This is a genomic window from Undibacterium sp. Ji49W (assembly GCF_049340205.1).
GTDB lineage: Bacteria > Pseudomonadota > Gammaproteobacteria > Burkholderiales > Burkholderiaceae_D > Undibacterium.
The window spans coordinates 115344-173014 of record NZ_JBMPOW010000008.1; the positions used below are offsets into that span (position 1 = coordinate 115344).

40 protein-coding genes (2 of these 40 cut by a window edge) are annotated in these 57671 nt (G+C 52.4%); 20 read left to right on the forward strand and 20 right to left on the reverse strand.

Features of this window, described 5'->3' with window-relative positions:
- On the reverse strand, window positions 1-912 hold the 5' end (the start) of the coding sequence (locus ACO0LK_RS11770; protein ID WP_422975233.1) for a CHAT domain-containing protein. It extends 1425 nt beyond the left edge of the window; only the first 912 of its 2337 coding nucleotides appear in the window; the start codon lies at window positions 910-912; its stop codon lies off the left edge, out of view.
- A gap of 11 nt (window positions 913-923) precedes the next feature.
- Window positions 924-2555 carry a ShlB/FhaC/HecB family hemolysin secretion/activation protein gene (locus ACO0LK_RS11775; protein WP_422975235.1) on the reverse strand — a complete coding sequence of 544 codons (1632 nt, stop codon included), beginning with the start codon at window positions 2553-2555 and terminating at the stop codon, window positions 924-926.
- Window positions 2556-2945: 390 nt separating this feature from the next.
- Here ACO0LK_RS11775 and ACO0LK_RS11780 point away from each other — a divergent pair, with 390 nt between their 5' ends.
- Together ACO0LK_RS11780 and ACO0LK_RS11785 are read left to right on the forward strand one after the other, a co-directional pair.
- Window positions 2946-3323 carry a GFA family protein gene (locus tag ACO0LK_RS11780; protein WP_422975237.1) on the forward strand — a complete coding sequence of 126 codons (378 nt, stop codon included), beginning with the start codon at window positions 2946-2948 and terminating at the stop codon, window positions 3321-3323.
- Between the two features lie 35 nt (window positions 3324-3358).
- A complete protein-coding gene (locus ACO0LK_RS11785) occupies window positions 3359-4000 on the forward strand; it encodes a LysE family translocator (RefSeq protein WP_422975239.1) in 642 nt (213 codons plus the stop codon).
- 61 nt (window positions 4001-4061) lie between these two features.
- Here ACO0LK_RS11785 and ACO0LK_RS11790 read toward each other — a convergent pair whose 3' ends face one another.
- From ACO0LK_RS11790 to nirB, 4 genes are read right to left on the reverse strand one after another with little or no spacing between them, the layout of a single operon-like run.
- Window positions 4062-4532: a GNAT family N-acetyltransferase gene (locus ACO0LK_RS11790; RefSeq protein WP_422975241.1), complete on the reverse strand. Its 471-nt coding sequence runs from the start codon at window positions 4530-4532 to the stop codon at window positions 4062-4064.
- A 25-nt stretch (window positions 4533-4557) separates the two neighbouring features.
- Entirely contained in the window at window positions 4558-7323 is a 2766-nt protein-coding gene (locus ACO0LK_RS11795; RefSeq protein ID WP_422975243.1) for a molybdopterin-dependent oxidoreductase, read from the reverse strand.
- Between the two features lie 55 nt (window positions 7324-7378).
- Window positions 7379-7723, reverse strand: coding sequence for a nitrite reductase small subunit NirD (gene nirD / locus ACO0LK_RS11800; RefSeq protein WP_422975245.1), 345 nt, complete (start codon window positions 7721-7723; stop codon window positions 7379-7381).
- 27 nt (window positions 7724-7750) lie between these two features.
- Window positions 7751-10180 carry a nitrite reductase large subunit NirB gene (gene nirB, locus ACO0LK_RS11805; RefSeq protein WP_422975247.1) on the reverse strand — a complete coding sequence of 810 codons (2430 nt, stop codon included), beginning with the start codon at window positions 10178-10180 and terminating at the stop codon, window positions 7751-7753.
- 369 nt (window positions 10181-10549) lie between these two features.
- Here nirB and ACO0LK_RS11810 point away from each other — a divergent pair, with 369 nt between their 5' ends.
- The 5 genes from ACO0LK_RS11810 to ACO0LK_RS11830 all read left to right on the forward strand — a co-directional run bounded on the left by ACO0LK_RS11810 (window position 10550) and on the right by ACO0LK_RS11830 (window position 22348).
- Window positions 10550-11764 (forward strand): nitrate/nitrite transporter, encoded by a 1215-nt coding sequence (locus tag ACO0LK_RS11810; protein WP_422975249.1) that lies wholly within the window; start codon window positions 10550-10552, stop codon window positions 11762-11764.
- Window positions 11765-11787: 23 nt separating this feature from the next.
- Window positions 11788-13500 carry a protein kinase domain-containing protein gene (locus ACO0LK_RS11815; protein ID WP_422975251.1) on the forward strand — a complete coding sequence of 571 codons (1713 nt, stop codon included), beginning with the start codon at window positions 11788-11790 and terminating at the stop codon, window positions 13498-13500.
- 153 nt (window positions 13501-13653) lie between these two features.
- Window positions 13654-15762, forward strand: coding sequence for an EAL domain-containing protein (locus ACO0LK_RS11820; protein ID WP_422975253.1), 2109 nt, complete (start codon window positions 13654-13656; stop codon window positions 15760-15762).
- A gap of 9 nt (window positions 15763-15771) precedes the next feature.
- A complete protein-coding gene (locus ACO0LK_RS11825; RefSeq protein WP_422975255.1) occupies window positions 15772-19200 on the forward strand; it encodes a PAS domain S-box protein in 3429 nt (1142 codons plus the stop codon).
- Between the two features lie 226 nt (window positions 19201-19426).
- Window positions 19427-22348 carry an HD domain-containing phosphohydrolase gene (locus ACO0LK_RS11830; RefSeq protein WP_422975257.1) on the forward strand — a complete coding sequence of 974 codons (2922 nt, stop codon included), beginning with the start codon at window positions 19427-19429 and terminating at the stop codon, window positions 22346-22348.
- A 95-nt stretch (window positions 22349-22443) separates the two neighbouring features.
- On the opposite strand, the gene ACO0LK_RS11835 is transcribed toward ACO0LK_RS11830, so the two are convergent.
- From ACO0LK_RS11835 to ACO0LK_RS11850, 4 genes are all read right to left on the reverse strand, one after another.
- Window positions 22444-23490: a glycoside hydrolase family 53 protein gene (locus ACO0LK_RS11835; protein WP_422975466.1), complete on the reverse strand. Its 1047-nt coding sequence runs from the start codon at window positions 23488-23490 to the stop codon at window positions 22444-22446.
- A 117-nt stretch (window positions 23491-23607) separates the two neighbouring features.
- Window positions 23608-26205 (reverse strand): TonB-dependent receptor, encoded by a 2598-nt coding sequence (locus tag ACO0LK_RS11840; protein WP_422975258.1) that lies wholly within the window; start codon window positions 26203-26205, stop codon window positions 23608-23610.
- A gap of 439 nt (window positions 26206-26644) precedes the next feature.
- On the reverse strand, window positions 26645-27658 hold the full coding sequence (locus ACO0LK_RS11845; RefSeq protein ID WP_422975260.1) for an arabinose ABC transporter substrate-binding protein: 1014 nt from the start codon (window positions 27656-27658) through the stop codon (window positions 26645-26647).
- Window positions 27659-27776: 118 nt separating this feature from the next.
- Window positions 27777-30287 (reverse strand): beta-galactosidase, encoded by a 2511-nt coding sequence (locus ACO0LK_RS11850; RefSeq protein WP_422975262.1) that lies wholly within the window; start codon window positions 30285-30287, stop codon window positions 27777-27779.
- 552 nt (window positions 30288-30839) lie between these two features.
- Here ACO0LK_RS11850 and ACO0LK_RS11855 point away from each other — a divergent pair.
- The 3 genes from ACO0LK_RS11855 to ACO0LK_RS11865 are packed head-to-tail and all read left to right on the forward strand — an operon-like array spanning window position 30840 to window position 32536.
- Window positions 30840-31574, forward strand: a complete 735-nt coding sequence (locus ACO0LK_RS11855) for a substrate-binding periplasmic protein (RefSeq protein WP_422975264.1) — start codon at window positions 30840-30842, stop codon at window positions 31572-31574.
- A 19-nt stretch (window positions 31575-31593) separates the two neighbouring features.
- A complete protein-coding gene (locus tag ACO0LK_RS11860; protein ID WP_186948056.1) occupies window positions 31594-31911 on the forward strand; it encodes a hypothetical protein in 318 nt (105 codons plus the stop codon).
- 10 nt (window positions 31912-31921) lie between these two features.
- Window positions 31922-32536 carry a class I SAM-dependent methyltransferase gene (locus ACO0LK_RS11865; RefSeq protein WP_422975266.1) on the forward strand — a complete coding sequence of 205 codons (615 nt, stop codon included), beginning with the start codon at window positions 31922-31924 and terminating at the stop codon, window positions 32534-32536.
- Here ACO0LK_RS11865 and ACO0LK_RS11870 read toward each other — a convergent pair.
- Window positions 32523-32936, reverse strand: coding sequence for an Rrf2 family transcriptional regulator (locus tag ACO0LK_RS11870; RefSeq protein WP_422975268.1), 414 nt, complete (start codon window positions 32934-32936; stop codon window positions 32523-32525). The two genes, ACO0LK_RS11865 and ACO0LK_RS11870, sit on opposite strands and share 14 nt — an antisense overlap.
- 212 nt (window positions 32937-33148) lie before the next feature.
- Between ACO0LK_RS11870 and ACO0LK_RS11875 the strand changes: the two genes are divergently transcribed.
- Complete coding sequence (locus ACO0LK_RS11875; protein WP_422975270.1) at window positions 33149-34084, forward strand: alpha/beta fold hydrolase; 936 nt, start codon at window positions 33149-33151, stop codon at window positions 34082-34084.
- A 137-nt stretch (window positions 34085-34221) separates the two neighbouring features.
- Here ACO0LK_RS11875 and ACO0LK_RS11880 read toward each other — a convergent pair whose 3' ends face one another.
- The 7 genes from ACO0LK_RS11880 to ACO0LK_RS11910 form a co-directional block, all read right to left on the reverse strand.
- Window positions 34222-35475, reverse strand: coding sequence for a Zn-dependent hydrolase (locus ACO0LK_RS11880; RefSeq protein ID WP_422975272.1), 1254 nt, complete (start codon window positions 35473-35475; stop codon window positions 34222-34224).
- A gap of 22 nt (window positions 35476-35497) precedes the next feature.
- Window positions 35498-36910 (reverse strand): dihydropyrimidinase, encoded by a 1413-nt coding sequence (hydA, locus tag ACO0LK_RS11885; protein ID WP_422975274.1) that lies wholly within the window; start codon window positions 36908-36910, stop codon window positions 35498-35500.
- Window positions 36911-37110: 200 nt separating this feature from the next.
- Window positions 37111-38559 carry an NCS1 family nucleobase:cation symporter-1 gene (locus ACO0LK_RS11890; protein WP_422975276.1) on the reverse strand — a complete coding sequence of 483 codons (1449 nt, stop codon included), beginning with the start codon at window positions 38557-38559 and terminating at the stop codon, window positions 37111-37113.
- A gap of 335 nt (window positions 38560-38894) precedes the next feature.
- Window positions 38895-40169, reverse strand: a complete 1275-nt coding sequence (gene preA, locus ACO0LK_RS11895; RefSeq protein ID WP_110255749.1) for an NAD-dependent dihydropyrimidine dehydrogenase subunit PreA — start codon at window positions 40167-40169, stop codon at window positions 38895-38897.
- A gap of 1 nt (window position 40170) precedes the next feature.
- Complete coding sequence (locus ACO0LK_RS11900) at window positions 40171-41529, reverse strand: NAD(P)-dependent oxidoreductase (RefSeq protein ID WP_422975278.1); 1359 nt, start codon at window positions 41527-41529, stop codon at window positions 40171-40173.
- 134 nt (window positions 41530-41663) lie between these two features.
- Window positions 41664-43163, reverse strand: coding sequence for a CoA-acylating methylmalonate-semialdehyde dehydrogenase (locus ACO0LK_RS11905; RefSeq protein WP_422975280.1), 1500 nt, complete (start codon window positions 43161-43163; stop codon window positions 41664-41666).
- Between the two features lie 13 nt (window positions 43164-43176).
- Window positions 43177-44487 carry an aspartate aminotransferase family protein gene (locus ACO0LK_RS11910; protein ID WP_422975282.1) on the reverse strand — a complete coding sequence of 437 codons (1311 nt, stop codon included), beginning with the start codon at window positions 44485-44487 and terminating at the stop codon, window positions 43177-43179.
- A 282-nt stretch (window positions 44488-44769) separates the two neighbouring features.
- Here ACO0LK_RS11910 and ACO0LK_RS11915 point away from each other — a divergent pair, with 282 nt between their 5' ends.
- From ACO0LK_RS11915 to ACO0LK_RS11925, 3 genes are all read left to right on the forward strand, one after another.
- The gene (locus ACO0LK_RS11915; RefSeq protein ID WP_422975284.1) at window positions 44770-46212 is read left to right on the forward strand and encodes a PLP-dependent aminotransferase family protein; all 1443 of its coding nucleotides are present in this window, start codon (window positions 44770-44772) and stop codon (window positions 46210-46212) included.
- Window positions 46205-46828, forward strand: coding sequence for a TetR family transcriptional regulator C-terminal domain-containing protein (locus ACO0LK_RS11920; protein ID WP_422975286.1), 624 nt, complete (start codon window positions 46205-46207; stop codon window positions 46826-46828). Before ACO0LK_RS11915 ends, ACO0LK_RS11920 begins: the two co-directional genes overlap by 8 nt.
- Before the next feature lie 298 nt (window positions 46829-47126).
- On the forward strand, window positions 47127-48761 hold the full coding sequence (locus ACO0LK_RS11925) for a DUF3369 domain-containing protein (protein ID WP_422975288.1): 1635 nt from the start codon (window positions 47127-47129) through the stop codon (window positions 48759-48761).
- Window positions 48762-48765: 4 nt separating this feature from the next.
- On the opposite strand, the gene ACO0LK_RS11930 is transcribed toward ACO0LK_RS11925, so the two are convergent.
- Window positions 48766-49218, reverse strand: coding sequence for a MerR family transcriptional regulator (locus ACO0LK_RS11930; RefSeq protein ID WP_422975290.1), 453 nt, complete (start codon window positions 49216-49218; stop codon window positions 48766-48768).
- Between the two features lie 82 nt (window positions 49219-49300).
- Here ACO0LK_RS11930 and ACO0LK_RS11935 point away from each other — a divergent pair, with 82 nt between their 5' ends.
- The 4 genes from ACO0LK_RS11935 (at window position 49301) to ACO0LK_RS11950 (ending at window position 55435) form a co-directional block, all read left to right on the forward strand.
- Window positions 49301-51949, forward strand: a complete 2649-nt coding sequence (locus tag ACO0LK_RS11935) for a heavy metal translocating P-type ATPase (protein ID WP_422975292.1) — start codon at window positions 49301-49303, stop codon at window positions 51947-51949.
- Window positions 51950-52096: 147 nt separating this feature from the next.
- Entirely contained in the window at window positions 52097-53017 is a 921-nt protein-coding gene (locus ACO0LK_RS11940) for a metallophosphoesterase family protein (protein WP_422975294.1), read from the forward strand.
- Window positions 53018-53195: 178 nt separating this feature from the next.
- Window positions 53196-54236 (forward strand): GMP reductase, encoded by a 1041-nt coding sequence (locus ACO0LK_RS11945; protein ID WP_422975296.1) that lies wholly within the window; start codon window positions 53196-53198, stop codon window positions 54234-54236.
- Between the two features lie 596 nt (window positions 54237-54832).
- A complete protein-coding gene (locus ACO0LK_RS11950) occupies window positions 54833-55435 on the forward strand; it encodes an energy transducer TonB (RefSeq protein WP_422975297.1) in 603 nt (200 codons plus the stop codon).
- 222 nt (window positions 55436-55657) lie between these two features.
- On the opposite strand, the gene tcdA is transcribed toward ACO0LK_RS11950, so the two are convergent.
- A complete protein-coding gene (gene tcdA / locus ACO0LK_RS11955) occupies window positions 55658-56461 on the reverse strand; it encodes a tRNA cyclic N6-threonylcarbamoyladenosine(37) synthase TcdA (protein ID WP_422975299.1) in 804 nt (267 codons plus the stop codon).
- A 260-nt stretch (window positions 56462-56721) separates the two neighbouring features.
- Here tcdA and ACO0LK_RS11960 point away from each other — a divergent pair, with 260 nt between their 5' ends.
- Both ACO0LK_RS11960 and pdxH read left to right on the forward strand, forming a co-directional pair.
- Entirely contained in the window at window positions 56722-57264 is a 543-nt protein-coding gene (locus ACO0LK_RS11960; RefSeq protein WP_422975301.1) for a hemerythrin domain-containing protein, read from the forward strand.
- 24 nt (window positions 57265-57288) lie between these two features.
- Window positions 57289-57671: the 5' portion of a pyridoxamine 5'-phosphate oxidase gene (pdxH, locus tag ACO0LK_RS11965; RefSeq protein WP_422975303.1), read on the forward strand. Its footprint extends 271 nt past the window's final position; only the first 383 of its 654 coding nucleotides appear in the window; its start codon is at window positions 57289-57291; the stop codon falls past the right edge of the window.

The window sequence follows — 57671 nt, forward strand, 5'->3', positions numbered from 1 at the left end:
AACCGGGATATCGGTGCGTATGGCTTCAATATGATCAAGTGCCCGCTGGTAGGCAGCGATTGCCATATCAGTCTGCCCACGCTGGCGCAAAATGCGGCCACGACGCCATTCGACAGCAATCAGCAAATCATGGGCTTCCATTGTCTGTGCCACCAACACGGCCTGATCACTGAGGGCCAGTGCATCGTCCTGGCGATGGGCATCTTCATACATTTGCGCGAGTTGATCCAGCGCTTCCAGCAAGAGACGGCTTTCCTGCACGGCCTGCGCCAACTGGCGCGCATAGTCGAATGCCTGATACGCCAGTGCATGGCCAGCCGGCCCGGCAGCTTTTGCCTGTGCCCCAAGGTTGATGGCAAAGCGTATTCTTGCCTGCGGCTTGCTGACTGCCGGCAAACGCTGCCAGTATGCATTCAGGCTACTGATGCGATCCGTGGTGCCGAGTTTGTCGCCATCCAGTTTCAGTCGATTTAAACCACTGCTGATGGCAATGCCGGCATCGCTTCCAGCCAGGGTCATGGCAACATCATAAGATGCGCGCGCGGCATCTGCATTACCGCGGCTTTGCTGCCAGTTGCCAAGGGCAATGGCATGGGCGGCCTTGTCCACTGCGGTATCGGCATGTTCATAGGCAAAGTGCAGATAAGGTTCTGCCAGTGGGGCCTGTTGCAACTGTACATAGCTGGCAGCAATCGCTGCGGCCAGCCTTACTTTATCAGCCTGTACACTGGTGGCGCTGTATTGCGCCAGCAAGGGATGCAATACCTGGATGTAATTGCCACGTTCGCATAAATCCAGTTTGTTATTCAGTGTTTCCGTTTGGGCATGGGCGAAAGGAAAAATAAAATTGAACGACGCCAGGCATGCGATCAATATTTTGCGGACACATTGCATATGGTTGAAGGTGTGCATGATTCGTCTGCTTAAAACACGTGGTAAGTCATTTGAAAATGCACACCGTGGTCTTGCAGATTACCGCTGCCGGCATTGGGCAAACTTTTGAGCTTGCGGGCGACAAACACCTCGGCACTCCATTTATTCCATTGCCAGTTCATGCCCATGCCCAGTGAAGCAAGCTTTTGTGTGGCCTCATCCTGGTTGTTTGCGATGGCCATATCGACGAAGCTGATCAGGTTTATTTTTTGTCCCTCAAGTGCGGCAAAGCTGAGCGGATAATGAAATTCTGCGTTCAACAAAAAAGCACGGTCACGCACCAGTGCATTTTCACGGTAGCCACGCACGGTGGCGGCACCGCCCAGTGAAAATCGTTCCAGCGGCAACAAACGATCCGGGGTTTGTTGCACAAAAGCGCGTACGACGATCTGCCTGCCATCCTGCGCCATGTTGTTGACATATTGCAGTTGCCCGGTCCAGATGCGGTAACTGGCATCCGGCACGCCAGCACCACTAGCTTCACCAGCGCCACTTGCACTCTGGTCTATATTATTACGGCCAAAAGCGAAGACACTGCGCACAGCCAACGCCTGGGTTTCTGCCCGTTCTGTCCATTCCTGCGAAAAACGCCAGACCCTGATGCGCGAGTGCCCGTCCGGTTCGCCCGGCGTAAATGAAAAGGCTTCGCCCAGCAGGCTGGTACGGCTTTCGCGCTGCGCGTAGCTGAAACCCAGTTCAATTTTTCTTTGTGGTGACGATTGCAGTGTCTGCATCAGCCCTGCCTCACCACCCGAACTGCGGCTTTTGATAACGATGGCAGCCAGCGATTCACCAATGACGGATGAAGTGCCCTGATCGGCACTCAGCTTCAGGCTGGTGCCACGGCTATTCAGCGGCATGGTCCAGCCCAGATGCACAGGGTCAGCCCCTTCGCTATGACTGATGCTGGCATCCAGCATGTCACCACGCCCGGTCAGATTGCGTATCCAGCCTGCACTGCCCAGCACTTGGGACCCGATAGACGGTGCCCGGTAATTATTCAAAAACACCGTCATGCCATAGGCTGGGGCGCGCTGTACATCGATGTCCAGTATGGCGGTACCCGGCACATCGCCAGGGATAAGCCGGCTATTGATTTTTTCAAACAAGGGATCAGTCAGCAATAACTGGAATCTTTGCTGCAAGACCGGCATATTGAATACTTCTGGCGCCTGCACCAGTCTCTGTTCCAGATACTGTGTTTGCAGCCTGCCCTGGCCTTTGATGTTGACCTGGCTGATACGCCCTTCTATCAGGCGTATTGGGACCAGTCCATCGGGAAATGCATCCTGCCCATCAGCCACCACCAGCACGGCGCCAGAGTTCAGGTAACCCAGGGCGATATATTTACGGGTAATGCTGATGCGCAGCTCTTCCAGTTCGGCCAGCGTGACACGACGCCCGGCATATGCTTGCGCCATGCGCTGCAAGTCTTCTGTAGTGAGAACGGTATTGCCGCTGAACCGGAATTCTTTCACCAGCACATCGGCGGCGCTGGTCTGCACCGGTGGCAGTACAAAGACCTGGTCCGGCGTTGCGCTGGCCACGCCCGGCACACCACAGGCAAGACTGATACAGCCTGCCCATGCAGAAAAACAAAGCTTGAAACGCCTTTGACTCATTACATAATTCAGCATGAATGATGGCCGCCATGTTTCCTGTTGGTGCTTGCTGCGGTCTGACGCTGAATAGTGAATGACATAAAATATACGCTGATGGATAAACGGGGCAATTCCAAAGAGACTGCAAAACGCCAATCGGGCATAATAAAAGGCTTGCCAAATGATTACAATCAACTCAGGCGTTTGATTACATTTGGACACATATTAAACAGTCCAGCAACGCAGGATATGGCCTGGAAACCACAGAAAAATGCATATCGGAAATTGTCATGGCAGAACGACCATGGCAGTGTACTGGTTTAAAGAAAATTGTACCGGTACGGCAGTGGTCTGTACCGGTAGTATGACCCTGTCGGACTCAGATCACTCAAATCACTCAGGAAACACAGAATGCAAGATCAACTACCGGGCTATCGCCCCATGCAAAGCTATCAGGGCAGTTGTCACTGCGGTGCCGTACGTTTTGAAATAGAGACCGATTTCCCCGAACTGACGATGTGTGACTGCTCTATATGCAGGCGCAAGAATGCCCTTATGGTCAAGGTGCATGAAAGTCGTTTCAAACTGCTGGCTGGCGCAGAATCACTGAACGACTACCAGTTTCACAGTCATACGGCGCATCATTATTTTTGCAAGACTTGCGGTATTTATCCTTTTCATCGCAAGCGCGTCACGCCGGACAATTTTGGCATCAATGTGTATTGCCTGGAAAATTTTGATCCTACGGGTATTCCGGTACGGCAGGCGACTGGTGCGGCCATGCCATAAGGCAGGACTTTTATTCATATTTCAGGATTTTAACCATGCAAACCCAGACCCTGCTTGCCTTTACCGCCATCGCCAGCCTTGCTGTACTTAGCCCCGGCCCGGCCATTTTATTGTCTTTGAAAAACGGCGCGAGTTATGGAGCACGTGCTGTCATGTGGTCGGCATTTGGGAATGTGTGCGGCATTTTTTGCCTGTCTACGACAGCCTTCCTGGGTATGGGTGCCTTGCTGAATTCCTCAGCGCTGCTGTTTTCCGCAGTCAAGATTATCGGTGCGCTATACCTGTTTTATATCGGTATTAAACAACTGTTTGGAAAAAGCAATGCATTCACGCATGAGGTAAAGGATGTGTCGTCAGCCACTACACCACGCCCGCGCAAATTATTTTTAGAAGCTTTTCTGACAGCAGCCACTAACCCAAAGGCACTGATGTTTTTTACGGCCTTGTTCCCGCATTTCATTACACCGGGCGAAGCACTGGCACCACAGTTCTTTGCGTTGATGGCCATATTCATGAGCCTGTCTTACCTGACCCACCTGATGTATGCTCAATTGGCCGCACGCGCCATGCACGTCCTGGTCAAACCACGTTTTGCCAAATGGATTAACCGTGTTGTTGGTGCTGCCTTTATTTCATTCGGGGAGATGTTGCTGAATTTGCGAAGGCAGACTGCCTGATGGTCGCCTGATGGTCGCCTAATGGTCGCCTGTTGGGGACAGGCTTAGGCAGGCTGACTATTCAGGCCAGCAGATTTTTTTCCATGAAGATACTCAGGGGATCTTCTTCATAATCACCAAAAGCAGCCCGTTCGGCATAACCAAGACGAAAATACAGGCTGATGGCTTCGGGCTGCCTGATGCCGGTTTCCAGCCTGGCGATGCGGATATCATGCGTCAGCAAATGATCTTCCAGCGCCCGCATGATCAGTTTCGACAAGCCTTTGCCGCGAAACTCATCAGTGACAAACACGCGTTTGATTTCGCCATAGTTTAACTGGGCATCGACATCAAACAGTATCTTGACAGCGCCACAGGCGGCCAGTTGTCCATCGATATGGCAGCCGAAAAACGTCACATTATCTTGCGCCAGCGCGGTAAGGCTTTCGAGGTGATTGCTTTCGGCTGGATAGAGCGCAGCCATGTACACATCAGACAGGGCTATCAGCCTGCCTGCTGCGTCAGAAGCCGGGTCCAGTTTTTCTATGTTCATTTTCCATCTATGTTTGTTTAAGGTCCTATGCAGCTTTTTGCTGTACACCGATGCTGATTATTTTTTTCAGCTCCGGCACGCAAGACCCGCAATTGGTGCCGCATTTCAGCTTACTCTGCAATGCTGTCAATACGTCGGCTGGCAAACCATCCATGCCAGTCAGTGCTGCATTGATTGCTGTATCGGTCACGTTCAGGCAGCTACAAATTACTTTGCCGCGTGCGGCAAAACCTTGTGGTGCCGTGGTGCTTGGCATCAGCAACAAACGCCCCAGTCTGGCAACGGGTTCCTGCGCTTGCAGGAAATCCTTGAGCCAGCTTTCAGCACTGACATCGCCAGCTAGCGCCACGGCAGCCAGACCACCGTCTTTCACCAGGATATGACGCGACACACTGCGACGCCTGTCGTCATAGCGCAGCACATCGGTGCCATGTATGCCAAACAGTTGTTCAATTTTTTCCAGCACCTCAGTTGCCACGGCTTCTTCATTCGCAGCACGGAAGATGACACCGACTTTGTCGCGGCCAAACGGTGTGCATGAGGCATAGGCAAATTCACGCATATAAGGTCGCAAGGCAGTCTGCACTCGATACGCTTCTTCGCTATCCAGCCAGGCAAATACCACGAAGCGCCAGGGCAGTTCTGCCTTCAGTATCTTGACAGCAGCCGCTTTCAGTTCCGGCTGTTTGGAACTGGGGTCGATTGCTGGCGAAGTCAGGGCATTCACGCCATAGCTGGCATTCTGTGCATGGCCACGACCGGATACATATTCTTCACCCCAGTGCATGGCGATGAAGACCTGGCCGGCGCGCTGCTCATCACTTTCAACGATGGGTAAAATCACTGTGCCACGGCGGCTGCTGACGTGTACCAGATCACCTGGCTTCAGGAAGCGCCTTTGCATGTCTGTCGCGTCCATGCTGATGCCAGGTTCGGCCACATGGGCAAACAGTTGCGCCACGGTGCCGGTACGGCTCATACCATGCCATTGATCACGCAGGCGACCGGTATTCAATGAGAACGGATAGCGGGCATCCACCGCATCCTTGACCGGCTGATACACGGCATTGACGAAATGGGCGCGACCACTGGCTGTAGGGAAGATGCCATCTTCATACAAACGCTGCTTGCCTGTGCTGGCACCAGCCGGATAAGGCCATTGCTGTGGCCCCTGCTGTTCCAGTATGGCGTACGACAGACCGGTGATGTCGAGATCACGACCACGGGTACTGTCACGGTGTTCATTCCACACCTGTTCATCACTGTCGTACGCAAAGTTGACCGCTGACTTGCCCAGCAAAGGTGCCAGAGTTTGCGCAAACTGACTGGCAATTTGCCAGTCATGCCTGGCTTCACCTGGTGCGGGTATGACGGGGCGTACACGCGAGATACGGCGTTCTGAATTGGTGACGGTGCCGGTTTTCTCGGCCCAGGTGCTGGCAGGCAAAAGAATGTCAGCATACGGCACGGTGGCCGTACTGGCATAGGCTTCCTGCACGATAACCAGCTCGGCTTTTTGCAAGGCTTCGCGTATCAGGTTTTGTTCAGGCATGGATTGCGCTGGATTGGTACAGACTATCCAGATAATCTTGATGTCCCCCTGCCTGACTGCTTCAAACATTTCCACTGCTGTCTTGCCTGGTGCAGCCGGTACATCATCAACACCCCAGTAAGCGGCTATTTCTGCGCGATGTTCAGCATTGCTTAGATCACGGTGACCAGACATCAGGTTGGCCATGCCACCGACTTCACGCCCGCCCATGGCATTTGGCTGCCCGGTCAGGGAAAACGGTCCGGCACCTGGTTTGCCGATTTGATGGGTAGCCAGATGCAGATTGATCAGGGCAGCATTTTTTGCAGTGCCCGCTGAAGATTGATTCAGTCCCTGGCAATACAGGGACAGGCTGGCTTTGGATTGACCAAACCAGCGTGCTGCCTGCACCAGATCGGCTTCCTTGATGCCACAGGTCTTGGCTACGGCTGCTGGGGTATAGTCACGTACTGTTTGCTTGAGTTCGGCAAAGCCTTCGGTATGCGCCTGGATATAATCAACATCGATCAGATCTTCCCACAGACACAGATGCAGCATGCCGTTAAACAGGGCCACGTCAGTGCCCGGCAAAATCGGCAGGAACAAGTCTGCATCGCGCGCGGTATCAGTACGGCGCGGGTCAGCGACAATCACTTTCAATGCTGGATTCTTTTCCCTGGCCTGTTCCAGTCGACGATACAAGATAGGATGGGCATACGCTGTATTCGAGCCCACGATGAAAATCACTTCGGCCAGGTCTATATCTTCATAACAGGCAGGCGGTGCATCGGCACCCAGTGTCTGCTTGTAACCAGCCACAGCGCTGGACATGCACAGGCGCGAATTGCTGTCGATATTATTGGTGCCTATCAGGCCCTTGGCGAGTTTGTTGAAGACGTAATAATCTTCAGTCAGCAACTGACCGGAAATATAAAATGCAACGCTGTCGGGGCCATGCGCCTTGATGCTGTCGGCAAACTTGCCGGCAATGGTGGCAATGACGGTATCCCAGTCACTGCGCTGGCGTGACTGATCCCGCCCCGCAGATGGCGCACGCATTTCGGGATACAGTGCCCTGACCTGTTGCTGTATTCGGGCATCTGCCGACAGATGCAGGGTACTGCCCTTGCTGCACAGGCGGCCAAAATTGGCTGGGTGATCCGGGTCACCACGTACGCCCACAACCTGCCCGCCTTCGCTTTCAATTACTACACCGCAACCAACGCCGCAATAACAACAGGTAGATTTGGTTTCAGTCATACATGCCTTTAAGTGCTCGCTGCATCACAAAAACATGGGATGCAGCGCATTGTTCCTAAGCCTCTATTGCAAGTGTACGCAATTCATTCGCATCCAGATACACCTGATCTGCATCCACTTTCAGACTGAATTTTTGCGTGCAGCCTTCATCGGGTGCAATGGCGCAGCCCGTAGGCAATTCAATATTCCAGTTGTGCAGCGGGCAAGCCACTTTTTCACCAAAGACTATGCCTTGCGACAGGGGCCCGCCCTTGTGCGGACACTTGTCCAGCAAAGCAAACACCTTGTTTTCACTATTCCTGAAAATAGCCACATCCGGTTTGGTGGCACGGGCCACTACCCGCGCACCCAGTACGGGGATATCTTCAACACGACAAATTACTTGCCAATCCTGACTCATGTTTCTTTCCTCTCAACTAAATTGGCCTTATGCTGGCAAGCGCTCGAATTGACGCGTATCGACCTGGGCTTTTTCTGGTTCATGCCACGGATCAGATTCACCCTCCAGCGCAAACAGCAAGCGCTGGTACAGGTCTTTGCGACGCTCGTCATCTTCGAGGATGATTTTCTTCACATAGTCAAGACCGACACGGTCCAGGTAATGCACGGTGCGTTCCAGATACCAGCCTTCTTCGCGATACAGTTGCAGGAAAGCGCCGGTATATTCCATGACTTCTTCATGCGTCTTCAGTTTCACCAGGAATTGCGCGACTTCGGTTTTGATACCGCCATTGCCGCCCACATAAATTTCCCAACCAGAATCGACGCCGATCACACCAACGTCCTTGATACCGGCCTCGGCGCAATTGCGCGGGCAACCGGATACGGCCAGCTTGACCTTGTGCGGTGAATACATGCGCGCCAGTTCTCGTTCCAGCTGCTGCCCCATGAGGGTGGAATTTTGCGTACCGAAGCGACACCATTCACTGCCCACACAGGTTTTTACGGTACGCAAGCCCTTGGCATATGCCAGGCCTGATGGCATGCCCAGGTCTTGCCACACGGCGCGCAAGTCTTCTTTCTTCACGCCCAGCAAATCGATACGCTGGCCACCGGTGACCTTGACTGTTGGTATATTGAATTTATCGACGACGTCGGCAATCCTGCGCAATTCGCTGGCATTGGTTTCGCCGCCCCACATACGCGGGATGACGGAATAAGTACCATCCTTCTGGATATTCGCGTGTGAACGTTCATTGATGAAACGCGATTGCGGATCATCCTTGGCTTCACGCGGCCATGTGGAAATCAGGTAGTAGTTAATGGCCGGACGGCAACTGGAGCAACCATTCGGTGTGCGCCATTCCATGAATTCCTGTACGCCTGCAACAGTCAGCAGCTTGTTGGCCTTGATTGCATCGCGCACTTGCTGGTGGCTATGATCAGTGCACGAGCACATGGGTTTGACTTTTGAAGCCGTTGAATAATCACCACCGGCGGTGAACATGATGATCTGCTCTACCAGCCCGGTACAGGAACCGCAGGATGCCGATGCCTTGGTATGCTTGCGTACATCATCCAGCGTGAACAGACCTTTTTCCTTGATGGCCTTGACGATGGTGCCTTTGCAGACGCCGTTGCAGCCACAGACTTCGGCCTCATCCGGCATGGCGGCGGCTTTGGTGTGGCCTTCATGACCCACGTCGCCGGTATTCGATTCACCAAACATCAGCGAATCGCGGATTTCAGCAATATTCTTGCCTTCGCGCAGTAGTTTGAAATACCAGCTGCCATCCACGGTATCGCCGTACAGGCAGGCACCAATCAGCTTGTCATCCTTGACAACAAGCTTCTTGTAGACGCCACCTATGGGGTCAGACAGGATAATTTCTTCGGTATCTTTACCGCCCATGAATTCACCGGCAGAAAACAGATCGATGCCAGTCACTTTCAGTTTGGTGGATGTGACTGAACCCTGGTAACGACCAATACCAAAATTCGCCAGATGATTGGCGCAGACCTTGGCCATTTCGAACAAAGGTGCGACCAGACCGTACACCGTGCCGCGATGGTTCACGCATTCACCGACGGAATAAATACGCGGGTCATAGGTCTGCATGGTGTCATTGACGATGATGCCACGATTGCAGTACAGACCGGCTGATTCTGCCAGTGCCGTGTTAGGGCGTATGCCGACAGCCATGACGATCAGTTGCGCCGGAATTTCCAGTCCATCGGTAAAGCGTATGGATTTCACATGGCCATTTTCATCACCGGTGATGGCCTCGGTATTTTTTTCAAGCAGAAAATTCAGGCCACGGTCTTCCAGGGATTTTTGTAACATCTTGCCTGCAACAGGATCCAGCTGACGTTCCATCAACCATCCAGGCAGATGCACGACTGAGACGCTCATGCCGCGCATTTTCAAGCCATTGGCTGCTTCCAGGCCCAGCAGGCCGCCACCGATGACGACAGCGTGCGTATGCTTTTCTGCCGCCTCTATCATGGTATTGGTGTCGTAGATATCACGGTAGGCAATCACGCCCTTGAGGTCTTTGCCAGGTACCGGCAACATGAAAGGAGTGGAACCAGTTGCCAGCAACAAACGGTCGTATTCGGTCTGGGTGCCGTCTTCGGCAATCACGATGCGTTTGTGACGATCGATTTTGGTGATTTTTTTACCGAGATGCAGGGTGATATTATTTTCTTCATACCAATCGACATCATTGAGCATGATGTCCTTGATGGTCTGCTCGCCCGCCAGCACCGGTGACAACAGGATGCGGTTGTAATTGGCATAGGGTTCTGCACCAAAAACGGTAATGTCGTACAAATCCGGGGCAATCTTGATCAACTCTTCAAGGGTACGCACACCTGCCATACCATTCCCGACCATCACTAGCTTTAATTTCTTCATGGCTGCTCCTTTGCATGTCTCCACGGTTTATAAGCAAGAGCAATGCCAGTTCGAAATTTTCGCTTAGCCAAGTTTCCCGCTTTATTCTGTACGCACCAATAAAACCATATATAAAATAGCTTTGCACAGGTAAAACCAACAAATAATCAATCAGCATGATGAGTAATGCCACTTGCTGAAGCGTGATATGAAAAACCTATTTTTTACAAAAAATAAATTGGCCAAACTGGTGCATTGCACCATTTAATTTACCTGACGCACATTTTTTGCACATTTCGTTCTGCTGCAAGCAAGTAAACAGCCCATTTCCTGCACGATTTCATGGCACGGCACTTGCAAGTGGCATGCTCGTTCATCATTGGAGCGATCATGCAAAAAACATCATTCTGGAAAGCAGGCCATCCGCCGACACTGCTAGCGGCTTTCTTTTACTTCGATCTGAGTTTCATGGTCTGGGTACTGCTGGGTCCGCTGGCGATACAGATATCCAAAGACCTTGGGCTGACCGCCGCACAAAAGGGTCTGATCGTTGCTACGCCATTGCTGGCCGGTGCATTGTTGCGCATCGTGATGGGTATCCTGGTCGATCATCTGAAACCCAAAAAAGCCGGTCTTATTGGTCAGGTCGTGGTGCTGGCAGGTCTGTGCTGGGCATGGCTGGGCAATATACATACGTATGAACAGTTATTATTTCTGGGTGTGATTTTAGGTGTGGCAGGCTCTGCGTTTGCGGTTGCACTGCCGTTGGCGTCGCGCTGGTATCCGCCAGAGCATCAGGGCACGGCGCTGGGTATTGCCGGTGCGGGTAATTCCGGCACTGCTTTTGCTGCCCTGTTTGCACCAGCACTGGCGATTGCCTACGGCTGGTCGAATGTGTTTGGACTGGCTCTGATTCCATTGATAGTGGCACTGATTGTCTACCTGATTTTTGCCAAGGATGCGCCGGGTGAAACACCCAGCAAATCAATGGGTGAATACCTGGCCGTGCTGAAGGATAAGGATGCCTGGTGGTTCATGTTCTTCTACAGTGTGACATTCGGCGGTTTTTCTGGTCTGGCATCGTCGCTGACCATTTATTTCAATACTCAGTATGGCCTGTCGCCGATACACGCCGGTTATTTCACGGCTGCCTGCGTATTTGCGGGTTCACTGGTGCGTCCGTTTGGTGGTCGTATTGCAGATCGTATTGGTGGTATCAAGACACTGTCGGTGATGTACACCGTTGCTGCCGCCTTCCTGTTTATAGCTGCGACTGGCTTGCAGTCATCCGTGGCTGCCGTGGTCGTCTTTGTGATCGCCATGCTGGCACTGGGTACCGGCAATGGCGCCGTGTTCCAGTTGGTGCCACAACGGTTCCGCAAAGAGATGGGCGTCATGACCGGTCTGGTGGGTATGGCCGGTGGTGTCGGTGGTTTTTACCTGGCGGCCAGTATGGGTTATTCACGCCAGATCACCGGCAGCTATCAGCTGGGTCTGTCAATTTTTGCTGGCCTGGCAATTGTCGCCCTGCTCGGTTTATCATTGGTGAAGAAACGCTGGCGCACCACCTGGGGTTCTGCCGCCATGACCACCGCCAAAATCTGATCACCTGAGGCTTATCCCACACCATGCCACTCATCGTCACTACCGGCTATCAGTCTGTCGCAGGCGTGCGTAGCCGTAATGAAGACTTTGTCGGCATGGTCACGCCGGGCGAACCGGAACTGTCAAGCAAGGGCATGATATTGGCCGTTGCTGATGGTGTATCCGGCAGTGAGGGCGGACGCGAGGCAGCTGAATATGTCGTGCGCGGCTTGCTGACCGATTACTACGCCACGCCGGATACCTGGGAAGTCACCACGGCGCTGGAAAAAGTCGTGGTCGCCATGAATAGCTGGGTACAACAGCAAGGCTCGGTCAGACGCGAGCTGGCTGGCATGGCCACCACCCTGACCACCCTGGTGCTGCGTGGGCGCATGTATTACAGCGCCCATGTCGGCGATACCCGCTGCTATCTGCTGCGTAATGGCAACTTGCAGAAGTTGACTCAGGATCATGTCTGGGACAGGCCGGAAATGCAGCATGTGCTGACGCGTGCGATAGGCCTGGATTCTCACCTGGTGATAGACCATGGTATGGGTGAACTGCGTGCCGGTGATGTGTTCTTGCTGGCCAGTGACGGTGTCTGGGCTGCCATCAGCGAATATGACCTGAATGATTTTCTGCAACAGGTCAGCACCCAAAGCCTGAGCCCGGATCTGGCCTGTACTGGCCTGTGCGAAGCCGCCATGAAAGCAGGCTCACAAGACAATTGCAGCGCCCTGGTCGTGCGTGTCAATGAATTGCCGGAAGGCGATTTGCGCGACGCCATTACTGAATTGCATGTCCTGCCCGTACCACCCCGCATGAAACCTGGCCAGACGCTTGATGGCTACGTGATTGATGAAGTCATGCATACCTCGCAGACCACGCTGCTGTACCGCGTGACCGATCCGGTACATCATCGCAAGCTGGTGCTGAAGACCCTGCACCCCGACCGCGCTACAGATGCCCAGGAACGTTCTGCCTTTGCGCATGAAGCCTGGCTGGCAAAACGCGTGGTCGCCCGCTTCTTCCCCCAGGTGATCACGCCCGAGCAAAGAAATTACCTGTATTACCTGTCTACCTGGCATGCTGGCGATTCGTTGCAAAGACGGCTGGATGCAGGGCAACACTTTACCGTGCCCGAAGCCGTCGTCTGTGGCGGCAAACTGGTGCGTGCCGTCGGTGCGCTGCACAGACGCAGCATCTTGCACCGGGACATCAAACCCGCCAATGTACATCTGGGTGACGATGATGAAATCCGCATCCTCGATCTGGGCGTGGCGCAGTCCGGCTTTGACAGCAAGGACAGTTCACCAGCCAGCAATTTCAATCTGGCAGGCACGCCCTCTTTTCTGGCACCAGAACAATTCCAGGGGGAACCGCCGTCAAGAGCGACGGATATCTACGCCACTGGCGTGACCCTATATTACCTGCTGACCCGGCATTATCCCTATGGTGAGGTCGAACCTTTCCAGCGCCCAAAATTTGGTGAGCCGGTGACGCCGGGTCGTTATCGCCCTGACTTGCCACACTGGCTGGAAAATGTCTTACTGAAAGCAGTTGCCCGCGACCCGCAAGATCGCTTTGAAACGGCAGAAGAATTTCTGCTGGCACTGGAACGCGGTGCCGCCCATCCCCTGCCTGCTCCCAGCATCAAGCCGCTGGCCCAGCGTGACCCTCTATCACTGTGGCGTGCGCTGGCCATCATCTCCATCGTCGCCAATCTCTTGCTGGTATATCTGCTGATTGCACGTTAAGCGAAACACTGTTCGCGTCCGTGGCATGATGCATACTGCAACTGTTTGTTGGAACTGACTCATAAATAAACGTGAGTGTGAACAATGATATTGCCCTCATAATTAATAGTGTATTAACATTGGGCAGATATTCACTTGTAGACTGCCCTTGCCATGCGTAACAGCCTTGACCGCCTGATACATATACTGCGCCTGCGCCGCATAGGCGTAAGGCTGGCGCTCAGCTATGCCTTGCTGCTGGGCTTGTTCACTATCGTCCTGTTGTTGCCAATCTCACAAATTCGCAAAATGACAGCGCAAAGCGAGAAATTTTCCAGCAAGGAAATACAAAGCCTGCTATATGTACAGGAACTCAGTTTATCCACAGAAAATGTCGGACGTGCCCTGCTGCAATTGCTGACCGTTCCCTATGAACAGCGCATACCCGAATATGCCGCCGTCGATGAAAAAAACCGTCAGATTGACAAACTCATCAGCGCCCTGGAAACCACGCTAAGCGATGATGAACAATTGCAGAACCTGAAGAACCTCAAGGAAAAGCGCAATATTTACCAACAAAACTATCTTGTCACCGTCAACCAGCTCGAAGATGAAGGACAGGAAGCTGCCAAATCCACCTTTCTGAAGCAAGTGCAGCCAGCGCTGGGCAATTTGCTACAGGAATCAAAAACTTTCCTCGACCGTGAACAAAAACTGATACAACAACACCAGGCCGAAGCCCAGCATGACCTGGAACACACCGGCATGATGGTGGCATTGCTGTCGAGCTTTGCGGTATTGGTAGCAGCGCTGCTGGCCTGGCTGACAACACGCAGTGTGGTGCGGCCATTGGCGCGGCTACAGGCCAGTGCCCTGCGAATTGCCAACGGCGACTACCAGACGCGCGTCATTCCCGGCAAGACCGAAGAAGTGGCGCGGGTAGGCGAAGCTCTGAATGCCATGGCCAGCGCTATCGGCATACGCGAACAAACTGTCGAGCACCTGGCGTATTACGACCCCCTGACCGATCTGCCCAACCGCACCTTCCTGCTGAAAACCCATGACGGCAAAGGCGAGCCCCACCAGGGCCTGCTACTGATGGATCTGGCGCGCCTTAAAATCATCAATGAGACCTTAGGTTTTGATACTGGGGATACCGTCATCTACGACGTAGCCACACGCCTCAAATCAGTAGTCAGCCAGGACAATGGCGAGCGCAAACCCTGGCTGGCAAGACTGGCTGGCGGTGCCTTTGCCATCCTGTGCTTTGATACCAGCAAAAGCGCCATGGAAAACCTGCATCAGCGTATTGATGCTGTCATGGCCGAACCGGTCAAGTGTGCCCAGCATTCTGTCGATGTCAGCCTGGTGTACGGCCTGGCCATCACCATCGACACTGCATTGCCCTTGATGACCCTGATACGCAATGCCGAAGTGGCGCTGTATGCGGCCAAGCGTAGCGCCAGTGCAGCAGCCTGGTACACCGATGCGCAAGAAGCTTCACGTCTCAGTCATTTAAGTCTGCTGTCTGATCTGCGTTCTGCCGTCAGGGATTCTGAATTGCAAATGTGGCTGCAGCCCAAACTGCATCTGGTCGATGGCAAGGCCTATGGCTTTGAAGCGCTGGTGCGCTGGCAGCACCCGACCCGTGGCTTTATTTCACCGGCAGAATTTGTTCCCTTTGCCGAACGCACCGGCTATATCAGCATGCTGACCATGTGGATGCTGGAAAAAGCCATCACCACCCTGCTCGGCTGGCAACAGCATTATCCGCAGCAAACCATTGCCGTCAATGTCAGCACCCATGACTTGCGCGATACCAGTTTTCCAGACCAGATCGCCGCACTGTTGCAGCGCCATGCCGTCAACCCGGCCTTGCTGAAACTGGAAATCACCGAAAGCGGTATCATGGAAGACCCCGACAGCACCATACTGCTGCTCAAGCGCTTGCGCGATATCGGGCTCGATTTATCGATTGATGATTTTGGTACCGGCTATTCTTCGCTATCCTATTTGCAGCGCCTGCCTGTCAGCGAACTGAAGATAGACCGCAGCTTTGTGACCAATATCAATGCCCTGCCCATTACACAGAGCCTGGTCAAGGCCATCATCTCCATGGGCCATGGTCTGGGGCTGAGCGTGATTGCAGAAGGCATAGAAACTGCCGCAGAACGCGAAACCTTGCGTATGCTGGGCTGTGATTCCATGCAGGGCTATTTTGCCAGCAAGCCTCTGTACGGCGAAGCCCTGCAAACATGGTTGTCCAATTTACCGGCGAACTGAGCGATTCCCATGCAAGCACCTGCCCTCCCTCACGATGAAGCCATACGCCTGCAGACACTACAGGCCTGTGCCATCCTCGATACTCCGGCAGAAGAACGCTTTGACCGGCTGACGCGGCTGGCAAGACATCTGTTCCAGACGCCGATTGCCCTGGTGTCACTGATAGATACCGACCGGCAGTGGTTTAAGTCACGTCAGGGACTGGATGCAACACAAACACCCCGGGATATCTCGTTTTGCGGCCACGCCATCCTGTCGCAGGATGTCTTGTATGTGCCAGATGCCAGGCTGGATTTGCGCTTTTCTGACAACCCGCTAGTCACAGGCAAACCCAATATACGTTTTTATGCCGGTGCACCACTGCGGGCCAGGAACGGCCAGAGGCTGGGCACACTGTGCATCATAGACAGCATGCCAAGAACCCTGAGCCAGGATGACATCATCGCCCTGCGCGATCTTGCCGATTGCGTGGAACATGAATTCTCAAGGGAAGAACAACAGCGCCAGCACCATGCCTTGCTGGCATTGACAGAAATTACCTCGCTGTCATATCAAGACCCTGAAAACCTGTTACGACAGGCACTGGAAATGGCCTGTGATTACCTGGGCATCGGTACCGGGCATATCGTTAAAGTAGAAGACGGAATGTGTGAAATCGTCTTGCGACAATCCGGAGATGACCGTTTTCACGAAGGCGAAAAAATCCCGCTATCCGATTCGTTTGCGTCACTGACGGTGAACAGCAATACCGTCTTTCATATCGCGGATGTATTCAACAGTCCTTATCAGCATCACCCCGGCTATACACAACTGGGTGTGGTCAGCTATATTTCTGTCGCACTGTACATGAATGAGCGCCAATATGGGACCCTGAATTTTTCTGACGTGCATGCACGCCTGTTCCCATTTTCAGATGTGGAAATTGAATTCGTGCGTTTGCTGGGCGACTGGGTGAGCGGTGTCCTGAAACGCCAGGAACTGGACAGCCAGTTACAGCAACAGCGCATGCTGAGTGACGCCATCGCCCAAACCCAGGCCTTGTTCATCAGCGAAAGTGATCAGGAAAAAGGCTTTGAATCCCTGCTGGCCGCGACACTGAACCTGACTGGCAGCGAATGCGGTTTCATCAACGAAGTCTTGCACGACAAGCAGGGTGAGATCGTCCTGAAATCGACCGTACTGGCCTGGAATACCAACAATGAACTGACCGTTGGTACGCCTCTGGTACAGGATGTGCAAGACCAGATCTCGCAACATTTGACGACACTGTTTGGCATCCAGAAAAATATCACGCAAGCCACACTGCTGCAAACGCCAGCGCTGACAGAACTTGGCATCATCTTTCCTGAACACCTGAGGCCGCTTAGAAATTTCCTCGGTATTCCCGTTCATTACGATGGCGAGCTGATTGCCATCGTCGGTATTGCCAATCGCCAGCATGACGCAAGCGCCGATGATGCGTTGATCGCCTTTATCAACCCGCTGTTCAGCACACTGGGACAATTAATCAGTGCCGCCCGCGTACAAAAGCACAGATATGAAACAGAACGTCAGTTGGCGAATGTCATCAAGGGTACCAATATCGGCACCTGGGAATGCAATATCGTTACCGGCGAAACGATCTACAACGAACGCTGGGCAGAAATGCTGGGGTATACACTGGCGGAACTCAGCCCCACCACGGTAGATACCTGGCTTAATCTGTGTCACCCGGAAGACCTGAAGCTGACCAGTGCTTTGATCGAACAGCACTTCCGTGGCGAGATCGAGTATTTTGACCTCAAAAGCCGCATGCGACACAAAGACGGCCGCTGGATCTGGATACATGATCGCGGTTGCGTAGTCAGTTGGAGTCCTGATGGCCAGCCACTGATCATGTCGGGTAGCCACGCCGACATTACCACGCAAAAAGAAGCCGAAGCGGAACTGGAACACGCACTTGAATTATTGGAAAAATCAAATGCCGCCGCCCGCATAGGTACCTGGGAACTGGATGCGCAAACCCGGGAACTGCACTGGAGTAAAGTCACACGGCAAATCCATGAAGTGGATGAAGATTTCAGTTGTACCGTAGAACATGCCATCAGTTTCTACAAGAATGAACACTATCAGCAAAAAATAACCCAGATGGTGGGCGATGCCCTGCGTGAAGGCAAGGCCTTTGATACCGAACTGTGCATCATCACCGCACGCGGCAATGAACGTTGCGTGCATGTCATCGGCTTCCCGCAGTTTGAAAACAATGTCTGTCTGCGTCTGTACGGTACCTTCCAGGACATCAGCGAAAGAAAGGCTGCCGAAGAATCCCTGCGCGAGCATGCCACCCAGACCAGCACCATTGTTGACAATGTACTCGACGGCATCATCACGCTGAATGAAGATGAATACATACTCAGCGTCAATAATGCCGCTGCCAATATTTTTGGCTATACCATTGATGATCTCCCTGGCCAGCATATCCGCCAACTGATGCCGCAGGCATTTATCGATCTGTCAGATGCCCCTGTCACACCTGCTGAAATTACACAGGCATCGGGCAAAGAAGAACTGCCCGTCCAAGTAAGCGGCGTCAAAGACATCATAGGCATAGGTCGTGAAATCACCGGACGCAAAAAGGATGGCAGTCTGTTCCCGCTTGATGTATCCATGTCTGCCGTCAAGCGTCAGGGCAAACCGCTGTACATAGGCCTGATGCGCGATATTACTGAACGCAAGCGTATCGAACAGATCAAGAATGAATTTATCTCTACCGTCAGCCATGAACTGCGCACGCCACTGACATCCATCTCTGGCGCACTGGGCCTGATATCGGGCGGTGCACTTGGCAGCTTCCCGGATCGTATCCAGCAGATGCTGGACATCGCGATTAAAAATTGCCTGCGTCTGACTTTCCTTATCAATGATTTGCTGGATATGGAAAAACTGTCGGCAGGTAAAATGGTCTTCCATTTCCAGACCGTGCCGCTGTCTGATGTATTGGCACAGGCCATAGAATCGAACCAGACTTTCGGTGCGCAACGCCACGTGTCGCTACGTCTGGCGCATCCGGTTCCGGCCGTCAGTATATCGGTGGACACACAAAGATTCATGCAGGTACTGTCCAACCTGTTGTCCAACGCCATCAAATATTCGCCAGAAAACGGCACGGTAGACATTACCGCCATCGCCAATGAACGCCGCGTGCGCATCAACGTGATCGACCATGGCGCGGGTGTGCCGAATGAATTCAGGGACAGGATATTTCAAAAATTCGCCCAGGCAGATTCATCAGATACACGCCAGAACGGCGGTACCGGTCTGGGTCTGGCGATTACCCGTGAACTGGTTGAAAGAATGGACGGCAATATCGGCTTTGAATCACGCCCCGGGCGCGGTGCCAAGTTCTATATCGACCTGCCCATTTCACATCAGGACCTGAACAACAGGAACTTGCACTGAAAGTAAGCGGCGAAGTAAGTGGCTAAGTAAGTAGCTTATAGCGCTGACCGTCAGAATTTTGTGTTTTGCGACCAGACTGGCAAGGCTTTAGCCTTTGTATAAAAAGTTTTCGTTTGCGCGATACACAATAAACCACTACCATAGAACTTGTTTTTTAAGCATCTGTCGTAGCGAACAAAAGCGGATGCTCCATGCTGGCGTGACATTACTCTGGGCGGGCCTGTCGATGAGTATCAAAAAGAATGTGCAATTCTATATTTATATCGCCTACTTCTTTACAGGCCTGATATTACTATTCGGTATTGCCATGGGTACCGTACAGTTCACACGCATGAGCAAGATCATCCTGGCCCAGGCTGACAGCAGTTATAGCCTGATAGGCAATGAAGTCGCCAGCAATGTCAAAGACATTTATGAGCCGGTCAAAAACCAGACCGAGATACTGGCACAATCCCATCCTATTTCTGGCAAGAACCTTAATGAGCGCTTAGCCCATGTCAATTACCTGGCCAAATCCATCATCAGCGTTAAATCTGCTACGTCGGCTTATGTAGGTTTTGCTGATGGTGAGTTTTTTCTGTTGCGCCAGTATGCCAAATCAAATGGCAATAATGAGGTATTCAAGGCACCAGAAAAAACAGCATGGATAGTACAGAGTACCAGTCTGGAGACGGGCAAGATGCTGGAGCATGTCGTCTATCTGGATGACAGGCTCAATGAAATCAGCCGTCAGCAAATCCCCCTGCGCAATTATGATCCGCGTCAGCGAGGCTGGTATGAAAACGCCATGAAAAACCCCGACATGGCCAATGTATCTGAACCATATTACTTCTTTACCACTGGGCAAATAGGCGTCACCTATGCACAAAAAATTGTCGGTGTGGATGCCGTCGTCGGCATAGATATAGAACTGCCCACCATCCATGAAACCATCAAGAACAGCAGTGTCACGCCATCCACCAGTATTGCCCTGATAGACCGCAAGGGTCAATTACTGGCCTGGAAAAACGGCAAACAAGCCACTTATAAACCGCAAATCGTCACCAAACTGGATGGTACGCAAAGCATGCCCACCCTGGCAGAACAGGATGCGCCAGTACTGAACAAGGTGCGGGAACTCACCGGTAGCGCTGGCAGTATCAGCCAGACGCTGGATGTCATGGGACAAACCTGGGCCACTTATCAGGCCAATATACAAATCCCGGGTGGTCAGGATTTGCACATACTGATCGCCAGCCCGCATCATGAACTGCTGGCTGATGTGATCAAAATGCGCCAGCAAACCATCATGCTGTTTTTGGTGATGCTGGTGATAGGTGTGGGCGTCACCATTTATTTCTCGCGCCTGGCATCCAAACCGCTGAAGCAATTGAATGACGAAGCCAGCAAGATCGCCCGTTTCGATTTCCAAAGCCCCATCAACATCCAGTCACGCATCAGGGAAATTGCTGATCTGACGCATTCCATGCGTGGCATGAAAGCGACCATACGTTCCTTCATCGATATTGCTGGCAGTCTGGCATCAGAAACCAATTATGACAAATTGCTGGCGCGGGTATTAAAGGAAATGTCGGAAATTACCGATGCAAAATCCGGTATCCTCTACCTGTATCAGCCACAAGACCAATCCATGCAAGTGGTGCAGGTTTATGTTGACCACCAGGTGCTGGAAAGCGATGCCCAGCGCATTGCCATGGACGATGAAGAGCATCCCGTCATCCAGGCATGCAAATCGCGCAGCAGCATCTGCCAGTTGCAGGTGGCAGACTTACCGCGCTTTTTCAGCGCACTGCCCGCCACCAACCACGTCACCACGCTGATTGCCATTCCTTTAAAGGACCGCAATAACATTTTAGTCGGTGCGATAGCCCTGGTGATTGATGATGCAGATATTGATCCCGGCAGACAAGCCATGGCAGAGGCCGTATCCGGCGCCGCTGCGATAGCCATAGAAAACCAGCGCCTGATACAGGAACAGAAAGCCCTGCTGGAAGCCTTCATACAATTAATTGCCAGCGCCATCGATGCCAAAAGCCCCTATACCGGTGGCCACTGCCAGCGCGTGCCCGTGCTGACCAAACTGTTGGCCCAGGCCGCCTGCAAGGAAACCGAAGGCACGTTTGCCGGCTTCCAGCTCAACGACGCCGAATGGGAAGAACTGCACATCGCTGCCTGGCTGCATGACTGCGGCAAGGTTACCACTCCCGAATACATCGTCGACAAGGCAACCAAACTGGAAACCCTGTACGACCGCATCCATGAAATTCGCATGCGCTTTGAAGTCTTGAAACGTGATGCACAAATCGACTACTGGCAAGCAGTGGCAAATGACAGTGCCGGCAATGATGCGGCAGAACTCAAGAAAAAACTGGACGACACCATCGCCCAGCTGGATAGCGATTTTGCCTTCCTGGCGGAATGCAATGAGGGCGGCGAATTCATGGCCCCCGACAAAATCGCCCGCATACAGGGTATCGCCGGACGCCAATGGCTAAGAACCCTGTCTGATCGCATCGGCATTTCTCACGATGAAAAAGAACGCAAGAACCGCACAACAGAACCCGCACTGCCTGTGCAGGAACAACTGCTGAGCGACAAGACCGAACACATTTTCACCAGATCACCGCGCGACACGATCGCCGCAGATAATCCCTGGGGCTTCAAGGTCAAGGTGCCACAACACCTGTATAACCGTGGCGAAGTGTATAACCTGACCGTGGCACGCGGCACCCTGTCAGAAGAGGAACGCTACAAGATCAACGAACACATGATACAAACCATCATGATGCTGGAAAAGCTACCCTTCCCGCGTCACCTGGCCAAAGTGCCAGAAATTGCCGGTGGCCACCATGAAAAAATGGATGGCACCGGCTACCCAAAACGCCTGACCGGTGCAGACATGAGCATCCCCGCGCGCATGATGGCCATAGCCGACATCTTCGAAGCCCTGACAGCAGCCGACCGCCCTTACAAGAAAGGCAAAACCCTGTCAGAAGCCATCAAGATCATGAGCTTCATGAAAAAAGATCAGCATATAGACGCAGAATTGTTTGCCCTGTTTTTGAGGTCTGGCGCTTATCTCGAATACGGGAAAATTTTCATGAATCCTGAACAGATTGATGAGTTTGATATACGCGCTTACCTGTGAGCAAGGCAATAGATAAACATACCATCACGTCATTAGAGCTCATTTCATACGTACCCATACTCATTTTGCAGAGTTGCCGCGACAGGCTTTGCATCTCAATCTAAAAATGCATCCAGTGCCGCTGTCGGTTTTCCAGTGTTATCAAAAGCACCGAAGGAATAGCCTTTCCAGTTTTTATAGGCTTGCGCTTCCCAGTAGATCACTCCCAGGCCTTGGTTCTGACGGACAGAACGGACCTTGGCGATAACATCACTCAAAATGGCTTTCGCCTGCGGGTGATCCCAGGGTGCGCCGACTTCGGTCACCATGACCGGTACCTGATAACGGTCTGTCATATCATTCAAATTGGCAAGGCAGGCATTGTTTGCTGATTGCCAGGTGTGACCAGGGGCTTCCAGTGGATATGACGACGCACCGATGACATCAAACTTGCCGCCATGTTTTTTCAAACCATCAAAAATCCAGCGAAACCCTTCGTTATTATGGCAATTGGCCAGATGCACGATGACCTGGGTCGCAGGAAAAACCTGCTTGACGGCATCGTAGGCTGCTGTCGTCAACTCCGCATAATTTTTCATGTTGCCGGCAGATTTGGAAGGACGTGCACTGTCCCACAGCATGCCGTCATTGGTTTCGTTGCCGACCTGTACCCATTCGGGTGTAATGCCTGCATCACGCAGGGCAAGCAAAGTCGCCGAGGTGTGTTGCGCGATATCTGTGCGCAGTTCAGCAATACTGTGTTGACTCCATGCTGCTGGTTTGGTCTGGTGTGCCGGGTCCGCCCAGGTGTCGCTGTAATGGAAATCGATCATGATGCGCATACCGGCCTGTTTTGCCCGTTGCGCCTTGGCCAGTACATCTGGCAAGCCATTCCAGCCATCGACAGGGTTCACCCATACCCGCAAACGCACGGCATTCATGCCCTGTTCTTTTAAAGTCAGGAAAATATCCTGCCTGACGCCTGCCTTATTAAAAAATTGGTAGCCGGATGCTTCCATTTCTGACAGCCAACTAATATCTGATCCTTTGGCAAAGACTTGTGTCGCTCTTGCTTGTGTCTGTGTCTGTGCCTGACCATCAGACACATTTTTTATCTTGCCCACATCTGACAAACTTTGTGCACTGGCGTTGGTACAAACCATCAGCGCCAAACATATTACAGAAAAAAAATGATCGAATTTCATGAACTGATAAAAATGATATGAATGCAAATCTGTCAAAAAGAAAGGGCGATTTGCATCGCCCTTCTTCTCAAGCAATTACATCTTGTAAGTAAGTCCCAAATTAAAACGACGGCCAAATTCGGTCACTTCTTGTTGGTATGGATTATTTGCACTGGTATACACGACTTTCTGGTTCGTCATATTGTCGATACCAAATCGCACTTGCAACTGCGGTGTGATCTGTTTGGACAAATTCAGGGTCAGGTAAGTCTCGGCACCATTGAGTATCAACTGACCGGCAGCCCAGGTCGGATTGCGCACGAAGGCACTATGGTAGTTGGCAGAAAGCCGTGCTTCATATCCGGCTTTTTCGTACCAGACAGTGATGCCGCCATTGTGTTTCATCAAACCTTCGATAGGGAAAGGATTCACGGAAGGCATATTTTCCTTGATGTCACTTTCTGTGTAGGCATAATTACCATGCACACCTAAGCCATCAAATGGCGCAGGCAAGCCGGTAAATGCCTGCTGATACACAAGTTCCAGACCTTTGACATTGCCACCGCCACCATTCACCGAACGCGTGATCAGCGCACTGCGGCCATTGATGCTGGTCTTGTCTTCCGTAATGCCTATATAGCGTGATACCTGTTTATAGAACACGCCAGCCGATGCCAAACCACCTTTGGCAAAATACCATTGATAAGCCAGGTCCAGTTGATTCGACATCATTGGTTTCAATTCCGGATTACCGGCATTGCCTGTCAAAGGCTGTACAGGATTGGGGTCGACATTCAAATTACGTGAAGCACGCATTTCATCCAGCGGTGCACGTGACATGGCACGCGCCAAACTGAAACGTACCTGCTTTTCCTGTTTGTCGTCCATCGCAAATATCAAATTCAGGCTGGGCAATACCTCGGTATAAGAAGTGCCACCCTGCACTGGTGTCGGCGCTGCGCCACTCAATGACTGCATGCCTTCGCCAGTCTGGCTGGTATGCACGATACGCACGCCGGCATTACCGCGATACCCTGTTCCCATAACCGTACCATCAAGGTCAGCCTGCGCATAGAGTGAAGAGCTACGCTCTTTGACTTTCCAGCCCGACAGTAAATCATTCTGCGTTTGAGGGCGACCGTTAGCACTGAATACATTCGGACCAAAGGCGGCGAAAGAAGACGCATCAAAATTTTTCAATGCAATGAATGGCGCAAAACCGTCAACGCGTATGGTTTCATATGCCGAATCAGGTATCGTTCCTGTTGGGGATGCGCTCCATGTCGTTTGGTTATACGATTTTTCGCGGTCCGTAAAGCGGGCGCCAAACTTGATACGGCTTACCGCACCCCAATCAACACCACGGGCAGCATTCAGATGCAAGCCATTCAATTCATCCTTCAAGTGGCCGTCAGTATCCACATACATCGTTGGCGCACCAAATGCTGTCGGATTTCCTGAATCCTGCCCCAGGCTGTAAACCTGACGGTCATCCCCGGTAAACGACCATGTGAGTGTGCTATTGTTTTTTGCAAACAGGCGCAAGTCACGCCACTGGCTATCACGTTTCGCACGCGATGTTGATAAGTCTGTCTCTACCTTCCAGTCGCCTATCGTAAATTTGCCATTGATACCGCCAGCCACATTGCTATTGTCTTGCACCCACTTATAGTCATTGGTGGTCAGGCCGACGTCTTTTACTGTCGCGCCCACCACATAACCATTGCGGATATCGATGTTGCTGTAATTGGCTTTTTGCCAGCCATCCCAGTTACCGACATCGCCGGTCCAGTGCTGTAAACCCGGTTCATTAATGGCTGCTTTAGCATAATAAACGTCACCGGTAATCAAGGCATTGGGGCTGGCCTTCCATTCGACTTTGCCCAACAGGCTGGTACGTTTATCTGTACCGCGTTTAACATCATCACCAAAGCCCCAGGGCGTTTTATCAACCTTGCCATCGCCATTCAAATCTGCTGAATGATCTTCGTTAAAACCCCAATGTCTTATATTTTTTTGGAGCGAAGGCTGGTCCTGATAACTGAAAGCCAGCGCAACGCCCAGGGTATTATTATTGAACTGGTCGATATACACGCCACCCACACGTGGTGTTTTACTTTTTGCACCGGGGATTTGATCGCCCATAGGATAATACAAGGCGTCTGCCCTCAAAGAAATCTGGCGATCCTTGAATTTCAGTGGCTGTACTGTCTGCAAATCAATCGTTGTCGCAATACCGCCTTCTGTAATTTCAGCAGATTGTGTTTTGTAGACGGTTGCACCGCTTAAAGATTCTGACGGGAATTGTTCAAAACGCACGGCACGGGCCGGTTCAGTGGATGCCAATTCACGACCATTGAGTGTCGCGCCAATAAAGCGCGGGCCCATGCCACGCGCCACGATCTGACTTGCATTGCCACGATCCAATCCTGACGACAGGCCAGGCAGGCGTGCCAGTGATTCTGCGATGGTGGTATCCGGCAATTTACCTATATCTTCTGAAGCAATGGCTTCTATCATGCTGTTGGATGCTTCTTTGCTTGCGAGTGCATTGCGCACCGAAGCACGGATGCCACTCACCGTAACCTGTTGCACTTCATCGGTTGCTGGTTTTTCCTGGGCAAAGGCTGTGGCACTGATTGCTGGCATCACGAACAAGGCGTGAATCATCCAGCTGATTTTCTTTTGCTTCATTTTGTCTCCTGATTTTTTTATAACACTGCCGGGTTAGCGGCAGGATGTAACTCTTTCTAAGTTCCAGAGTTTTTTAACCCGCTTCATCCATCCGAATAAATAAGTCCCCTATTGATGAAATGAGTTTCAATCATCTTATTGATCGAATTCATTGCAAGCTAATGAATTATTTCGCGAATACTATGTGAAATTCATATACCTGATTTTGCAGCTATGAATTCGTTTGAAATGGTCGTACGACCACTGTTGGGAAAATGCTTAAAATTATTTAGTAGGACTTACGCGAAACCACCCCAGCTGCGTTGCAGCAACTTGCCGTACTAAAGTACTGTCTGCGTCGCTGACGCCTTGCTGGGGCGGTTTTGCGTAAGTCCTATTTAGAAATCATTTCAACGCGGGCAAATGAAAACCAATCAGCATGGCCCGGACATCCTTGCTTTCAAAGTCCGAAATCAGCGCGCACGGCGGCCTGGTTTTGGCGCGTCATCAACACGCCATTGGTGAGCGTCACCGGTGGTGGCAATTTGTTTTCTGTAATCCATTTATACATATTCATTGTCGTTTCATAGCCATGGCGTTTGGAACTGATCAGGACGCTGCCATAAAACGCAGTGGGGTTGGGTTTGGCAAATTCATTCAGGGCGGCCTTGCTGCCACCAATGCCGATACCAATCACGGCGTCGTTGCGTAATCCCCGGCCTTCGGCTGCACGTACCGTGCCCAGCACGGCTTCATCATTCAAGCCAAAGACCACCCAGTGTTTGAATCTGGTCTGTTTTGTGAACACGATGTTGGCAGCATTGAAGGCACTTTCTGTATCTGTCTTTGCCTGTGCAGCGTCGAAGACATTAGCGGCCGGAAGACCTGCTGCCTTGAGTGCATCTGCCGCACCCATCGTGCGTTGTTGCGCAGTCGGCAATTGATCAAATGCCAGACGCATAGCGCCAACTTCAGACAGCACCCATCCACGTGCCTTGATTTCATTGAGCAGACCTTGCCCAACCTGCTTGCCAATGTCGTAGCCAGAGATACCCATGTGCGGGATAGAGCTGATTGCTTTACCGCTACCGTCTATAAGTTGATCATCAACCGAGATCACTTTCAGGTTATGGCGCTTGGCCGTGCGCTCCACCGCCATACCCAGCTTGACATCTGGTGCGCAAATGACAAAACCCTGTGCCTTTTGCGCAGCAAGATTGTCAATCGCCGCCATCATTTTTTCACCATTGGGAACACCGATCTTGACCAGGGTAAAACCCTTTTCGCGGGCAGCCTGCTCTGCATAGTGCCATTCGTCCTGAAACCACGGTTCTTCTGCCTGCTTGACCAGGAAACCGATTTTTACCGGATCAGCAGCAAGTACTAGCGAACTCGCAGCAAGCGTGCAAAAAGCAGCCGTCAGCGCACTGCCAAGCAGACGGGACCAGATAGTTCGTGCCTTGTGTTTTTTCATGATTGTCTCTTATTTATTTTTTAAATTTTTTGAATCACTGAAGCACTACCCTTGTCACCATCATCAGAAAGCATATCAGGCACGCCAATAACAGTAGTCATCGGCATGCCTCGATAATTTACTTAGTACTCAAACGCAATTGATAGACAGGGATAACACGCAAATTGCGCAGGCTTGCGATTTGCGTCTGTCCATCAAACTGAGGGCGGTGCTCTTTGGGTAAATAAATCGGAGCATCAGAGCGCAATGGCAACACGTTCAGCGTCAGCCCCTGATCCAGGGACGCACCGAGCGACTTCAAATTGATTTGCCATTTCTGGCCGTTGTAGTACCAGTCATCCAGCATACGGGTGCCAGAAAACAATCGTCCGATATCACCTACAAAATCAATTTCCAGCAAGGCATCATCCAAACCTTTTAGTTGTGCTTTTGGTGCCGATATCTGCCAGGTCGCAGCATGACTGAAATGTTCAGGAATGGGCTGCATGGCTGCCTTGGCCAGGCCACCTATCATTACCGCTGGCATTTTTCGTGCTGCCCTGGTCTGCTTGATACTGACATCAGCATTCAATTTTGGAAAATGCGCTTCAAATACCTGAAACACACCGTCATTCGCTACGGCAGTCAGTGCCTGATTGGCTGCAGGTTTTTTGGCAAGAGCGGGGTAAATCGCTACCCTGAAATTTTCCTGTCCGGCAGACCGCAACTGCAAGCTGCCCGCATCAAAATAGGCATCCTGTTCACTCATGACCAGGCGACGCTGACCACCCAGCACGCCAATACTCAATTGCTGCACCTGTTCTGGTGCCAATACCAGAATCGTCACTGGCTTGGAGCCGGGGCGATTGATCGTCAGCGTTGATGATGTTCCTGGTGTGATCTTATCGAGAACAATGCGATTAGCTTGCTTGCTCAACCTGGCAGATGGGGCATTCAGGTATGCTGCCACATCAGCATTAAACGCCAGTTCCACAGGTATGCCCCTGGCGGCAGAAAACACATACAGCACGCCATCTTTGCCATTGTCCAGCCGGGCTACCGGCTGCGCTGTGGCGTAGTTCAACAGCGTGCCATCAAGATCAAAATTAATCGGCCAGATGAAATAACTGCCGTCGGCCACGTCAACACCCTGCTGCGGGAAAACCAGTGTTTCATGCGGCAACTTGACAGAAAACTGCAAGCCGGATTGCAAGGGCATCGCATATTGGCGCACATGGTTGTTCACGAACAGGAAAGCGCTATCGCCCTTGCTTCTTACCGAGAAACGTGGGGTAGTCAATTCCTGCGCTGATGCAGGCACCAGTTCCGGCTTGCGTACTGTCATCGGTGCCAGGCGGGCGCCGAAATCATGCAAGAAATAATGGAATGGGCGCAAGCGCGTCAGTACAGGCCGTTGCTGGCCATCAGGCCCCAGAGGCGCATTAAAGTCATAGGTAATCTTTGGCGTATCGTTGTAGCCGCCACTGAGCGTGCTTTCTTCCATCGATGGCTGGCTGACAGGGTTGCGCCCGCCGTGATACATGTAGTAGCCCATCAGGTTCACACCAGAACCCAGCTGCACCGGCAACATGGATGCAATATCGTCTGGCGACACCAGGGTGCGGCGGCGATACATGGCGGGCAGGCCTGCGCCATATTCGGCACCCAGGAAAGGCGTGAGTGCGATGTCGGTTTCTGCGGTACCAGGCGCTGTGGCTGCTGTTTGCGCGCCCAGATCACCACTGACACGGCTATCAAAACGGAAAGCATACGTTTCCTTGGGCGGTAATTCCTTGGTGCTGACGCCCCAGGGTTCATCCGGGTAACCACCAAATACCGGCGTTACTTCCCCCGACGGATAAACGGTACCATCCCAGCCTGTCACCGTATATAAGGGAACATCCATCCCCGCTTTCAGCGCCAGGCGTTTGAGTGCCAGGATATGCCCCTCCCCTTCGCCAGGCCCACGCAAATTGTATTCGTTTTCCAGCTGGACACCGATGACAGGGCCACCGTTTTTCCACAACTGTCCTTGTACCTGCTGCCCGATCTGTGCATACAGACGTTCGACAAATTGCATGTATTGCGGGTCATCCCCACGCGTTGGCATGGCATCTACAACCCAGTCTGGTATGCCGCCAAAACGGGCCTCTGCATGTGCCCATGGGCCAACACGCACGACGACATTCAAACCAACTTTGCCGCACAATTCAATAAAGTGCCGCAAATCGCGGTTACCCTTCCAGTTGAACTGGCCTTCACGCTCTTCATGATGATTCCAGATCACATAGCTGGCGACGATATCAATGCCGGATGATTTCATCTTGCGCAATTCGGCTTCCCAACTGGCTGCCGGGCTGCGTGAATAATGGAACTCCCCCATCACGGGCAACCAGGCTTGGCCGTTGCGCGTCAGGTACTGATTGTTTGCACCCAGACGTTCGCCCGCAGGGGATACTGCCGTACCCATTTTAAGATGACCTGATACCGGATCCGGCGTCAAACCGCTGGCATCTATCTTCAACAAACTAGCCGCTTGTGCCTGTGAACATGCCAGCCAGAGTGTGCACAAGGCAAGCGCAATTTTTGTTCGCTTGCCAGCTTTGGAAAATGTTTTTTTGACTTCGTTTTGTCTCGTATTATTTTGCATTACCATTTCCTGGTTGTTGTCGTTGTTATCGTTGCTACTACCGTTATCGTCGTTATTTTAGGTATTGATGCGTATGTACCAAGCCATTGAAAAGCCCTGGTAAATACAGTCGTCAGCGCACCAACTACCACTTCCTGAGCAGTCGATACATAATCAACTTGATGATTTTCATGACGAAATAACGTAATTATTGAAGTAATGAGTGTATGGCGGCAGGTCCAATTCAAAATATGAATAAACTACGACTAAGTATATGAATTTGGAATATCAATACCAGATACAAATATAATATCTGCATGTATTTCCGGACAACACATTATGAATATGGCTGCCCCCTTTGCTTAAAAAACCACCTTATGTAAATCAATCAGTCCTAAAATCGCGAGAAGGATAAGCTAAATTTCAAGCTATATTGCAAAGTTGAAACGGCAAGCTGAATGGCAAGCTGAATTGCAAGCTTAAACACAGACACAGATCAAGCTCAGATCAAAACCTGTCGTCATGCATTGATACCTTAGTTGTTCCTCAACAATCTGATCTGAAGGGATTGGCGTGAAAGCAATGTTGACCGTTTTGGCAATTTTGTTAACACTGGGATTGTGCGCGGCTGTCAGGGCCCAAACCCCATTGCATATTGCGCGTATTGAAAAAATACCAGATCAGTTCGTCGGCGGTGAAATTCTCAGGGTCGTCTACAAACGCCTGAATATTCCTATGGAACTGGTTGATCGCCCGGCAAAAAGAGCACTCATGGAATCAAGCGCTGGTGTACTGGATGGCGAAGTACAAAGAAACATCCATGTCGAAAGCCAATACACCACGCTGAAGGCAGTGCATCCCGCCATCAACTATATTGAGCCCTCTGTATTCTCAGCGAAATATCAATTCGAGGTCAAAGCCTGGGACGACATCAAGGACTATCGTATCGGCATCGTACGAGGAGTTGGCACATCAGAAGATGGCACCAGGGGGATGAAAAGCGTGTACATGGCAAACAACCTCGAACAACTCATGATCATGCTGTCAGAAAATCGCATGGATGTTGCCGTATCAGACGCGTTTAGTGGTATGGTTGCAATCAAAAAACTACACTTGGAAAACAAAATCCACTTACTGACACCACCTCTACAAAAAATCGAGATTTATCATTTTCTGCACGAAAAACATAAAGACCTGATACCCAAAGTCGAGCAGGTCATCAGAAGCATGCAAGCCAGCGGCGAACTGGAAAAATTGCGTAAACAAATTACCGAACAATACCTGAGCCAGACAGATACACATCCATAATCACTTATTCAGCCCAACAATGAAAAAAAGCATAAAAATCAGCCTCGCTATTGTAGTCATCCTGGCCATCACTATCTACACCCAAATCACCATCTTTGTCGTGCCGCCGATTGGCTTGCTGCCCGAGGGCAAGACCGTCATCATCACCCGCTTTGAAAAAACCGCATTCATTGACAGCCCCGATGCCATGTGCGAAAGAATACAGGATGGCGTCAGCCTGTTTTGCCGCGGCATGATGATGGGTAGCGTCATCAAAAATTCCAAAATCCTCTTGCGCCTGCCTTATAGCCCATGGCTGTACAGTATATCCACCGGTGGTAAAACCTACGACCGCTAGCAGCCTAGATATGCCACAGGTAAGTGGAACCGAAGGCTATGCAGAAGCCGCTGATTTCCTGATCGATAAATGGCAGGCAATTTCTTTCGCCGACCAACATGCGCCGGTCATGCATCTGATACCGGTAAAGCCATGCAAGGTTCTTGATGTGGGTGCAGGCATAGGAACCGACGCTGCCGCACTTGCCGCCATGGCCCACACGGTCATCGCCGTTGAACCAATAAAAGAATTCCGCAACGCTGGTATCGCCCTGCATGACTCAGACCATATCGAATGGCTGGATGACAGCCTGCCTGATTTATCGATAGTGTGCGAGAGGAATGAGCGCTTCGACCTGATCATGCTCAGCGCAGTATGGATGCATCTGGACGAGCAACAGCGGACACAGGCCATGCCCAAACTGGCATCGCTATTGAATGAATCCGGCCTGTTGATCATGTCCCTCAGACACGGCCCCGTTCCACATGGGCGGCGCATGTTTGAGGTGTCTGCGGTAGAGACCATACAGCTCGCCGCCGCTGAAGGACTGGAGACGATACTGAATGTGCGGACGGAGTCTGTTCAGGAAGGGAATCGGAATAGTGGGGTGATGTGGACGCGGTTGGGGTTTTTTAAGTCTTGCTGACTGGAATAAAATCGGACAGCATGAGCTTGCCAAATTCTTCAAGCAAGGCTTTTTCGGCATTCATAAAAGCACTGTCAAGAACACTGGTGACTGCCTGTTCTACCGGACAATCAGGGTGATCATCTGCTGCACCAATGGCGTAAATTGCTGGGCGGTCAAGTGCCAGATAGATGTCAAACACACTGACTTTCTTCAGATCCACAATGATTTCCCAGCCACCGCCTCTCCCCTGCGTGGAGCGTACATAGCCAGCATTTCTCAAACCCGACATGGTGCGTCTTACGACGACCGGATTGGTTTTGAGCATTCTCGCAATGTCTTCTGAGGTAGCAGCCCCCTGCCGACCATAGATATGTATCAGCACATGTAGCATGCGCGCCAGTCGGTAATCGAGTCTCATTTTTTTGTCCATGCCAATAAATTGATACGATATCGTAACATATGGAGTTGCGATAAATTTTTTTGCGTGATATCGTAACTTCAAATATTGCAATATAAGGAAATTACTGTGCCGTTTCCCAGCACGAATGAAAATGCAGTGCAATTACCACACCTTTTGGAGTGCTTATGACTAACTTGACATATCGCCAGGTGCAAGCGAATGGCATCACAATGAATGTTGCAGAACAGGGTGAGGGGCCACTTGTTTTGTTGTGCCATGGTTTTCCTGAGACGTCTTATGCCTGGCGGCACCAGATTCCGGCACTGGCGGCTGCCGGATATCACGTTGTCGCACCGGACCTTCGTGGCTATGGTGGATCAGACAAGCCAGCCAGAGTAGATCAATATACCTTGATGCATCTGGTGGGCGATATGGTCGGGCTTCTCGAAACCCTTGGTGCTAAAGACGCCGTGATCGTTGGAAATGACTGGGGAGCGACACTGGCATGGCAGGCAGCACTGATGAGACCCGACCGTTTTCGTGGCGTGGTTGGAATCGGCGTGCCGCTGATGGGACAGCCACCCATGCCACCGACTAAATTATTTCCACAAACGGCCGGGGAACTGTTTTATACCCTGTACTTTCAGGATGAAGGCGTGGCAGAGAAGGAATTTGAAAAAGACATCGCAATCAGCTTACGTAAAATACTCTGCACAGCATCCGCCACAGCAAGAAGTGATGAGCCAGGACAGACCGCAGCTAATCCCTTCAGTATGGTTTCGCGTGCCAATGGCTTACTTGCATCACTGCCTTTATCTCTGAATTTACCGACATGGCTCTCACAAGCTGATCTGGATGAATATGTCAAAGCGTACGCCATCAGCGGCTTTCGGGGCGGTTTGAATTTTTACAGAAATCTGGATAGAAACTGGGAATTACAATCTGCATTGACGGGCATGCGGGTAAATGTACCTGCATTATATATCGCAGGTGAGGCAGATCCAGGTTTGAGCATGCCAGGCATGGAAGAGATAATCGCAAACATGCCTGCAATGGCACCTATGTTACGCGATTGTATAAGGATACCTGGGTGTGGCCATTGGGTGCCACAAGAAAAACCTGAGGTCGTCAATAAAGCGATTATTGATTTTTTGCGTAAGCTTTAAATAGCAAAAATTTCCACTTTTCGCCATTACAGCTCACAAAAACAATGCTCGCTGTAAAACTGGTTCAGATCTAATATCTTCCAGTTTTGCAGCGAGTATCGCTTCAAATCCTGCAAAAATCATTTCAGATGTAACTACTACACCACCCCCGCCCTCCCCAACATCGCATGCAACAACACATTGCACCCCGCCTCCAGGTGTTCTGACTTCGCATCTTCAATTTCATTGTGGCTGATACCATCCTTGCAGGGTACAAAGATCATGCCTGATGGAGCCAGTCTGGCGGTGTAGATGGCGTCGTGACCCGCGCCTGATACTACGTCCATGGTGCTGTAGCCCAGGGTGGCTGTGGCTTCGCGTACGGCGTTGACGCAGTCTGGGTGGAAGGGGCATGGGGGGTAGTAGGAGACGCGTTCTACACTGATGCTCAGGCCACTGTCCTTGCTGGTTTTATCGACGAAGGCGAGGATTTCATTGTGCATGGTGTCGAGCAGTTCGGACGACACGTTGCGCAGGTCTATGCTGAATTTGACTTCGCCGGGGATGACGTTGCGGCTGTTGGGGAATACCTGCACCATGCCTACCGTGCCACGGCCATAGGGCGGGTAGCGGTTACCGATGTTGACGACTTCCTGCATGATTTTGGTGGAGATTTGCAGAGCGTCTTTGCGCAGGGCCATGGGTGTGGGGCCTGCGTGGGCTTCCATGCCGGTGACGATGCAGTCATACCAGGACAAACCAAGCACACCGGGGACGACGCCGATGACCTTGTCGGCATCTTCTAGCACCGGGCCTTGTTCTATATGGGTTTCGAAGTAGGCGCCTATTGGGTGCTGGCCTGGTACTTCTGTGCCTTTGTAGCCTATGCGTTCGAGTTCATCGCCTACGGTTTTGCCTTCGGTGTCTTTGGCGGCATAGGCTGTTTCCAGCGAAAATGCGCCGCAGAATACGCCTGAGCCCATCATGACGGGGACGAAGCGTGAGCCTTCTTCATTGGTCCAGAAGGCGACTTCGATTGGTGCTTCGGTTTCTATGTTGTGGTCGTTGAGGGTGCGCACGACTTCCAGCGCGGCCAGCACGCCGTAGTTGCCGTCGAACTTGCCACCGGTGGGCTGGGTGTCGATATGGCTGCCGGACATGATGGGTGGCAGCGCCGGGTTCTTGCCTGCCCTGCGCATGAAAACATTGCCTATCTGGTCTATGGTGACGGTAAGGCCCGCCTGTTTGGCCCAGGAGACGACGAGGTCACGCCCCTGTTTGTCGAGATCAGTCAGGGCCAGGCGTTTGACGCCACCTTTTTGTGTTGCACCGATTTGTGCCAGTTCCATCAGCGATGCCCAGAGACGGTCACCGTTTATGCGTAAATCCTTGCGTAGATTTGCGGTAGTCATATAAATCTTTCTTGATAATTTTTTATGCGCGCATTTTATTCAGCGCATGAAACATGGGTGAGAAGGATGGGCGTTTGATATAGCGCCCTGCTCCCATCTCTGCCATTAATTCACCTTGTTTGAACACCAGTTTGCCACCGCTGATGGTGTGCGTTGGTATGCCTTTGACCTGGCGCCCTTCAAAGACATTGAAGTCGCCTTTGGAGAATTGTGTTTTGACGGACAAGGTCTTGGTGCCTGCGGCATCCCACAGGACGATGTCGGCATCTGCGCCTTCTGCAATCACGCCTTTGCGCGGGTAGATATTGAAAATCTGTGCGCAGTTGGCAGAGGTGACCTTGACGAATTCTGAGGGTGTCAGGCGGCCAGTATTGACGCCTGCATCCCACAGTACCATCATGCGTTCTTCTATGCCGCCACAGCCGTTTGGTATCTTGGTGAAGTCGTCCTTGCCGGCGGCTTTTTGGGCAGCGCAGAAGGTGCAGTGGTCAGTGGCTGTAGTATGCAGGTTGCCGCCTTGCAGACCTTGCCACAAGGCTTCCTGATGCTGGCTGCTGCGGAAAGGTGGGCTCATCACATGGCCTGCGGCCTGGACGAAGTCTTTATTTTTGTAAACGCTGTCATCGACGACCAGATGACCTGCCAGCACTTCGCCAAACACGCGCTGGCCGTGGGCACGGGCACGGGTGATGGCATCAAGTGATTCGGCACAGGATACGTGGACGATGTACAGCGGCGTGTTGATGACATTGGCGATGGCAATGGCGCGCTGTGCGGCTTCACCTTCGACTACAGGTGGACGTGACAGCGGGTGTGCCTCTGGCCCGGTCTTGCCTTGCTTGAGCATTTCTTGCTGCAAGAGAAAAACCAGCTCACCGTTTTCTGCATGCACGGTGGGCATGGCACCCAGCTCTACGGCGCGGGCGAAACTTTTTACCAGAATTTCATCATCAGCCATGATGGCATTTTTATAGGCCATGAAATGCTTGAAGCTGTTTACGCCATGTTCGTTGACGAGCTTACCCATGTCGGCATGGACGGTGTCATCCCACCAGGTGACAGCGACGTGAAAGGAGTAATCACCGGCAGATTTTTCTGCCCAGCCACGCCAGGTATTGAAGGCTTCCATCAGGCTTTGTTGCGGGTTGGGGATGACGAAGTCGATGATGCTGGTTGTACCGCCCGCCAGGCCAGCGGCAGTACCGGTAAAGAAATCATCTTGCGTGACCGTGCCCATGAAGGGCAATTGCATGTGGGTGTGCGGGTCTATGCCGCCGGGCATGACGTAAAGCCCACCAGCGTCGATGATTTCTGCACCCGCAGGTGCGTCGAGATTGTCGCCGACGGCGATGATTTTGCCGTTGTCGCAGAGGACATCGGCTTTAAATTCGCGGTCTGCGTTGACGACAGTGCCGCCGCGTATCAGGATGGTCATGGCAGTTCCTTCATTAATTCATTGGGTGTGTAAATCACAGGAGTCGTTTCTCGTAGGTTGGGCATCGCTTTATCTGCCCAACACTCGACGTTAAAAAACGTATACGTTAATTGAAGCCCAGTGTTGGGCAGATAAAGCGTTGCCCAACCTACGCATTCGCCAACATCATCCTTCAACACCTACTCCGCTATTTTGCACATTCAAACCTTCTTACCATTCATCAAACCCATATACACAATACCGGACAAGGCAAGACCGACGAACCAGGCGTAGGTGTAGATGGTTTTTAATACTTCTGGAATAGCCGGGAAGCTGGCAGGGAAAGCCGCGTTCAAAAAACCCGGGATATTCGGCAAGACGCCGATCACAAAAGCGATCACGGCGGCCATGTTCCAGCCATTTTTATAGCTGTACTTGCCTTCATCCTGATACAGCGCGTTGACATCAATGTCTGTCTTGCGGATGAAGTAATAATCAATGATCAGAATACCGGCGATGGGGCCCAGCAAGGCGGAATAGCCTATCAACCAGGTGAAGATATAGCCCTGGGTAGATTCCAAAATCTTCCACGGCATCATGATGAGGGCGATGGATGCGGTGATGTAGCCACCGGTTTTATACGAGATCAGCTTGGGGTTCAGGGCAGAGAAATCATACGCCGGGCCGACCAGGTTGGCGGCCAGGTTGACGGATACCGTGTCTATCAGCAAGATCAACAAGGCGATCAATACAGCAATGCCTGTCATGCGGCTGGCCAGATCTACCGGGTCCCACAGAGCTTTGCCGTACAGGACTACCGTGGCAGAAGTAACGATCACTGCCAGCAGCGCCAACAAACCCATGGGGGCTGGCAAGCCTATGGTCTGGCCGAGGATCTGGTCTTTTTGTGATTTGGCGAAACGGGTAAAGTCGGGGATATTCAAGGCCAGCGTAGCCCAGAAGCCGACCATGGCTGTCAGTGAAGGCCAGAAGGTACTCCAGAACTGCCCGGCTTTTTTACCACCTTCGACAAATTGCGATGGTTGGTCCAGCAGAGGGCCAAAGCCGCCAGCCTTGTTATAGACCCAGCCCAGCAGGACGAAACAGATAAGTATTTTAAGTGGCGCGGTATAAGTTTCCAGCTTGCGGATGGATTCCATGCCGTGGAAGATATACCAGAACTGTATAGCCCAGAAAATCAGGAAACAGACCAGTTGCGCTGCGTTAATGCCCAGACCGGCAATATTGTCGCCACCGAGAGGATGACCGATCAACACCCCACCCAGGGTATAAATCATTTGTCCGCCAAACCAGGTTTGTATGCCATACCAGCCACAGGCAACAATGGCACGCATCAGGGCAGGCAGACGTGCACCACGCACGCCAAAGGAAGTACGCGCCAGCACGGCATAGGGAATGCCGTATTTGGCACCGGCATGGCCTATCAGCAACATGGGAACGAGCACGATGGCATTGGCAATAAACACGGTCACTACTGCCTGGTAACCCGACATGCCACCTTCGATAAGGCTGGCTGCCAGGGTATAGGCCGGAATACACATGACCATACCCACCCACAAAGCGGCAAAGTGATACCAGCGCCAGGTGCGCTGTGCTTCTGAAGTAGGTGCTAAATCTTCATTCCAAAGTTGCCCGCTTTGTGTCTGCATATACTCTTCTCCAGGTGGAATATTCGAAAAAATTTCAGGTACAAAAGCTGTAGCAAACTTTATTCCAGATACTGATGATTTGCAAAATATCCCCTCCCCTTCAAGGGGAGGGTTAGAGTGGGGATGGGTTTCGGTAAAATTAAAGAATCCTACGTTTGCTGAAGAACCCCATCCCAACCTCCCACTGCGCAGCTTGCAGGCTGCTTAGATTCTGTCGGCGCAAAGCATGCTTTGCGAAACCCCGACATCATCCCCTTGAAGCGGAAGGAGTCTAAGTATCCAGATTACTCAATCTGACAGAATTTATACCCCCACTCCCCTCTAAGTACAAGCAATTATTTCAACACAGCACGCGGGTTGCGTGGGTCTTGCGTCCAGTTCATATAGGGCTTGCCAGTTGCCTGGGGCACCATGGTGATGCACTGTTCTACCGGGCAGGTGATCTGGCAGAGGTTGCAGCCTACGCATTCTTCCTTGATGACTTCGTATTTGCGGGTGCCATTGTCGGCGATCAGTTGTGCGATGGACTGGTGCGATGTGTCTTCACAGGCGATGTAACAGCGGCCGCATTGTATGCACTTGTCCTGGTCGATCTCGGCAATGACGGCATAGTTCATGTCCAGGTATTTCCAGTCTGTCGTATTGGCGACGGCTTTACCGGCAAAGTCACTAATGCGCTCATAGCCTTTTTCATCCATCCAGCGGGACAGGCCATCTGTCATTTCCTTGACGATGCGGAAACCATGCAGCATGGCAGCAGTACAGACCTGCACCGAGCCTGCACCCAGCGCCAGAAACTCTGCCGCATCGCGCCAGTTGCCTATGCCGCCTATGCCCGAGATGGGCAAGCCTTTGGTGGCCGGGTCACGGGCGATTTCTGCCACCATGTTCAAAGCGATAGGCTTGACTGCGCTACCGCAGTAACCGCCATGCGTGCTTTGCGTGCCGACGATGGGGCGGGCGATCATCTGGTCCAGATCGATAGACGTGATGGAGTTGATGGTGTTGATCAGCGATACCGCATCTGCGCCGCCATTGAAGGCAGCACGGGCTGGCACGCGCACATCGGTGATGTTGGGTGTGAGTTTGACGATGACGGGCAGTGAGCAATACTTCTTGCACCAGCGCGTGATCATTTCCACATATTCTGGCACCTGGCCTACGGCTGCACCCATGCCGCGCTCCGGCATACCATGCGGGCAGCCGAAGTTGAGTTCTATGCCATCTGCACCGGTAGCTTCTACCAGTGGCAGGATGCGCGCCCAGCTTTCTTCTTCGCAGGGGTACATCAAGGACACGATCATGGCGCGATCTGGCCAGTCTTTTTTTACTTGCGTGATTTCGCGCAGGTTGATTTCAAGGCTGCGGTCGGTGATCAGTTCGATATTATTAAAGCCGATGACTTCACGGTTCTTGCCAAAATGGGCGGAGTAACGAGAAGAGACGTTGACTGGTGGTGGATCTTCGCCCAGGGTTTTCCAGACGACGCCGCCCCAGCCTGCTTCAAAAGCGCGGATGACGTTGTAGGCCTTGTCGGTCGGTGGTGCAGAAGCCAGCCAGAATGGGTTCGGTGCCTTGATACCGGCAAAGTTAATCGAGAGGTCAGCCATATTACACCTTCGCTTTCAAATCATTATCAATCGCCAGCGCTGCCAGCTTGCCATGTTGGACTGCCTGTACGGTCAGGTCCTGCCCGTCGGCGATGCAATCGCCACCAGCATAAATGCCGGATACGCTGGTGCGATACTGCGCATCCACATGGATTTTGTCATTCTGTTTTTGCAGGTCTTTTGCCAGATCATCAGACAGGCTGTTGTTGTCCATGCTTTGGCCGATGGCCTTGAAAATGGCTTGTGCGGGGATGTCGATAGTGGCGCCGCTGGCTTGCAATTTGCCGCCCACTTCTTTGGTGCGGGCAAAGCGCATGCCGCTGACCTTGCCTTCGGCATCACGCAAGACTTCTTGCGGTTGCGCCCAGGTGACAATGCGCACCTGGTTGGCTTTGGCGATGTCCTGTTCATGATGGGTGGCAGACATATGTTCTGCACCACGGCGGTACACCAGCGTAACCTGCTCTGCACCAAGGCGGGCGATTTGCACTGCCATATCGATAGCGGTATTACCCGCACCGATGACCACGCATTGTTTAGGCACGGGCAATTTGCTCAGGTCTTCTGCCTGACGCAGCTCGGCAATGTAATCTACCGCTGCCATCAGGCCAGGTGCATCTTCACCTGTCAGGCCCAACTGGCGGCTGGCACCAAGACCCAAGCCAAGGAAGACGGCATCATAATCACGGCGCAAATCTGCCAGGTGCAGGTTTTGACCCAGTACCTGTTCATGCTTGACGGTGATGCCGCCAATTTGCAGCAAGAATTCAACTTCGCGCTGGGCACTGTCTTCTGTCAGTTTGTATTTGGCGATACCGTATTCATTGAGGCCACCGGATTTCTGCTTTGCTTCAAAAATCACGACATCATGGCCTAATGTTGCCAGCCTGTGCGCACAGGATAAACCTGCCGGGCCACCACCAACGATGGCGATTTTTTTACCAGTGCTGGCTGCGCGCTGGAAAGGATGTTGTTCGAATTTGGCATTGTCGAGTGCAAAGCGTTGCAGCAGACCGATCTTGACTGGTGCACCTTCTGCATCATGATTGCGCACACAGGCATGCTCACACAAAATCTCGGTCGGGCAAACGCGTGAGCAACTTGCACCGAGTATGTTTTGATCAAGAATGACTTTGGCCGCACCATTGATATTGCCGACAGCAATATTCTGGATGAAACTGGGTACGTCAATTTCTGACGGACAGATGCGTGTGCAGGGAGCGTCGTAACAATAGAGGCAGCGGTCACTTTCTATCGCTGCCTGGCGCTTGTTCAGTGCCGGATTCAAATCAGTGAAATGCGAACGCAGCGTTTCCTGACTTTCTTCTGCCTGGGGTAAATGCTTAAGGGCTTCCAACATGGTGGCTCCAATCGATCTCTAATTACTAAATTCGTTTTTACTGCATTTATCTAAGCAAGTTTCGTGACAGCTAAACCTCTCAAAAAACTTACGCAATTGGTGCAGAATTGGTGCAGGCTTGCGTAAGTTGCTCTCTATTTATTTTGTGGGAAGGAGAACTCCGCACCTTTACTGATGCTGTCTGGCCAGCGCTGCATGACGGCTTTGACGCGTGTATAAAAGCGCACGCCTTCTGGCCCATAGATGTGATGATCACCGAACAGGCTGCGCTTCCAGCCACCAAAACTATGGAAGGCCATAGGCACAGGCAAAGGTACGTTCACGCCGACCATGCCGACCTGTATCATGCGCACGAATTCACGCGCCGTGCCGCCATCGCGGGTGAATACCGCAACGCCATTGCCGTATTCATGCTTGTTGATGAGGTCTGCCGCCGCTGCCATATCTGGCACACGCACTACGCACAGGACCGGGCCAAAAATTTCCTGCTTGTAGACGGTCATTTCTGGCGTGACGTGATCGAACAGACTACCACCGCAGAAGAAACCTTCTTCGTGACCTGGCACGGTAAAGTTACGGCCGTCAACGACCAATTTTGCGCCTTCTGCCACGCCTTCGCCGATCAGGCTTTCTATGCGTTCTTTGGCGGCATGGGTAATGACCGGGCCCATTTCTGCATCCGGTGCCAGACCGTTATTGATCTTGAGAGATTTAACACGTGCTGCCATGGCGTCAACCAGGGCATCTGCGGCAGAACCAACGGCAACTGCGACCGAGATGGCCATGCAGCGTTCACCGGCAGAGCCATAGGCTGCGCCCATGAGTGCATCGACTGCCATGTCCAAATCAGCATCTGGCATGACAACCATGTGATTTTTTGCGCCGCCCAGTGCCTGCACGCGCTTGCCATTGGCACAGCCACGGGCATAAATTGCCTGCGCAATTGGGGTGGAACCGACGAAGCTGATGGCCTGTACTTCAGGATGATCAAGCAGCGCATCGACGACCGTTTTATCACCTTGCACGACATTGAAAACACCGTCAGGTAAACCAGCTTGCTTGAGTAGTTTTGCATGTAGCAAGGATGCGGATGGATCACGCTCGGACGGTTTCAACACAAAAGTATTGCCACATGCAATAGCGATAGGGAACATCCACATCGGCACCATGACGGGGAAGTTGAATGGCGTGATACCGGCGACTACACCCAACGGCTGGCGCATGCTGCAGGCATCAATGCCACGGGCGATCTGTTCGGAATATTCGCCCTTCAACAGTTGTGGTATGCCAATGGCAAATTCCACCACTTCTATACCACGTGCGACTTCACCTTTGGCATCTGCCAGGGTCTTGCCGTGTTCCTGCGTCAGCAAATTCGCAAATTCATCGGTGTGCTGTTGCAGCAGGTTCAGGTAAGCCATGAGCACGCGGGCGCGTGACAGGGCAGGCGTATTTGACCACGATGGAAATGCCTTGCAGGCGGCGGCCACGGCCATGTCCACGTCTTGCGTGGTGCCCAGTGCGACCTGTCCCTGTACGGAACCCAGTGCCGGATTATAGATATCGGCATAGCGTGGCTGCACGCTTTGATGCAGTTCGCCGTTGATGTAATGATTGACTTGATAGTGGGTCATGATGGTCGCCAGGTTAATCCAGGTGTTTCAGAATGTCGTGCAATTTGCCGAACAGTTGATCGATATGTTTTTTCTCCAGTATCAATGGAGGTGACATGGCGATGATGTCGCCGGTTGTGCGTACCAGCACACCTTCAGCAAAGGCTTTTTTGTAGGCTGCCATGGCGCGTGCACCGACCTTGCCTGGCATGGATTCGAGCTCTATCGCACCGATCAGGCCGACATTGCGCAAATCTATGACGTGTGGCAAACCCTTCAATGAATGCAGGCCATCTTCCCAATAGGCGGTCATGCTTTGTGCGTGTTCCAGTATTTTTTCTTCCTTGAAGACTTTCAGCGACGCCAGGCTGGCAGCAACCGCCAGGGGGTGTCCGGAATAAGTGTAACCATGGAACAGTTCTATACCTGCCGGGCCATCCATCAGTGAATCGTAAATCTTTTGGTGACTGAATACAGCGCCCATAGGTACCACACCATTGGTCAGGCCTTTTGCTGTGGTCATCAGGTCTGGTATAACGCCAAAGAAATCAGAGGCAAATGGCGTCGCCATGCGGCCAAAGCCGGTGATGACTTCATCAAATATCAACAGTATGCCGTGTTTGTCGCACAGTTCACGCAGGCGTTTCAGATAGCCTTTTGATGGCAGGATAACGCCAGCGGAACCAGCCAGTGGTTCAACGATGACGGCAGCGATGGTGGAGATATCGTGCAGGGTAATCAGGCGTTCGAGTTCATCTGCGAGGTGGGTGCCGTATTCTGGCAAGCCACGGGTGAAGGCATTTTTTTCCAGGTTGTGCGTGTGCGGCAGGTAATCAACACCGGCCAGCAAGGTACCAAACTGCTTGCGGTTGGCTGGCAAACCGCCGAGTGACATGCCGCCGAAGCCAACACCGTGATAAGCACGCTCACGGCTGATGAAGCGGGTACGCTGTGCTTCGCCACGGCTGCGATGGTAAGCCAGTACCATTTTCATGGCCGTATCGACGGCTTCCGAGCCGGAATTGGTGTAAAACACCTGGCCGAACTTGTTGCCGCTATAGGCTATCAACTGTTCTGCCAGCTCGAAAGCTTGCGGGTGACCGATCTGGAAAGCCGGTGCATAATCCAGTGTCGCCACGGCATCTTGTACCGCTTTCACCACAGTCGGGTGGGAATGTCCCAGCGGCACGCACCACAGGCCTGCCGTACCGTCGAGTATCTCGCGGCCGTTCTGGTCGCGGTAGTACATGCCAGAGGCAGACGCCACCAGACGCGGTGCTTCTTTATAGTCACGGTTAGCCGTGAAAGGCATCCAGTAGGAATTGAGTTGTTGTTTGCTGAGCATGGGCTTCTCCTGAAAACAATTTACCAAGTGGTAAAAATATGCTGAAATGCTAAATAAGCATATGCAGTAATGACATATACAGCCAGTTTAATTTCATCCAACCGTATTGGTAGCCAAGGCAACACAGTTACGTTGGAACTTGCAAAAAACCGCCCCAGCTGCGTCACAGCTCCCGTATTTGGGAAATTCGGTACTATTCGTACTGTCTTCGTCGCTGTTTCTTGCTGGGACGATTTTGTGCAAGTTCCATTAGATTGAGTATGCTCAGCGAGGAGTAAAAGCATGGACGCCGTAAAAGAACAGCAGGCAGTAGAACAAAGCCCGGTCTGGCCGCAACTGGCGCTGGAGCGTAGCCGTCAGGCCAGTCTGGTCGACCAGATTGTGCAGGAGGTAACGCGGCTGGTACGCCAGAATCACTTGCCGCTGGGCAGCAAGATGCCTTCCGTGCGTCAGTTTGCCAAATGCAATGCAGTCAGCACCTTTACAGTTGTGGAATCTTACGAGCGGCTGATTACCCTGGGCTTGCTCAGCTCTCGCCGTGGTTCTGGCTATTTTGTCACCAAACCGGCCTGTACACCACAGCCGCTGGCGCATGTGGCGGTACCCAGCGCGTTGGATGCGTTGAGCCCGGATTTGTATTCTGGCGTATCCAGTGCCCTGCCGGTGGGTTCAGGCTGGTTGCCGCCAGAATGGTATGGCGATGATATTTTGTTGGATGCCCTGAAACAGTCGATGCGCATCCCTACCCAGCGCCTGCGCGGTTATGGCAACCCTCTGGGTTTCCCCAGCCTGCGCCAGCACCTGACCAGCAGTTTGTCGCAGGAACTGTTCAGTGTGGATTCAGAACAGATTTTGCTGACCCATGGTGCTACGCATGGTTTTGACCTGATCTTGCGCACGCTATGCAAACCGGGTGACACTGTACTGGTCGAAGACCCCGGTTACAGCAATCTGTTGTCCCTCATACGCCATCACGGTTGCATACCGATAGGCATCGCCCGCGATGAACAGGGGCTGAACCTCGATAGCCTGCTGGAAAAAGCCCTGCTGCACCAGCCCAAGCTAATGTTTGTCAACACGGTGCTGCAAAACCCCCTGGGCACCAGCCTGACACCCAGCCAGGCGCACCGTCTGCTGGCGCTGGCGGAGCAGTTTGATTTCTGGCTGGTCGAAGATGATATCTATCGTGAACTGTGCCCCCGGCCCGAGCCTTCGCTGGCGGCGCTGGATGGCTTGCGCCGCGTGATACGCGTAGGCAGTTTTTCCAAGACACTGTCACCTACCCTGCGCGTAGGCTCAGTCTGTGCATCGCATTCACTGGTAGGTGAATTGCTGAGAGTGAAGATGCTGGCTGGTCTAACCACTTCCGAAATCAATGAACGTGCGGTACTGCATGCGATCAGTTCACGCCTGTACCGGCGTATGCTGGAAAAACTCAAACGCCAGTTGGAAACATCACGCAATGCCAGCATGGACATGTTACTGGCAGCAGGTTTGACACCTTTGGCCGTACCACGTGGCGGCATGTTCATCAGCGCTGGCTGGAAGGACAGCAAGGCGAATGCCAGCGATATCGCACGCCAGGCTTTGCAGGAGGGCATTTTGCTGGCACCGGATGAATTTTTTAGCCTGCATACGAGTGAACACCCATGGTTCCGTTTCAATATCGCCTACAGCGATGCGGATGTACTGAGAAACTTTTTGATGAAGCAGCGTCATGGATAGGGCGCCAGAGAAACTGACGCGCTCGCGCGATGCACTGGAAGCACGCATTGTGCAGGCTGCGGTGGAGGTATTTGCCGAAGCCGGCTATGCCGGTAGTTCGCTGGCGTCCATCGCTGAACGGGCGGGCCTTTCCAAACAGAATTTGCTGTATTACTTTTCTACCAAGCAGATCCTGTATGAAAAGGTATTGGACCAGGTGCTGGATCAGTGGCTGGAACGCATGAATATTCTGGCCGACCCGGACCAGGATCCGGCGCAGCTATTGCGCAGCTATATAGCTGCCAAGCTGCGCTTTTCGCGTGAACAGCCGCAGGCTTCGCGCGTGTATGCGATGGAAGTTATCAGTGGTGCACCGGTGTATGCAGAAACCATGCGGAATAAAATTTTGCCACTGCTGCAAAAAGATATCGCGGTGTTTGAAGCCTGGATAGCCGCTGGCAAGATCGCTGCCGTCAATACCACGCACCTGCTGTTTGCGATCTGGGCCATGACACAATCATATGCCGATTTTTCTGCCCAGATGAGCCTGGTGCTGGGTCACAGCCCCTTGAATGAACATGATTTCCAGGAAGCAGAGAAAATGATCGTGGAAATGGTACTCAATCACGTTTGCTGAGCGCAAAAAAGTATATTTTCCACATCTAAATCTCTGCTTACCCAGGCAGATATTTTTATTTTACAAAGAGATATTTGCAACACGGTCAACAATTGTGAACAAGACTTGCCAGCCATTAACAAGAGTGGCAGGATGTTAGCAGTCACCTATGGCCGCCCGCAACGTCACGCACGCAATGTCACGAATGCAATTTCAATATGACAGACGAAGCCTCGGGGGTCCAGATTCAATACAGGTTCAGCCCAGATTCAAATTAGCAGGTTCTGCAGCAAGCTACAAACCATGACCGGGGGAGTGTATGAATCACGAACAGGGATCAGAAGAAGACTGGATCATCGAAGATGATACGCATGACAAGTCGCAGGAACAGCTTGATGCTTCTTTTGAAAACCGACCCTGGCGCCTGCTGATTGTTGATGACGAAGAAGACATCCACGCCGTCACCCGCCTTGCCCTGAACAATATCGTCTTCAAGGGACGTCATCTAGACATTCTGTCTGCCCATAGTGCGGCCCAGGCCTTTGAAATACTCAGCAGAGAAACCGACATCAACCTGATATTGCTGGACGTGGTGATGGAAACCGAAGACGCCGGTCTGCGTCTGGTGAAACGCATACGCGAAGAACTCAAGAATCAGATGGTGCGCATCGTGCTGCGTACCGGCCAGCCAGGCCAGGCACCAGAAAAAAGTGTCATCGTCGATTACGATATCAACGACTATAAAACCAAGACCGAACTGACGACGCAACGCCTGTTCACCACGGTGATTGCCTCGTTGCGTGCGTATGAGGGCCTGCTGTCGATAGAACGCAGCCGCGTGGGCCTGACCCGTATCTTGCAGGCATCGGCCAACCTGTATGAATTGAAATCGCTGAAGGAATTTGCGTCGGGCGTGTTGAACCAGATCGGCGCCATTCTGGATGTCGGCGCAGACGGGGTGTTGTGCCTGTCGCGCAATTCGGCCTGCGCTACTCCGGGCAGCATTCCGGCTGGCAGTAACAGTACGTCGCTGAACACCAGCATCATTGCTGCCACCGGCAGTTACAGCGACTGGGCTGGCCTTGATCGCCTGCCACCTGATTGCGAATGGACAGCCATCGTTGAAAAAGCCTTTTTCGAAAAGAAAAGCCAGTTCCAGCATCCTGTTGATGTATTGTTCATCCACACCCGGCAGGGACATGAATTCGCCATCCTGGTGACACCACCATGGCCATTGGGACAAATGCAGCGCGACCTGCTGGAATTATTCTGCGACCGCATTGCCGCTGCCTTTGATAATCGTTACCTGAACGAGCAATTGCAAAAAGCCCAAGAAGCCTCGGTGGTGGCCCTGACCGACCTGGCAGAATCACGCGACACCGATACCGGTGGCCATGTGCAGCGCGTCTGCAAGCTGACCAATGCCATCGCGGCAGAACTGAAACGGCGTGACAGTTTTCCGTTCGACCTGACGCCGCAGTTCATGGAGATGGTGGGCATTGCCAGCATTCTGCATGATGTCGGCAAGGTCGCGACGCCCGACGCGGTTTTGCTGAAGACTGGCAGCCACGACAGCAGCGAAAGAAAAATCATGGAATACCATGCGCTGGCTGGCGAAACCGTGCTGGCACGCGCCGCCACGATGGTGGATGGCGTCAGCTACCTGACGTACGGTTCACAGATAGCCGGCAGCCATCATGAACATTTTGACGGACAGGGATATCCACGCCACCTGAAAGGCACGGATATCCCGCTGTCGGCCCGTATTGTTGCCGTGGTGGATGTGTTTGATGCCCTGCTGCACCGCCGCCCTTACAAGGAACCTTGGTCACTCAAGGACACCATCGAATACATCAAATCCCGCAGCGGCACACAGTTTGATCCGGCAGTGGTGGAAGCCCTGATCCATTACATCAATACTGAACAGCCTGACTGGGTCGCTGACGGCGAGTAATTACTCACAAGTCCTGGCTATGGCATGCCATGCCGTCAGTTGGTTTTCTGCTGGCCAGCGCCTGTATGATGGGGCACTGGGCTTGCTGATCCGATGAAGCACATTGCTGTATCAGGCCCGTCAGCATATCTTCCATGCGATGCAGGTCAGCCAGTTTGGCTTGCACCTGGGTCAACCGTTCCTGCGCCACGTCGCGTATCGCCTGCCTGTCGTTACCATCTTCCAGCATCAGCAGATTGGCGATTTCATCCAGGCTGAAACCCAGTTCCTGCGCCCGCTTGATAAACCGTATGCGTTCGGCCAGATTGGCTGGATAAGTCCGGAAACCGGTGGCAACCTCGGGCACCGGCAACAGATTACGACGCTGGTAATAGCGTACGGTTTCCACACCGACACCGGCCGCTTTGGCCAATTGCCCTATCGTATATTGATCTGCATCATGATCTGCATCAATCATCGTTGAAAAGTCCTTGACTCTGTTCTTGGGTACGGAGTCTATGATAAGGCAATCGAACAAATTATGTAGTGGAGGACTGGAAATGACGCAAGATCATCACGATCATCAGCACGGCGACAGTTGCTGTGGACACAAGCATGACGCACAGCCAGAGCCGGTAGAGGAAAAGAAATATACGGACCCGGTGTGCGGCATGCAGGTCAGCAAGAATCCGGAGAAAACGGCTTATTTCCAGGGCATTGCCTACTACTTCTGTAGCAAGTCCTGCGTCAGCAAGTTCAACGCGGCTCCGGAAAACTATGTCAAGGCAAAAAAAATCATAGGGCTGGGTAGCGTAGGTACGGTAACAGGCACTGCCGTTGCGTCGGCAAGCGCCAAAGAAGCAGCATCCTGCTGCGGTGTTGGTGCCGGTGCAGGCGATGCTATGCAAAGTGACGCCCAGGGCGAACACAAAGACCCAGTGTGCGGTATGCGCGTAAATGCTGACAGCAAGCACCAGTTGGTGCATGAAGGCCAAAGCTATTATTTTTGCTGTAATTCTTGCCTGGAGAAATTCCGCAAAGACCCTGCTGCCTGGCTGGATCCGGCCAAACGCCCTGCGCCCAAGGTAGTGGCGAAGGATGCGATTTTCACCTGTCCCATGCATTTGGAAATTGAACAGGTCGGCCCCGGCACCTGCCCCCTGTGCGGCATGGCACTGGAACCGAAAGAAGCCAGCATGGAAGAAGACACCAGTGAACTTGACGATATGCGGCGTCGCTTCAAGTTCAGTCTGGTGCTGAGCGTGCCACTGCTGATCATGACTATGGGTGATATGTTGCCTGGCGTGTCCTTTCACGGACTGCTAGGTATGACGGTCTACAACTGGCTGCAGTTCCTGCTGGCGACACCTGTCGTTCTGTGGGCTGGTCTGCCATTTTTTGAGCGAGCACTGGCGTCCTTCAAGAGCATGCATCTGAACATGTTCAGCCTGATCGGTGTTGGTACGGCAGCAGCTTATCTGTTCAGCCTGGTCGCATTATTATTGCCAGATACGTTACCAGCCGCCTTCAAGATGGATGGCATGGCACCGCTGTATTTTGAGGCCGCTGCGGTAATCATTTGCCTGGTCTTGCTGGGTCAGGTACTTGAGTTACGTGCGCGTTCGCAAACCAATGCGGCCATCAAGGCATTGCTGGGCCTGACACCGGCGACAGCAATACGGATTGCTGATGATGGCAGCGAGGCTGAAATCTCGCTGGATCAGGTATTGGTCGGCGACCGTTTGCGCGTCAAACCGGGCGCGCATATCCCGGTTGATGGGGTATTGCTGGATGGTCATAGCAATGTCGATGAAGCCATGCTGACCGGAGAACCGCTGCCAGTCGGCAAACAAGTCGGAGACAAGCTCAGCGCCGGCACCATCAACCAGCAAGGCAGTTTCAGCATGCAGGCGCAGCGCATAGGCAAGGACACTTTGCTGGCCAGCATTATCGATCTGGTCAACCAGGCCGGACGGTCGCGCGCACCGATACAGAAACTGGCAGACCAGGTATCGGGCTGGTTTGTGCCGGGTGTGATTGCCGTTGCCGTGCTGGCCTTTGCTGGCTGGGCTGTTTGGGGTCCAACGCCAGCCCTTGCCAACGGCTTGATGGCCGCCGTATCGGTATTGATCATTGCCTGCCCTTGCGCACTGGGGCTGGCAACGCCGATATCAGTCACCGTAGGCATAGGTCGCGGCGCGCATGACGGGGTACTGATCAAGGATGCTGAAGCGCTGGAAAGGCTGGAAAAAATCGACACCCTGGTAATAGACAAAACCGGCACGCTGACCGAGGGCAAACCTACTGTGCAAAACTTCAGAGTCAATGCAGGCGATTCTGAGGCCGGTTTACTGGCGCTGGCAATGACGCTGGAACAGCGCAGTGAACATCCGGTCGCACATGCCATCGTCAGCTATGCTGAAGCACATGGCAGTAAAGCAGTCAGCATCAGCGATTTCACTTCCATTACCGGCAAGGGAGTCAGTGCCACTGTAGATGGCAAAGCAGTATTACTGGGTAATCCGGCACTGCTGAAAGAACATGCAATAGCAATGCAGGAATTTGAACCACAAGTCGCGACATGGCAGGCACTGGGCCATACCGTAATGCTGATGGCAGTTGATCAAAAAGTCGTGGCCTTGCTGAGTGTGGCCGACAAGATCAAGACCAACAGCAAGGAAGCCATCGCACAATTGCAGCAACAGGGCATGCATGTGATCGTACTGACGGGTGACAATGCCATCTCGGCACAGGCGGTAGCCAAACAACTGGGGCTGGATGATGTGCGGGCCGACCTGCTGCCTGCTGACAAGTTCCGCATCGTTCAGGAACTTCAGGCCCAGGGTCGCGTGGTTGCCATGGCTGGCGACGGCATCAATGATGCCCCGGCACTGGCCCAGGCTGATGTCGGCATTGCCATGGGTAGCGGCACCGATGTGGCCATGCATAGCGCCCATGTGGTGCTGGTAAAAGGCGATTTACGCGGCATCGTCAAAGCGCGTTCATTGAGCCAGCAAGCTATGAAAAATATACGGCAAAACCTGTTCTTTGCCTTTGCCTATAATTTTGTCGGTGTGCCCGTAGCGGCCGGACTTTTGTATCCCTGGTTCGGCATTTTGCTCAGCCCCATGATCGCCAGTGCGGCGATGAGCCTGAGCTCGGTATCGGTGATCAGCAATGCGCTGCGTTTGCGAAAGGCAAAACTGTAAACAGGTTCAGGGGGATATCTGGAGGCAGTACAGGAATCATGTCGCTATTTTCATGCGACAAATTTCATGCAACAAATTAAGCCTTGCCGCAGGAACAGGTAAAATACGCGCCTGTTCCTGCTATTGCCTACCTAACAAGAAAAATTCATGCGTCTTTCCATCCTGGCTTTTTGTATCTCTACCCTGCTCTTCTGTTCTGCCCACGCCACCGACAATGTGAAGCAATCTGGCAAAAAGCCGCTGGCAAAGCCTGTCAGCGTGACAGTGTATGTGGCCGGCGATATTGCTGATTGCAGAAAAAAACCTGCTGAAGAAAGCATGGCGGCCAGGACGGCAGAGCTAATCGCTGCCGGGCTGGATAAGGATAAGACTGCCAGAGCCATCACCCTGGGTGATAACACTTACCCTGTCGGCAACCCCAGTGAATTCACCAAATGTTATGACCCGACCTGGGGCCGCTTCAAGGACAAGACTCTGCCTTCACCCGGCAACCATGATTACGGCATGCCCAAGGCTTTGGGCTATTACAATTATTTCGGTGACCTGGCCGGGCCGGATCGACGCGGCTATTATGCAACGCGACTGGGTAAATGGCAGATCCTGTCGCTCAACAGCAATCTGGACCAACCGCAGATGCAGGCACAACTGAGTTGGCTGAAAGAAGAACTGGCCAACAACAAACAAAGCTGCACGCTGGCGTTCTGGCATCATCCTGTCTACAGTTCGGGCGGGCACGGCAATAATGAAAATATGCAAGCTGCCTGGAAAATGCTTGCCGAAGCCAAAGCCGACATCGTACTGACTTCGCATGACCATGATTACGAACGCTTCGCCCCTCTGGACGCCAATGGCGACCGCGACGACAAGCAAGGCATACGCAGCTTTGTGGTCGGCACTGGCGGTGCCAAACTGACGCCCATGTTTTTACCCAAGGGGTCAACGGAAATCCGTGACAATTCCACCCATGGGGTACTGAAGCTTAGCCTGCATGACAAGTCTTACGAATGGGAATTTTTGCCAGTACCAGGACAGAGTTTCACCGACAAGGGTAAGGGTAGCTGTCATTAGGCCTGGTGAGTGCTATTCGCAGGTTTTGGTATACGTCTTGTGTGATAAGCCTCATTTACGAATCGGATCAGGCTAAAGAAAATTTTTGAACTATACTCAAGTACGGCTCAACGACTTGATTGCATGACTGCGACAAGTCGTCGTTTCCCGCGTCCGCCAAGCGCATACAGGGGTCGTCATGCATATAGAAGAAACACTCAGGCTGGATTTCAAGGATGTGTTGATACGTCCTAAACGTTCCACCCTTACCTCCCGTTCCCAGGTCAATCTGGAACGCGAATTCATATTCCATCATTCACGCAAGACTTATCACGGCATCCCCATCATTGCAGCAAACATGGATTCCACCGGCACCATGGAAATGGCAGCGGCACTGGAACAGCACCAGTTATCGGTAGCGCTGCACAAGCACTACGATGAAGACGCACTGGTAAATTATTTTTCTGCGTTGCAAAAGAAATCCACGGCCTTTTATTCCATGGGCATCACGCAATCCGACTTTGAAAAATTTTCGGCTGTCATGGCACGGGCACGCAATGCCATCGAATATGTCTGCATCGATGTGGCGAATGGCTACACGGAAGGCTTTATCAATTTCGTGAAAAAAGTCCGCACCACCTACCCACACCTGACCATCATGGCTGGTAATGTGGTGACCGGTGATATTACCGAAGAACTGATACTGGCTGGCGCCGATATCGTCAAGGTGGGTATAGGACCTGGCTCGGTCTGCACCACGCGCAAGATGACGGGTGTCGGTTATCCGCAATTGTCTGCTGTCATAGAATGCGCTGATGCAGCACATGGCCTGGGCGGACAGATTTGTGCCGATGGCGGCTGTGTCGTACCAGGTGACCTGGCCAAGGCTTTTGGTGCTGGTGCCGACTTCATCATGCTGGGCGGCATGCTGGCGGGGCATGATGAATGCTCTGGTGATCTGGTGGAACGCGATGGCCAGCAGTTCAAGCGCTTTTACGGCATGAGCAGTCGTGCGGCCATGGATAAATATGCGGGTGGCGTCGCCAAATACCGGGCTTCAGAAGGCAAGGAAGTGCTGATCCCCTATCGCGGTGCGGTGGAAAACACCCTACAGGATATTCTGGGTGGTGTGCGTTCGGCCTGCACCTATGTAGGCGCGCACAAATTGAAGGAGCTGACCAAGCGCACTACCTTCATACGCGTCACCCAGCAATTGAATGAAGTATTCGGAAAGTCTTGATGCCGCAGGCAGGTAATCGCGCCTGCGTTGAAATTTTCACTTGATTGCATCACATTTCATATATGCATATGCAGAAGCCAGGCTGAATAAAGCTTGGCTTTTTTACATTTCTTTATGAACATCATCTTGTTCCTATTATGCAGTTAAAACAATTTACGTAGTTTTTGGCACAGTTCCTGCATGGAAATGGTCGAAACTGTGATTTTGATGCCTGTATTTTCACATTTTCCAATCACTTCCGTGATTTGATTATTGCCATGCGGTTACTTCCGTGGCAGCATAGTCGCTCACATTAGTGAAAATTTTTCCGGCACCTGGCCAATTGAGCATGCACTGCAAGATGGCAAAAATAATTGCCATGCACTAGTTCGTTGCAAGCAAATTGGGTCGGCAGGTGCTCTGGAGTGCTCTTTTAACTTTAGCTAGAAAATCGCGTTGTCTGGAGTGATATGAAAACAGTAATCCATAATAAAAGAGGGAAGTTATCAGTTCTGACTTTGAGTATGCTGGCTTGCGTGCTGCTGAATACGGCATGTCAAAAAAGCCCTTCAGAGACAGCTGCGAGTACACCAGAAACACCGGCCTCCACTGCGCCCATGCCTACAGGTCTGGTAAAAAATCCGGTAAAGCACTCTGACACGGCGGATGTCACCAAGTGGATGGACATGGCGTCAAACAAGACTCCAGCCCAGATAGCCAAAGAAGAAAAAGCAGCCAAGGATGCCAAAGAAGCGAAGGCAGCAGCAGATGCAAAAGCCGCCGCCGACGCGAAAGCAGCTGCGGACGCCAAATTACTGGCCGCCAAAGCGCGTGAACCTGTGAAGGTGGCGCCTGCTGTTGTGGCAGCGCCAGTGGTGACCAAACCTGTTGATATCCCGGCCCCCGTTGTTGCAGCGGCCGCACCACCGAAGGCTGCGCCAGCACCGGCACCAGTAGAAAACAATGTCTTGAAAGTCATTTCCAGCGTTCAGCCCAAATACCCTAACGGCGCAGTACGTGCCGGTGTTACTTCGGGTGTAGTGAGCGCCCGTGTACATATCGATGCCGATGGTAAGGTGTCACAAGTGGATATTGTAAAAGCAAACCCACCCAAGCATTTTGACAAGGAAGTGATTGCGGCCGCATCACAGTGGAAATATGCCCCCATTTCCAAGCCGCAAACTACCATGCTGGAATTTAATTTCAAGCTGGATAATTAAGTGCTGAAACGCACAAGATGAGCGCAAAATAATAGCGCGTCAGGTCTGCAAGCTTGCCTGCTGTTCGTCTGCTGTTCGTCTGCTGTTCGTCTGCTGTTCGTCTGCTGTTCGTCTGCTGTTCGTCTGCTGTTCGTCTGCTGTTCGTCTGCTGTTCGTCTACTGTTCGTCTGCTGTTCGTATTACTGTAATCGCCCCTGACCGGGGCGATTATTCATTTTGCGTTCAGTAATTCTGCTCGGCTGTTGCCAGCTTGCGCAAGACCTGGGCTGCGGCCATCAGCCCAAAAGAGGCAGTGACAACGATGGATGAGCCGAAACCGGCACAGTTAAGACCCGTCACACCGGCATTGACATCAGCCCCGACTTCACAGGCTTCTGCCGTTTCCGGCATGCTGAGCACTTCCATGGAAAATACGGCGTCGATCCCGAATTTGCTTTTTGCACCGCGCGGAAAACCATGATTCTGGCGCAATCGCTTGCGCACCAGGGCCAGCAAGGGTTCTTGTTCTGTGCGTGACAGATCACGGATTTCGATTTTACCCGGGTCAGTCTGACCACCGGCTGCACCAATGGTAATGAGCGGTATGGCATGTTGACGGCAATAGGCGATCAGGGCGGTTTTAGCCTTCACATTATCGATGGCATCAATCACGTAATCAAACCCCGGCTTGCCGAGCATGTCGTCCAGGTTATCTGGCGTGACAAAATCTTCTACCTGGTGGACCTGGCAATACGGATTGATCAGGGCGATGCGTTCTGCCAGCGCTGTCACCTTGGCCTTGCCTATTGTGTCGGTATTGGCCTGTATCTGGCGGTTGATATTCGATTCGGCAACGTTGTCGAGATCAATCATGCTGATCTGACCTATGGCACTGCGCGCCAGCGCTTCCACCACCCAGGAGCCGACCCCGCCAACCCCGATCACACAGACATGAGCCTGTCTGAAACGTTCCAGCGCAGCAGCACCATACAGGCGGGCGATGCCACCGAAGCGGCGGTCAAAATCGATATCTGTTTCTTGTTGCATGGTAAAGAGGTGGCCAATAAGCCTGACAGTAAGAGCAGGCGCTATTTTACTTGAAGCAGCCTGTCGCTGTTTTACATTGCATGCCATTGTTATCTGAAATGAACTATCTGCCACCGTATTTGCGTCAGCCCTGTTATCGGCCCTGCATTCAACCCTGCATTCAGTCCTATTGATATGTCGCAAGCGTGTGTGCCGTGTCTATTGCATAATAAGGGCAGGAAGCACAAGCCGCATTTTTGCCACCCAACATGGACAACAGCATGAACACTTTATTCGACAGCGCACCAGGATTTGATCAGCCCCTGGCAGTTCTCAAGCATTGCCATGACCGCATACGCAAGCAGTTGACCACGCTGGACAAACTGCTGGTGCATCTGCCAGACCATGGCTCGGACCAGGATGCGAAACAGGCGGCACAGGCCGTATTGAATTATTTCATCAAAGCTGCTCCCCTGCATCATGAGGATGAAGAACTGAACTTATTGCCAGAATTAAAACAGACTGCCGCTGGCGACGATGCCGAACTGCTGGCTGGCTTGCTACCTAAAATTCTTGCTCAACATGAAATCATGGCGGAGCAATGGCAGCAACTGGAAAAACAATTGCATGCCATCGTCACCGGCGCCGACCATGCACCGGCCAGCCTTTCTGCCACTGATGTAGAGGCTTTCAACGCACTGTATGGCGAACATATGCAGATCGAAGAAACGCAAATTGCCCCTATGGCAAAACGCCTGTTTTCTGATGCGCAGATGAGCGCTCTGGGTGCTGCCATGCAGGCACGCCGGGGTATCAAAGTCTAATATTTTCATTTACCAAGGAAAAACATGTCCATCGCTGATATACGCACTGACTACCGCCAGGCCAGCCTGTCCGAGTCGGATGTGAGTGCCAACCCCTTTACCCAGTTTGCCAACTGGTTCGATCAGGCCCTGAAAGCCGATGTGGCCGAACCGAATGCCATGACTTTGTCTACAGTGAATGCAGACGGTCGCCCCAGCTCACGGATAGTGCTGATCAAGGAATTCGATCAGCGCGGTTTTTCCTGGTTCACCAATTACGAGAGCGCCAAGGGCCAGGACATGGCACAGAATCCCCATGCTGCCTTGCTGTTTTTTTGGACGGCATTGGAAAGACAGGTGCGTATCGAAGGCCGCATAGAAAAATTGACGGATGCTGAAAACGACGCCTATTTCTTCAGCCGCCCACT

What these genes read in the sequence shown, in the direction of transcription:
- ACO0LK_RS11775 (WP_422975235.1), bottom strand. Translation starts at nt 2,555, where the DNA reads ATGAGTCAAAGGCGTTTCAAGCTTTGTTTTTCTGCATGGGCAGGCTGT.
- ACO0LK_RS11780 (WP_422975237.1), top strand. Translation starts at nt 2,946, where the DNA reads ATGCAAGATCAACTACCGGGCTATCGCCCCATGCAAAGCTATCAGGGC.
- ACO0LK_RS11785 (WP_422975239.1), top strand. Translation starts at nt 3,359, where the DNA reads ATGCAAACCCAGACCCTGCTTGCCTTTACCGCCATCGCCAGCCTTGCT.
- ACO0LK_RS11790 (WP_422975241.1), bottom strand. Translation starts at nt 4,532, where the DNA reads ATGAACATAGAAAAACTGGACCCGGCTTCTGACGCAGCAGGCAGGCTG.
- ACO0LK_RS11795 (WP_422975243.1), bottom strand. Translation starts at nt 7,323, where the DNA reads ATGACTGAAACCAAATCTACCTGTTGTTATTGCGGCGTTGGTTGCGGT.
- nirD (WP_422975245.1), bottom strand. Translation starts at nt 7,723, where the DNA reads ATGAGTCAGGATTGGCAAGTAATTTGTCGTGTTGAAGATATCCCCGTA.
- nirB (WP_422975247.1), bottom strand. Translation starts at nt 10,180, where the DNA reads ATGAAGAAATTAAAGCTAGTGATGGTCGGGAATGGTATGGCAGGTGTG.
- ACO0LK_RS11810 (WP_422975249.1), top strand. Translation starts at nt 10,550, where the DNA reads ATGCAAAAAACATCATTCTGGAAAGCAGGCCATCCGCCGACACTGCTA.
- ACO0LK_RS11815 (WP_422975251.1), top strand. Translation starts at nt 11,788, where the DNA reads ATGCCACTCATCGTCACTACCGGCTATCAGTCTGTCGCAGGCGTGCGT.
- ACO0LK_RS11820 (WP_422975253.1), top strand. Translation starts at nt 13,654, where the DNA reads ATGCGTAACAGCCTTGACCGCCTGATACATATACTGCGCCTGCGCCGC.
- ACO0LK_RS11825 (WP_422975255.1), top strand. Translation starts at nt 15,772, where the DNA reads ATGCAAGCACCTGCCCTCCCTCACGATGAAGCCATACGCCTGCAGACA.
- ACO0LK_RS11830 (WP_422975257.1), top strand. Translation starts at nt 19,427, where the DNA reads ATGAGTATCAAAAAGAATGTGCAATTCTATATTTATATCGCCTACTTC.
- ACO0LK_RS11835 (WP_422975466.1), bottom strand. Translation starts at nt 23,490, where the DNA reads ATGGTTTGTACCAACGCCAGTGCACAAAGTTTGTCAGATGTGGGCAAG.
- ACO0LK_RS11840 (WP_422975258.1), bottom strand. Translation starts at nt 26,205, where the DNA reads ATGAAGCAAAAGAAAATCAGCTGGATGATTCACGCCTTGTTCGTGATG.
- ACO0LK_RS11845 (WP_422975260.1), bottom strand. Translation starts at nt 27,658, where the DNA reads ATGAAAAAACACAAGGCACGAACTATCTGGTCCCGTCTGCTTGGCAGT.
- ACO0LK_RS11850 (WP_422975262.1), bottom strand. Translation starts at nt 30,287, where the DNA reads ATGCAAAATAATACGAGACAAAACGAAGTCAAAAAAACATTTTCCAAA.
- ACO0LK_RS11860 (WP_186948056.1), top strand. Translation starts at nt 31,594, where the DNA reads ATGAAAAAAAGCATAAAAATCAGCCTCGCTATTGTAGTCATCCTGGCC.
- ACO0LK_RS11865 (WP_422975266.1), top strand. Translation starts at nt 31,922, where the DNA reads ATGCCACAGGTAAGTGGAACCGAAGGCTATGCAGAAGCCGCTGATTTC.
- ACO0LK_RS11870 (WP_422975268.1), bottom strand. Translation starts at nt 32,936, where the DNA reads ATGAGACTCGATTACCGACTGGCGCGCATGCTACATGTGCTGATACAT.
- ACO0LK_RS11875 (WP_422975270.1), top strand. Translation starts at nt 33,149, where the DNA reads ATGAATGTTGCAGAACAGGGTGAGGGGCCACTTGTTTTGTTGTGCCAT.
- ACO0LK_RS11880 (WP_422975272.1), bottom strand. Translation starts at nt 35,475, where the DNA reads ATGACTACCGCAAATCTACGCAAGGATTTACGCATAAACGGTGACCGT.
- hydA (WP_422975274.1), bottom strand. Translation starts at nt 36,910, where the DNA reads ATGACCATCCTGATACGCGGCGGCACTGTCGTCAACGCAGACCGCGAA.
- ACO0LK_RS11890 (WP_422975276.1), bottom strand. Translation starts at nt 38,559, where the DNA reads ATGCAGACACAAAGCGGGCAACTTTGGAATGAAGATTTAGCACCTACT.
- preA (WP_110255749.1), bottom strand. Translation starts at nt 40,169, where the DNA reads ATGGCTGACCTCTCGATTAACTTTGCCGGTATCAAGGCACCGAACCCA.
- ACO0LK_RS11900 (WP_422975278.1), bottom strand. Translation starts at nt 41,529, where the DNA reads ATGTTGGAAGCCCTTAAGCATTTACCCCAGGCAGAAGAAAGTCAGGAA.
- ACO0LK_RS11905 (WP_422975280.1), bottom strand. Translation starts at nt 43,163, where the DNA reads ATGACCCACTATCAAGTCAATCATTACATCAACGGCGAACTGCATCAA.
- ACO0LK_RS11910 (WP_422975282.1), bottom strand. Translation starts at nt 44,487, where the DNA reads ATGCTCAGCAAACAACAACTCAATTCCTACTGGATGCCTTTCACGGCT.
- ACO0LK_RS11915 (WP_422975284.1), top strand. Translation starts at nt 44,770, where the DNA reads ATGGACGCCGTAAAAGAACAGCAGGCAGTAGAACAAAGCCCGGTCTGG.
- ACO0LK_RS11920 (WP_422975286.1), top strand. Translation starts at nt 46,205, where the DNA reads ATGGATAGGGCGCCAGAGAAACTGACGCGCTCGCGCGATGCACTGGAA.
- ACO0LK_RS11925 (WP_422975288.1), top strand. Translation starts at nt 47,127, where the DNA reads ATGAATCACGAACAGGGATCAGAAGAAGACTGGATCATCGAAGATGAT.
- ACO0LK_RS11930 (WP_422975290.1), bottom strand. Translation starts at nt 49,218, where the DNA reads ATGATTGATGCAGATCATGATGCAGATCAATATACGATAGGGCAATTG.
- ACO0LK_RS11935 (WP_422975292.1), top strand. Translation starts at nt 49,301, where the DNA reads ATGACGCAAGATCATCACGATCATCAGCACGGCGACAGTTGCTGTGGA.
- ACO0LK_RS11940 (WP_422975294.1), top strand. Translation starts at nt 52,097, where the DNA reads ATGCGTCTTTCCATCCTGGCTTTTTGTATCTCTACCCTGCTCTTCTGT.
- ACO0LK_RS11945 (WP_422975296.1), top strand. Translation starts at nt 53,196, where the DNA reads ATGCATATAGAAGAAACACTCAGGCTGGATTTCAAGGATGTGTTGATA.
- ACO0LK_RS11950 (WP_422975297.1), top strand. Translation starts at nt 54,833, where the DNA reads ATGCCTACAGGTCTGGTAAAAAATCCGGTAAAGCACTCTGACACGGCG.
- tcdA (WP_422975299.1), bottom strand. Translation starts at nt 56,461, where the DNA reads ATGCAACAAGAAACAGATATCGATTTTGACCGCCGCTTCGGTGGCATC.
- ACO0LK_RS11960 (WP_422975301.1), top strand. Translation starts at nt 56,722, where the DNA reads ATGAACACTTTATTCGACAGCGCACCAGGATTTGATCAGCCCCTGGCA.